The 57,671-nt window shown below is 66.0% G+C and carries 52 protein-coding genes and 1 pseudogene (2 of these 53 cut by a window edge); 23 read left to right on the top strand and 30 right to left on the bottom strand.

The features are described from left to right. On the bottom strand, positions 1–2,794 hold the 5' portion of the coding sequence (locus ACX80G_RS03000) for a UPF0182 family membrane protein (protein ID WP_459305500.1). It extends 239 nt beyond the left edge of the window; the window shows 2,794 of its 3,033 coding nt (coding positions 1–2,794); the start codon lies at positions 2,792–2,794; the stop codon falls past the left edge of the window. Positions 2,795–3,011: 217 nt separating this feature from the next. Then, a complete protein-coding gene (locus ACX80G_RS02995; protein WP_459305499.1) occupies positions 3,012–4,115 on the bottom strand; it encodes a YlbL family protein in 1,104 nt (367 codons plus the stop codon). A 305-nt stretch (positions 4,116–4,420) separates the two neighbouring features. Here ACX80G_RS02995 and ACX80G_RS02990 point away from each other — a divergent pair, with 305 nt between their 5' ends. Together ACX80G_RS02990 and ACX80G_RS02985 are read left to right on the top strand one after the other, a co-directional pair. After that, a complete protein-coding gene (locus tag ACX80G_RS02990) occupies positions 4,421–5,884 on the top strand; it encodes a zinc-dependent metalloprotease (RefSeq protein ID WP_459305718.1) in 1,464 nt (487 codons plus the stop codon). After that, entirely contained in the window at positions 5,877–6,920 is a 1,044-nt protein-coding gene (locus tag ACX80G_RS02985; RefSeq protein WP_459305498.1) for an aldo/keto reductase, read from the top strand. The genes ACX80G_RS02990 and ACX80G_RS02985 overlap by 8 nt, the downstream gene beginning before the upstream one ends. Before the next feature lie 16 nt (positions 6,921–6,936). Here the strand turns inward: ACX80G_RS02985 and ACX80G_RS02980 are convergent, their stop codons facing one another. The 3 genes from ACX80G_RS02980 to nudC are packed head-to-tail and all read right to left on the bottom strand — an operon-like array spanning position 6,937 to position 10,635. Next, complete coding sequence (locus tag ACX80G_RS02980; RefSeq protein ID WP_459305717.1) at positions 6,937–7,521, bottom strand: M48 family metallopeptidase; 585 nt, start codon at positions 7,519–7,521, stop codon at positions 6,937–6,939. A 34-nt stretch (positions 7,522–7,555) separates the two neighbouring features. Next, positions 7,556–9,661, bottom strand: a complete 2,106-nt coding sequence (locus ACX80G_RS02975) for an ATP-dependent DNA helicase UvrD2 (RefSeq protein WP_459305497.1) — start codon at positions 9,659–9,661, stop codon at positions 7,556–7,558. Between the two features lie 2 nt (positions 9,662–9,663). Further along, positions 9,664–10,635, bottom strand: a complete 972-nt coding sequence (gene nudC / locus ACX80G_RS02970; protein WP_459305496.1) for an NAD(+) diphosphatase — start codon at positions 10,633–10,635, stop codon at positions 9,664–9,666. 131 nt (positions 10,636–10,766) lie between these two features. Between nudC and ACX80G_RS02965 the strand changes: the two genes are divergently transcribed. Next, a complete protein-coding gene (locus tag ACX80G_RS02965) occupies positions 10,767–12,008 on the top strand; it encodes a macrolide 2'-phosphotransferase (RefSeq protein WP_459305495.1) in 1,242 nt (413 codons plus the stop codon). Between the two features lie 25 nt (positions 12,009–12,033). Here the strand turns inward: ACX80G_RS02965 and ACX80G_RS02960 are convergent, their stop codons facing one another. From ACX80G_RS02960 to ACX80G_RS02950, 3 genes are read right to left on the bottom strand one after another with little or no spacing between them, the layout of a single operon-like run. Next, positions 12,034–15,537, bottom strand: a complete 3,504-nt coding sequence (locus ACX80G_RS02960; RefSeq protein ID WP_459305494.1) for an ATP-dependent helicase — start codon at positions 15,535–15,537, stop codon at positions 12,034–12,036. Then, entirely contained in the window at positions 15,534–18,770 is a 3,237-nt protein-coding gene (locus ACX80G_RS02955; protein ID WP_459305493.1) for an ATP-dependent helicase, read from the bottom strand. Before ACX80G_RS02955 ends, ACX80G_RS02960 begins: the two co-directional genes overlap by 4 nt. Next, positions 18,767–19,195: an MGMT family protein gene (locus ACX80G_RS02950; RefSeq protein ID WP_459305492.1), complete on the bottom strand. Its 429-nt coding sequence runs from the start codon at positions 19,193–19,195 to the stop codon at positions 18,767–18,769. The genes ACX80G_RS02955 and ACX80G_RS02950 overlap by 4 nt, the downstream gene beginning before the upstream one ends. A 63-nt stretch (positions 19,196–19,258) precedes the next feature. Between ACX80G_RS02950 and ACX80G_RS02945 the strand changes: the two genes are divergently transcribed. The 4 genes from ACX80G_RS02945 (at position 19,259) to ACX80G_RS02930 (ending at position 22,774) form a co-directional block, all read left to right on the top strand. After that, on the top strand, positions 19,259–19,945 hold the full coding sequence (locus ACX80G_RS02945) for a 3'-5' exonuclease (RefSeq protein ID WP_459305491.1): 687 nt from the start codon (positions 19,259–19,261) through the stop codon (positions 19,943–19,945). 202 nt (positions 19,946–20,147) lie between these two features. Further along, complete coding sequence (locus ACX80G_RS02940; protein WP_459305490.1) at positions 20,148–21,122, top strand: methionine ABC transporter ATP-binding protein; 975 nt, start codon at positions 20,148–20,150, stop codon at positions 21,120–21,122. Continuing rightward, positions 21,122–21,868 carry a methionine ABC transporter permease gene (locus tag ACX80G_RS02935; RefSeq protein ID WP_459305489.1) on the top strand — a complete coding sequence of 249 codons (747 nt, stop codon included), beginning with the start codon at positions 21,122–21,124 and terminating at the stop codon, positions 21,866–21,868. Before ACX80G_RS02940 ends, ACX80G_RS02935 begins: the two co-directional genes overlap by 1 nt. 66 nt (positions 21,869–21,934) lie before the next feature. Continuing rightward, positions 21,935–22,774, top strand: a complete 840-nt coding sequence (locus ACX80G_RS02930) for a MetQ/NlpA family ABC transporter substrate-binding protein (protein WP_459305488.1) — start codon at positions 21,935–21,937, stop codon at positions 22,772–22,774. A gap of 77 nt (positions 22,775–22,851) precedes the next feature. Here the strand turns inward: ACX80G_RS02930 and hemL are convergent, their stop codons facing one another. The 8 genes from hemL to hemE all read right to left on the bottom strand — a co-directional run bounded on the left by hemL (position 22,852) and on the right by hemE (position 31,611). Beyond that, positions 22,852–24,177, bottom strand: coding sequence for a glutamate-1-semialdehyde 2,1-aminomutase (gene hemL / locus ACX80G_RS02925; protein WP_459305487.1), 1,326 nt, complete (start codon positions 24,175–24,177; stop codon positions 22,852–22,854). Beyond that, positions 24,174–25,160: a porphobilinogen synthase gene (hemB, locus tag ACX80G_RS02920; RefSeq protein ID WP_459305486.1), complete on the bottom strand. Its 987-nt coding sequence runs from the start codon at positions 25,158–25,160 to the stop codon at positions 24,174–24,176. The genes hemL and hemB overlap by 4 nt, the downstream gene beginning before the upstream one ends. Positions 25,161–25,189: 29 nt before the next feature. Then, positions 25,190–26,134 (bottom strand): uroporphyrinogen-III synthase, encoded by a 945-nt coding sequence (locus ACX80G_RS02915; protein WP_459305485.1) that lies wholly within the window; start codon positions 26,132–26,134, stop codon positions 25,190–25,192. Next, complete coding sequence (gene hemC / locus ACX80G_RS02910) at positions 26,131–27,084, bottom strand: hydroxymethylbilane synthase (RefSeq protein WP_459305484.1); 954 nt, start codon at positions 27,082–27,084, stop codon at positions 26,131–26,133. The genes ACX80G_RS02915 and hemC overlap by 4 nt, the downstream gene beginning before the upstream one ends. Then, positions 27,081–28,295, bottom strand: coding sequence for a ferrochelatase (locus ACX80G_RS02905; RefSeq protein WP_459305483.1), 1,215 nt, complete (start codon positions 28,293–28,295; stop codon positions 27,081–27,083). The genes hemC and ACX80G_RS02905 overlap by 4 nt, the downstream gene beginning before the upstream one ends. Further along, positions 28,292–29,008, bottom strand: a complete 717-nt coding sequence (hemQ, locus tag ACX80G_RS02900; protein WP_459305482.1) for a hydrogen peroxide-dependent heme synthase — start codon at positions 29,006–29,008, stop codon at positions 28,292–28,294. Before hemQ ends, ACX80G_RS02905 begins: the two co-directional genes overlap by 4 nt. A gap of 72 nt (positions 29,009–29,080) precedes the next feature. After that, a complete protein-coding gene (gene hemG / locus ACX80G_RS02895; RefSeq protein WP_459305481.1) occupies positions 29,081–30,547 on the bottom strand; it encodes a protoporphyrinogen oxidase in 1,467 nt (488 codons plus the stop codon). Positions 30,548–30,549: 2 nt separating this feature from the next. After that, entirely contained in the window at positions 30,550–31,611 is a 1,062-nt protein-coding gene (gene hemE, locus ACX80G_RS02890; protein ID WP_459305480.1) for a uroporphyrinogen decarboxylase, read from the bottom strand. 202 nt (positions 31,612–31,813) lie between these two features. On the opposite strand from hemE, the gene ACX80G_RS02885 reads away from it, so the two are divergent. After that, positions 31,814–33,136, top strand: coding sequence for a glutamyl-tRNA reductase (locus ACX80G_RS02885; RefSeq protein WP_459305479.1), 1,323 nt, complete (start codon positions 31,814–31,816; stop codon positions 33,134–33,136). Positions 33,137–33,535: 399 nt separating this feature from the next. On the opposite strand, the gene moeB is transcribed toward ACX80G_RS02885, so the two are convergent. Then, positions 33,536–34,708: a molybdopterin-synthase adenylyltransferase MoeB gene (moeB, locus tag ACX80G_RS02880; protein WP_459305478.1), complete on the bottom strand. Its 1,173-nt coding sequence runs from the start codon at positions 34,706–34,708 to the stop codon at positions 33,536–33,538. A gap of 140 nt (positions 34,709–34,848) precedes the next feature. On the opposite strand from moeB, the gene ACX80G_RS02875 reads away from it, so the two are divergent. The 4 genes from ACX80G_RS02875 to ACX80G_RS02860 are packed head-to-tail and all read left to right on the top strand — an operon-like array spanning position 34,849 to position 37,574. After that, positions 34,849–35,469, top strand: a complete 621-nt coding sequence (locus tag ACX80G_RS02875; RefSeq protein ID WP_459305477.1) for a TetR/AcrR family transcriptional regulator — start codon at positions 34,849–34,851, stop codon at positions 35,467–35,469. A 54-nt stretch (positions 35,470–35,523) separates the two neighbouring features. Next, positions 35,524–35,748: a DUF3107 domain-containing protein gene (locus ACX80G_RS02870; RefSeq protein WP_459305476.1), complete on the top strand. Its 225-nt coding sequence runs from the start codon at positions 35,524–35,526 to the stop codon at positions 35,746–35,748. Between the two features lie 27 nt (positions 35,749–35,775). Further along, a complete protein-coding gene (locus ACX80G_RS02865; RefSeq protein WP_459305475.1) occupies positions 35,776–36,078 on the top strand; it encodes a hypothetical protein in 303 nt (100 codons plus the stop codon). Between the two features lie 32 nt (positions 36,079–36,110). Then, the gene (locus ACX80G_RS02860; protein ID WP_459305474.1) at positions 36,111–37,574 is read left to right on the top strand and encodes a protein adenylyltransferase SelO; all 1,464 of its coding nucleotides are present in this window, start codon (positions 36,111–36,113) and stop codon (positions 37,572–37,574) included. 35 nt (positions 37,575–37,609) lie between these two features. On the opposite strand, the gene ACX80G_RS02855 is transcribed toward ACX80G_RS02860, so the two are convergent. After that, the gene (locus tag ACX80G_RS02855; RefSeq protein ID WP_459305473.1) at positions 37,610–38,341 is read right to left on the bottom strand and encodes a ferritin-like fold-containing protein; all 732 of its coding nucleotides are present in this window, start codon (positions 38,339–38,341) and stop codon (positions 37,610–37,612) included. A 94-nt stretch (positions 38,342–38,435) separates the two neighbouring features. On the opposite strand from ACX80G_RS02855, the gene ACX80G_RS02850 reads away from it, so the two are divergent. The 3 genes from ACX80G_RS02850 (at position 38,436) to ACX80G_RS02840 (ending at position 42,790) form a co-directional block, all read left to right on the top strand. Beyond that, positions 38,436–39,938 (top strand): RNB domain-containing ribonuclease, encoded by a 1,503-nt coding sequence (locus ACX80G_RS02850; protein WP_459305716.1) that lies wholly within the window; start codon positions 38,436–38,438, stop codon positions 39,936–39,938. Between the two features lie 247 nt (positions 39,939–40,185). Then, complete coding sequence (locus ACX80G_RS02845) at positions 40,186–41,922, top strand: DEAD/DEAH box helicase (RefSeq protein WP_459305472.1); 1,737 nt, start codon at positions 40,186–40,188, stop codon at positions 41,920–41,922. Between the two features lie 7 nt (positions 41,923–41,929). Then, positions 41,930–42,790 (top strand): DNA-methyltransferase, encoded by an 861-nt coding sequence (locus ACX80G_RS02840; RefSeq protein WP_459305471.1) that lies wholly within the window; start codon positions 41,930–41,932, stop codon positions 42,788–42,790. A gap of 33 nt (positions 42,791–42,823) precedes the next feature. Here the strand turns inward: ACX80G_RS02840 and ACX80G_RS02835 are convergent, their stop codons facing one another. Next, the gene (locus tag ACX80G_RS02835) at positions 42,824–43,669 is read right to left on the bottom strand and encodes a PHP domain-containing protein (RefSeq protein ID WP_459305470.1); all 846 of its coding nucleotides are present in this window, start codon (positions 43,667–43,669) and stop codon (positions 42,824–42,826) included. 102 nt (positions 43,670–43,771) lie between these two features. Between ACX80G_RS02835 and ACX80G_RS02830 the strand changes: the two genes are divergently transcribed. Next, complete coding sequence (locus ACX80G_RS02830) at positions 43,772–45,334, top strand: aminopeptidase P family protein (protein WP_459305714.1); 1,563 nt, start codon at positions 43,772–43,774, stop codon at positions 45,332–45,334. Positions 45,335–45,384: 50 nt separating this feature from the next. On the opposite strand, the gene ACX80G_RS02825 is transcribed toward ACX80G_RS02830, so the two are convergent. Genes ACX80G_RS02825 through ACX80G_RS02815 form a run of 3 tightly spaced genes read right to left on the bottom strand, consistent with a single transcriptional unit; the run spans position 45,385 to position 47,240 of the window. After that, the gene (locus ACX80G_RS02825; protein ID WP_459305469.1) at positions 45,385–45,852 is read right to left on the bottom strand and encodes a polysaccharide deacetylase family protein; all 468 of its coding nucleotides are present in this window, start codon (positions 45,850–45,852) and stop codon (positions 45,385–45,387) included. Beyond that, a complete protein-coding gene (locus tag ACX80G_RS02820; protein ID WP_459305468.1) occupies positions 45,849–46,262 on the bottom strand; it encodes a hypothetical protein in 414 nt (137 codons plus the stop codon). Before ACX80G_RS02820 ends, ACX80G_RS02825 begins: the two co-directional genes overlap by 4 nt. Positions 46,263–46,310: 48 nt before the next feature. Further along, complete coding sequence (locus ACX80G_RS02815) at positions 46,311–47,240, bottom strand: YflT domain-containing protein (RefSeq protein WP_459305467.1); 930 nt, start codon at positions 47,238–47,240, stop codon at positions 46,311–46,313. A gap of 121 nt (positions 47,241–47,361) precedes the next feature. Between ACX80G_RS02815 and ACX80G_RS02810 the strand changes: the two genes are divergently transcribed. From ACX80G_RS02810 to ACX80G_RS02800, 3 genes are read left to right on the top strand one after another with little or no spacing between them, the layout of a single operon-like run. Continuing rightward, positions 47,362–48,642 (top strand): magnesium transporter MgtE N-terminal domain-containing protein, encoded by a 1,281-nt coding sequence (locus ACX80G_RS02810; RefSeq protein WP_459305466.1) that lies wholly within the window; start codon positions 47,362–47,364, stop codon positions 48,640–48,642. Next, positions 48,635–49,231, top strand: a complete 597-nt coding sequence (locus ACX80G_RS02805; protein ID WP_459305465.1) for a DUF1003 domain-containing protein — start codon at positions 48,635–48,637, stop codon at positions 49,229–49,231. Before ACX80G_RS02810 ends, ACX80G_RS02805 begins: the two co-directional genes overlap by 8 nt. Further along, on the top strand, positions 49,228–50,346 hold the full coding sequence (locus ACX80G_RS02800; protein WP_459305464.1) for an Mrp/NBP35 family ATP-binding protein: 1,119 nt from the start codon (positions 49,228–49,230) through the stop codon (positions 50,344–50,346). The genes ACX80G_RS02805 and ACX80G_RS02800 overlap by 4 nt, the downstream gene beginning before the upstream one ends. A gap of 28 nt (positions 50,347–50,374) precedes the next feature. Here the strand turns inward: ACX80G_RS02800 and ACX80G_RS02795 are convergent, their stop codons facing one another. From ACX80G_RS02795 to sigE, 4 genes and pseudogenes are all read right to left on the bottom strand, one after another. After that, a complete protein-coding gene (locus tag ACX80G_RS02795) occupies positions 50,375–50,785 on the bottom strand; it encodes a twin-arginine translocase TatA/TatE family subunit (RefSeq protein WP_459305463.1) in 411 nt (136 codons plus the stop codon). Positions 50,786–50,826: 41 nt separating this feature from the next. Further along, positions 50,827–51,594 carry a hypothetical protein gene (locus tag ACX80G_RS02790; protein WP_459305732.1) on the bottom strand — a complete coding sequence of 256 codons (768 nt, stop codon included), beginning with the start codon at positions 51,592–51,594 and terminating at the stop codon, positions 50,827–50,829. Positions 51,595–51,693: 99 nt separating this feature from the next. Continuing rightward, positions 51,694–51,786 (bottom strand): annotated as a pseudogene (locus tag ACX80G_RS02785) (zf-HC2 domain-containing protein); the annotation flags it as partial. A 5-nt stretch (positions 51,787–51,791) separates the two neighbouring features. Further along, a complete protein-coding gene (sigE, locus tag ACX80G_RS02780; protein WP_459305462.1) occupies positions 51,792–52,424 on the bottom strand; it encodes an RNA polymerase sigma factor SigE in 633 nt (210 codons plus the stop codon). A gap of 309 nt (positions 52,425–52,733) precedes the next feature. Between sigE and ACX80G_RS02775 the strand changes: the two genes are divergently transcribed. Then, on the top strand, positions 52,734–53,378 hold the full coding sequence (locus ACX80G_RS02775; RefSeq protein WP_459305461.1) for an O-methyltransferase: 645 nt from the start codon (positions 52,734–52,736) through the stop codon (positions 53,376–53,378). Positions 53,379–53,456: 78 nt separating this feature from the next. On the opposite strand, the gene ACX80G_RS02770 is transcribed toward ACX80G_RS02775, so the two are convergent. From ACX80G_RS02770 to ACX80G_RS02755, 4 genes are all read right to left on the bottom strand, one after another. Then, positions 53,457–53,624 (bottom strand): DUF3117 domain-containing protein, encoded by a 168-nt coding sequence (locus tag ACX80G_RS02770; RefSeq protein WP_167993928.1) that lies wholly within the window; start codon positions 53,622–53,624, stop codon positions 53,457–53,459. Positions 53,625–53,780: 156 nt separating this feature from the next. Continuing rightward, positions 53,781–54,365 carry a DNA-3-methyladenine glycosylase I gene (locus tag ACX80G_RS02765; RefSeq protein ID WP_459305460.1) on the bottom strand — a complete coding sequence of 195 codons (585 nt, stop codon included), beginning with the start codon at positions 54,363–54,365 and terminating at the stop codon, positions 53,781–53,783. Beyond that, positions 54,362–54,712 (bottom strand): DivIVA domain-containing protein, encoded by a 351-nt coding sequence (locus ACX80G_RS02760; RefSeq protein ID WP_459305459.1) that lies wholly within the window; start codon positions 54,710–54,712, stop codon positions 54,362–54,364. The genes ACX80G_RS02765 and ACX80G_RS02760 overlap by 4 nt, the downstream gene beginning before the upstream one ends. 24 nt (positions 54,713–54,736) lie before the next feature. Then, positions 54,737–55,522, bottom strand: a complete 786-nt coding sequence (locus tag ACX80G_RS02755) for an LOG family protein (protein WP_459305458.1) — start codon at positions 55,520–55,522, stop codon at positions 54,737–54,739. Between the two features lie 119 nt (positions 55,523–55,641). Between ACX80G_RS02755 and ACX80G_RS02750 the strand changes: the two genes are divergently transcribed. From ACX80G_RS02750 to ACX80G_RS02740, 3 genes are all read left to right on the top strand, one after another. Beyond that, complete coding sequence (locus tag ACX80G_RS02750; protein WP_459305457.1) at positions 55,642–56,430, top strand: amino acid ABC transporter ATP-binding protein; 789 nt, start codon at positions 55,642–55,644, stop codon at positions 56,428–56,430. A gap of 52 nt (positions 56,431–56,482) precedes the next feature. Next, positions 56,483–57,325, top strand: a complete 843-nt coding sequence (locus ACX80G_RS02745) for a glutamate ABC transporter substrate-binding protein (RefSeq protein WP_459305456.1) — start codon at positions 56,483–56,485, stop codon at positions 57,323–57,325. Positions 57,326–57,407: 82 nt separating this feature from the next. Further along, positions 57,408–57,671 carry the 5' end (the start) of an amino acid ABC transporter permease gene (locus tag ACX80G_RS02740; protein ID WP_459305455.1) on the top strand. 411 nt of this gene lie beyond the right edge of the window, so the window shows 264 of its 675 coding nt (coding positions 1–264); the start codon lies at positions 57,408–57,410; its stop codon lies beyond the right edge, outside the window.

Here is a 57,671-nt window from a genome sequence, read left to right as displayed (position 1 = left end):
GCTCGCCCTCGGCCGGTTCGCCCTCAACGGGCGGTGCAGCAGGATCCTCTGGTGTCTCACCGACGTTGTCGCTGTCACCGGTGACAGCTCCGGAGTCCCCGCCAAAGACCTGGTCGAGCGCCTCAGCGAGGGTCGGCGCGAAACCAACCTCCTCGCCAAAGCTCACCAGCACCCGCCGGAGGACCGGGAAGGAGGAGTCGCCGGAGGACTGCACGTACACGGGTTGCACGTAGGCCACACCGCCACCAATCGGCAGCGTCAGCAGGTTACCGCTGATCACCTCGGAGGCGCCCTGGCGCAGGAGGTTGAGTTCCTGCGACACGGTGGTGTCCGAGTTGAAGAGGTTGGCTGCCTGTCCTGGACCGACCGCCGAGTCCTGACCGGACGAGTCAAGGAGCCTCAAGGTGCCATAGGTGTCGGCTTTGACGCCGGCCTCGCCGGTGCCGGCGTCGCCGTCGGCAGCAAGGAAACCGTACAGCACGTTCCGGGCCTCCTGCCCCGCGGGAACGAACGGGATGAAGGGGGTGGTCAGCGAGAAGCTTGCTCCGTCCTGCTCAGGCATCTGAAGCGAAAGGTAGTACGGGGGCTGCGGCACGCTGATGTCGCCGTCAAGCGTGGGGTCGTTCGGGACGCTCCAGGCCTCATTGTTGCTGTAGAACGGCTCAGTCTCGGTGACGTGATACCGGGCAAGCAGTTCGCGCTGCACCTTGAAGAGATCCTCCGGGTAGCGGACGTGCGACATCAGATCGGCCGACATCTCACTGAACGGCTGCAGCGACGTCGGGTAGATGTTCTGCCACGCCTTGAGAATCGGGTCTTCCTCATCCCAGGCGTACAGGTCCACCGAGCCGTCGTACGCGTCGACGGTTGCCTTCACCGCGTTACGTATGTAGTTGACCTGCTCCGCGGGAAGCGGAGTGGCGAGTCCCTCGGCAGTCAGGGAATCCTGGGTCGCGGACGCCAGTTCCTGCTGCGTCGAATAGGGGTAGTCGGCGGTGGTCGTGTACCCGTCGATAATCCATTTGACCCGCCCGTCGACAATCGCCGGGTAACTGTTGCCGTCCAGGGTCAGGTACGGGGCAACCTTCTCCACCCGTTCCACCGGATCCCGGTCATAGAAGATCTGGGAGTCACTGTTGACCTGGTCCGACAACAGCAGGTCGGTCGACTGGAACTTCAGCGCATAGACCAACCGGTTGAAGATGTTCCCGACGTCGGGGCCACCGCTGCCCTGGAAGGTGCTGCGCGACTGCTGATCGGACTCTTCGCTCTGCGGTCGGTCGATCTCAATGGGGTTCGAATCCTCGGGGGCTCCCACCACCGAGTACAGCGGAGATGATTCGCCGAAGTAGATCCGGGGTTCGTAGGTACTCTCGTCGCCGAGGGCGCCCGTTGACGGGATCCCCGACTGGATGAACGACGGACGACCATCTGGTTCGGTGGACGAACCGGCGGCGGCAACGATGCCGTAGCCGTGGGTGTACAGGACGTGCTCATTGATCCAGCCTTCCGGCACACCGGCGGTGTTCAGCTCACGGACAGCGATCACCGTGTCCTCGATCTCGCCGTCGATCTCGTACCGGTCGACGTTAAGGGTTTCGGGGAACTGGTAATACTGACGGAACTGCTGGAGCTGACTGAAGGCGTCGCTGACCAGGTTCGGGTCGAGCAACCTAATGTTCGCCGTGGTTTCGCCGTCCTCATTGAGGGCGCCCGGCGCGGGAATGTCCTCCGGGTTATAGGGGTTCACCTCAACCTCGTCCAGCCCGTAGGCCGCACGGGTCTGATCGATGTTCCGTTCAATGAACGGCTCTTCCCTGCTGAACTCGGAGGGCACCACCTGGAAACGCTGGATCACCCAAGGGTACACGCCGCCGGCGAGGATTGCCGTGATGATCAGCATCGCGGTGCCGATGATGGGGAGCCGCCAGCGCCCGATCACCGCTGAGACGATGAACAGGACAGCGACGATGATCGCTGCTGCGGCGAGAATCGCCTTGGTGGGGATGACCGCGTTGACGTCCGTGTACAGGGCCCCATCCCAGCGCCCGCCGGTGCCGGTCAGCGTGGCGTACCGATCCAACCAGTAGTTCACGCCCTGGAGGAGCAGGAACAACGCCGCGAGGACCGCGATGTGGATGCGGGCTGCCTTGGACGTGAAGAGTCCCTTTTCCTCGAGGCGGATGCCGCCGTAGAGGTAGTGGGTCAGGACGCCGGCAATGGTGCTGATGATGACCACGCTGATCAGGAAACCGATCAGGAAGGTCAGGAACGGCAGGGTGAAGACGTAGAAGGCGATGTCCAGGCCGAATTCGGGGTCCGTCTCGCCGAACGGTTCCTGGTTGAAGAACAACAGCACAGGCTGCCACTGGGAGGCGGCAGCGGTCCCGGCGAAGGCTGCGAGGACCACGGGGATGCCGAGCATCAGCAGGCGCCTGATCGGCTCAAGCTGGGCCTGATAGCGGTTCAGGTTGTCCTGGACTGCGTTGTCCGGGGCATAGATCGGGCGGGAACGGTAGGCGAGCCGCAAACTGAAGTACACGCTGAGTCCCATGATGAGGAATGCTGCAGCGAAGAGGACGACGCGGGAAATGTTCTCGGTGACGAACACTTCGAGGAATCCGAGCTGGTTGTACCAGAGGACGTCCGCGTAGACCTGCGAGACGTACACGAAAGCGATGACCAGGACGGCCAGCACAACTAACGTCGGGATCAGCGGGCTACGTCTTTTGGTGCTGGTGGAATTGGTTTGGCTCGGCCTGCTGCCGAACGGCCGGTCTGGTCCGGAAGTCACATTTACCTCATCGTTGGATCCGTTGGATCACGGAAACCGCGATCGCACCGCCCGAATCGGCGGCACGACACGGCAGTTCCATGCCTTTCCATTCTGCCCTGAACACGTCTGGGCAGCCCAATTTCGTTCCGGTCCAAGCCCCCGGAGGCCAGATCGACATCAAACTGTGTCCAAACTCGACGCCGAGGTGCGTTGGGGTGGGCGTATCCTGACTGGCCTAGCCGGCTTCACAGGTCGGCAGGGCGGCAGCGGCGTCGTCGCCCGCGCCGATCGTACGGACAGCGTTCACCGCGTCGTCGAGAGTTTCCACCCGGACCACCTGGAGGCCGTCCGGGACGTGTCCGAGCACTTCGCCGCAATTGGCTGCCGGGGCGAGAAACACTTCGGCTCCCGACTCCCGGGCGCCGGCAAGTTTCTGCCTGATCCCGCCAATCGGTCCCACCTGGCCTGCCGAGTCGATGGTGCCTGTCCCGGCAAAATGTTTGCCGCCGGTGAGTTCGCCATCGGTCAGCAGATCGACGATCCCCAGAGCAAACATGGACCCGGCCGACGGCCCGCCCACGTTGTCCAGGGCGATGGTGATGTCGAAGGGGAAGGTGAAGTTCGCTACCAGTCCCACCCCGAGCTGGAAGTCCCCGCCCGGCGATTCCTTGGGCGTCACCGCTTCGGTGACCTCACCGCCGTCGCGCACCAGCCCGAGATCGACCGGCTCCCCGTTTGCTGCGTTCAAGGAATTCCTGAGGACGCCAATGTTGGTGACCTCGGTCCCGTCCACCGAGCTGATGACGTCGCCCTCTTCGAGGATTCCCGCCGCGGCAGCGTCGTCGACCAGCCCTGCGACCGAAAGTTCCTCCTCGAAGTCAATGTCCAGGTGTGCCAGTGCCGCAGCAATCGCCGACTCCTGCGAAGAGGTCATGGCCACGGCGTTCTGCTCCTGGATATCTTCCTGGGTGACGTCGGGAGGATACCGCAGCTCGCGTGGCACCACCGATTCGGTTGGATTGAGCCACGCCTTGAACACCTCAAAAATGCCGAGTTGGGTCCCCGGCCCACCCGTGACGTACACGGTGGTCAGGTCGAGGTTGCCGGACGTGGGGAAGGTCTGCCGCCCCTGCACCTCGATGAGGGGCTGGGAATCGATCTCGCCAATCGTGTTGAAGGTGGGCCCTGGCGACTCCACCACGTAGGGAGCGGGCAGCAGAACCGCGGCGGCGCCCAGCAGGAGTGCCAGGAAACCAGACACCACCATCACAGTGAAGCGGGGATCCCGTTTCGTCTTGGTGGGCGGCGTCGAAAGGTCGGCGGGGGTGGACTGGGTCAACTGGAAACCTTCTCTTGGTCAGACACTGCGCAGGTGCTGGTGGTGCGTGGCGATGCTGGGTGTTCCGCCCGACCACGCGCCGCTGAGCCTCTCCAGCGTACTTCCTGAGGGAACCCACGGCACCCATCGGTAACGGCCTGGTTGCTTTGCCCTCAGCGAACGGTCCAGCGCGTTAAAGACATCTTCGCTCGACGGCGGGTACCGTGGGAGTGCCAGCACTAGTTGTTCAGCGGCTGTCGGCGCAGCCCACCTATGAGGACTACAGCAGCCAATTCCAGCAGCCAATTCCAGGACCAGTGGTATCAGTGACCTCCAACCCGTCAGATCCGTCGAACGACGACGGCGACACCCCCAAGGACCCCCTCTCCGAGATGCTGGCGCGCCTGATGGGTGGCGGCGCGCAGGGAATGGACCCCCAGGAGCTGGCCAAGGCCGCCGGTCTCCCGTCCGATCCGCAGTCGATGGCGATGATGATGCAGCAGGTCCAGGCAATGTTCGCTGCCCAGAGTGAAGGGCCGGTGAACTGGCAACTCGCCCACGAGCACGCCCGCCGGGTCGCCGCTGCCGACAGCGACCCCTCAGTCACCCCGCAACAACGCCGCGACGTGGATGAGGCGCTGAGACTCGCCGAAATGTGGCTTGACCCGGTCACCGACTTCCCCTCCACCAACACGCTCGGCCGGGCCTGGTCCCGGGCCGAATGGGTCGAGGCAACCATGGACACCTGGAAGCGACTTACCGAGCCGGTGGCGGAGAGCATAGCGAAGGCGCTTTCCGATGCCATCACCGAGCAGCTGCCCGAAGAAATGAAGACCATGATGGGCGGCGCGTCGTCGATGCTGCAGAATCTCGGCGGCGCCATGTTCGGCATGCAGCTGGGCCAGGCGGTGGGAGCCCTGTCGAAGGACGTCGTGAGTTCCACCGACATTGGCCTGCCGTTGGCCGAGGGCCAGATGGCCCTGCTCCCCGCAAACGTGACAGCGTTCGGCGAGGGCCTGGACATCCCCGAGCAGGAAGTCAGGCTGTTCCTCGCTGTCCGGGAAGCAGCTCACACCCGGCTGTTCAGCCAGGTGCCGTGGCTTGCGGGCCACCTGCTGAGTGCTGTTGACAGCTATGCGCGGGGCATCCACATCGATATGTCCAAGATCGAGGAGGTGGCACGCGACATTGATCCCTCCAACCCGGAATCGATGCAGGCGGCACTCTCCGAAGGTGTTTTCATGCCTGGCCGGACCCCCCAGCAGGACGCGGCGCTGATCCGGCTGGAAACAGCACTGGCACTTGTCGAGGGGTGGGTCGACGAGCTGACCGCAGCCGCCACCGCCAATCTGCCGTCGTCGGCGTCGATGCGGGAAATGGTTCGGCGGCGCCGCGCCACGGGCGGTCCCGCCGAACACGCGTTCGCTTCCCTCGTAGGGTTGGAGCTGCGACCGCGTCGACTACGCGACGCCGCCACCCTGTGGGCTCATCTGCAGGCCGAGCGGGGCATCGCAGGCCGCGACGCCGTATGGGAACACCCCGATCTGCTGCCAACCGCCGAGGACCTCGACGATCCTCAAGGGTTCAGCCAGCGTCGACAGCTCGCCGAGTCCTCGGAGTCCGAGGTCGATGCGGCACTGCAGCGGTTGCTGGACGGCGGGTTCGATGAAGCCCCCGAAACCGATGAGCCGACCGAACCGACTGAGCCGACCCAGTCAGGGGACGACCCGCCCGAGGACGATACTCCACCCGACGACACCGACCCAGGAAGCAGTAAACCCCATGGTTGAACAGACAACTTCGCAGCCCACCACCCAACTCGGCCGGACCGGGGTTGAAGTCAGCCGCCTTTGTCTCGGCACGATGATGTTCGGCGACTGGGGCAACAAGGACCACCAGGACTCCATCAGGATCATCCGCCGCGCTATCGATGCCGGGATCAACTTCATCGACAGCGCCGACATTTACGCGTTTGGCGAGTCCGAGGAGATCCTGGGCAAGGCGATCGCTGAGCACGGCCGGCGCGAGGATCTGGTGATCGCGACCAAGTTCTTCAACGGGATGAAGCAGCAGCCGAACTACCGCGGCGGGTCCAGGCAGTGGATTATGCGGGCAGTCGAGGACTCACTGCGGCGGCTGGGCACCGACTACCTTGACCTGTACCAGATGCACCGCCCGGATGAGCACACCGACATCGATGAAACACTCGGAGCCCTCGATGACCTGGTCCGCCAGGGCAAGGTGCGCTACATCGGGTCGTCCACCTTCCAGCCCTCCCAGGTGGTGGAGGCCCAGTGGTCGGCACGGCAGCACCATACGGCGCGCTTCGTGACCGAGCAGCCGCCGTACTCGCTCCTCGCACGCGGGGTCGAGGCGGATCTGCTGCCCACCACCCACCGGCACTCGATGGGCAGCCTGGTTTGGAGTCCGCTCGCGGGCGGGTGGCTGAGCGGCAAGTACCGGAAAGGCCAGGACCTCCCGGCCACGCGGCGCGGGTCGGACAAGGAACCGTTCGATCTGACGGACCCGGCGACCGCAGCCAAGCTAGAGGCAGCCGACCAGTTGGGCGCGCTAGCAGACGACCTCGGGGTTCCGCTGGTCCACCTTGCACTGGCTTTTGTGCTCCGCCATCCGGGAGTTACCAGCGCCATCATCGGGCCTCGCACGATGGAGCAGCTCGAATCACAGCTCGACGCGGCTTCCCTCGAGCTGGACACGGCAACCCTGGACCGGATCGACGAGATCGTCCCTCCCGGTACCAACGTTGACCCCAACGACGCCGGTTTCAGCAACTACTGGCTCGCCGCGGACCGGCGCCGCCGCTAGCCGGCAGTCCGTCGCCTCAACTTTCGCGGCCAGCCAGTCCATGGTTGGCCGCGAAAGCTACCCCGTCAAGGAACGATTTGGCTGATTCGGTCTGCGGGTACGACTCCAGCAGCCGCCAGAACGTCCGGTTGTGCGACGGCTCGATCAGGTGTGCCAGCTCGTGCAGAATAACGTAATTCACCACCCAGTCGGGCATGCCCTGCAGCTTGTGCGACAGCCGGATGGTCTTGCGCGACGGCGTCGCCGAGGCCCAGCGGGAGTTTTGGTTGGTGACCCAGCCGATGCTCACCGGCTGCCCCCGTCCCGCCAGGTAATCCTGGGAAAGGGCGGCGGCACGCTGCAGGAGCCCGTCGCCCGGCCCGGCGTCTCCCGGACCGTTCGCTGGGCGGGCCGCCTCCTGGTACTTCGACTGGAGTTTGGCGACCATCCGGTGCACCCACTCCCGTTCCTGCGCCGCCGTGAAGTGGGCCGGAATGGAGACCACGACGACGCCGTCGCGCAGGTCGGCGCTGACGGTCCGCCTGCGTTTGGCGGACCGCCTGACCTCGACCGGTGGGTTGGCGCCGAGCTGCCCCGGTGCACCGGGGGACCGCTCACTCATGGCGGGCTCGATCATTTCGGGGCTCTCCCTTCAGCTATTCACTGTCGGCGATGATTGACAGGACCGATTCGCCGTACTTCTCAAGCTTCGACGGACCGATGCCAGCCAGCCCGCCCAGCTTCTCGATAGTGGTGGGTCGTGCTTCAGCGATCGCGACGAGGGTGGCGTCGGTGAACACGACGAACGCGGGCACGTCATTCTCCCGGGCTTGTTCCAAACGCCACGCCCGCAGCGCCTCAAAAGTTGCTTCCTGGTACGTCGCCGGGCAGTCGGCGCAGCGCCCGATCTTGCGCTCGGACCCGGAACCCAACACTTTCCCGCAGACCCGGCAGGTGGATGGAGCCGACACCTTACGGCTCTGTCGGGCCTTCGGGGTTCTGAAGGCCCGATCGCCGTCGGCCGCCGGGCGCAGACCGTCGAGGAACCGGGTCGGCTTGCGGCTGGCCCGCCCCCCAGGGGTGCGCGCTGTTGACCATGACAGTGCAAGATGCTCCCGCGCCCGGGTGATGCCGACATAGAGGAGCCTGCGTTCCTCGTCAACAGCCTCGGGGGTGTCGGCGAACGAGATGGGCATCAGCCCTTCGCTGAGCCCCACCAGGAACACGGCATCCCATTCGAGCCCCTTGGCCGTGTGGAGGGAGGCGAGGGTGACGCCCTGCACTGTCGGTGCGTGCTGGGCTGCGGCCCGCTCCTCAAGTTCTGCCACGAAATCCTGGAGGGTGAATCCGTCGGCTGCCCGGGAGGCGCTTAACTCATCGGCCAGGGCGACCAGAGCAGCGAGGGACTCCCATTTTTCCCGGACGGCACCGGAACTTGCGGGGGCCACCGGCGCGTACCCGAGGCTCGCCAGGATGTCCCGTACCAGCTGGGGGACATCGTCGGATCCGGCGGTCCGGGCCCCGGCCCGCAACTGCAGCAGCGCGTCCCTCACCTCCCGCCGGGTGAAGAATCGTTCACCGCCGCGCAGCTGATACCCAATGCCGGCACTGGCCAGGGCCTGCTCGTAGGCCGCCGACTGCCCATTCGTGCGGTAGAGGATGGCGATCTCGCTGGCCAGCACCCCGTTGTCCAGCAGTTCGGTGATCCGCCGTGCCGCCTCAGCCGCCTCAGCCTCATCGTCGCTGCACTCCGTAAATGACGGTTCCGGGCCGGTGGGGCGCTGCGCGATCAGTTCCAGCGGGGTGGACCAGCTGGTCGAGCCGGGGTGGCGGCCCGCCTCAGCGGTTCGGGCGGCGAGCAGGTTGTTGGCCAGTCGGACCACCTGGGGAGTTGACCGGTAGTCGCGGACCAGGCGGACCACCTGGGCGCCCTCGTAGCGGCCGGTGAAGTCCAGCAGGTGCCGCGAAGTGGCTCCGGTAAACGAATAGATCGTCTGGCTGGCGTCACCCACGACGCATAGTTCGCTCCGATCCCCCAGCCACAGGTCCAGCAACCGCTGCTGCAGCGGTGACACGTCTTGGTATTCATCGACCACGAAGTGGCGGTATTGGGCACGCACGGTCGCAGCGACTTTTTCGTCTTCCTGCAGGATCCCCACAGTGATCAGCAGGACATCCTCGAAGTCGATGACGTTGCGGTCAAGCTTCAGATCCTCGTAGCCGGCGAAGATGCGGGCCACAGTGGTGAGGTCCATTCCGGCGGGTTCCACCCGTCCGGCCGCTGCTGCGGTGTACCCCTCGGGGGTCAACATCGACACTTTGGCCCATTCGATCTCGGCGGCGACATCCCTGATGGCTGCCCGGTCAGTCGACAGGCGCAGCCGCCTCGAAGCCTCAGCGATGAGCTGGGCCTTGTGATCCACGAGGGCTGGAAGCGGTCCTCCCACGGCCTGCGGCCAGAAGTACTGCAATTGCCGCAACGCTGCCGCATGGAAGGTGCGCGCCTGGACGCCCTGGGCCGACAGGTCACGAAGCCGGGTCCGCATCTCGGCGGCGGCACGGGCGGTGAAAGTCACAGCAAGCACCTGCTGTGGTTTGTAGACACCCGTGTGGACGCCGTAGGCGATCCGGTGGGTGATGGCCCTGGTCTTGCCGGTTCCGGCTCCGGCCAGCACGCACAGTGGTCCGGTCAGGGTGGATGCGACAGTGCGCTGTTCGTCGTCGAGGCCTGCCAGGATCCTCTCTTCGAAAGTTGTTTCCATGCCTATGGCCGGCCCTCCGCGGGTGCCACGTCGAGTGGCCCGCCATACCAGTGCTCGATCAGGGCCCGGGACACTGACGCTCCGGTGGGCACCGTGATGTCGCCGTCCCGCACCGCGACGGCGAGCTCAGCCCGGGTGAACCACCTGACGTCCATGATTTCCACGCCGTCGGGGACCTGGTTGGTGTTCACTGCTGTGGCGATGAACCCGAGCATCAGGGACGCAGGGAACGGCCACGGCTGCGATCCGAGGTACTGCGGCGAGTGGACGTTGATTCCCGATTCCTCGGCGACCTCGCGGATCACCGCCGCCTCAAGCGATTCGCCGGGTTCGACGAAACCGGCAAGGGTGGAGAACCTGCCCTCGGGCCACCCGGCCGCGGATCCCAGGAGGAGCCGGTCGTCATCGTCGACCACTGCGACGATGATGGCCGGGTCGGTCCTGGGGTAATGGTCGGACCCGTCAGCTGGACACCTGCGCACCCAGCCTCCCTCCACAACCTCGGTCAGCGTCCCGCAACGGGGGCAATGAGTGTGCTTGTCGTGCCAGTTGGCGACAGCCGCAGCCTGGACGAAAATGCTGGCGTCCCGCCCCGAAAGAGCTGTCGCCGCGTCGCGGAGGCCCATCCAGGCCCCCTCCTCACCAATCGCCGTGTCCACCTCGTCCAGGATGGCCAGGAAGACATGGCTACCGGCGGGAACGCCGCCAGGCTCCGGATCGTCGGCGAGCGTCCGCCCCAGATAGATGGGTGTTGCCGGACGATCGGCCGTAGCCGGGTCGACGAGCAGCAGGGAGCCGTCGATCACCGGCGACCGTCCGTGGGCGATGAACATCACACGTGTCGTGGGCGCCTCCCACAGCTCGCCGAGGAGCGCTGGGCTAGAGCGCAGGGCTCCTCCCCGGTCCAGCGCCACCCGCGCCATGGGCAGCGATCCGAACGACTGCAGGGCGGGGATCCGGAGGGTTTCACTCATGGTTCTACGGTACGTTCTCGCTCCCCCAAAACACATTTCAGTACCCGTTGATGGGGGGCGGTCGGCAGCTTCTGACGACTCGCCGACCGGCAACGACCCATTCCGGGAAGGACCGCCCTACCGTTGAGGGTGTGAAACGCACTCCCATGGAACTCGCCGCGATTGCCAGCGCCGCCGTACCCGGGCTTACCCCCACGGGGGTGGCGGGCGTCCCTGATGATGCCGCCGACTTCGAATCGGCGCTGCTGGTCGATGATTCGGGGAAGCAGTGGCGGGTACGGTCCCCCCGGCACCCTGATGCGTCGATGAGGCTCGAAACCGAGCTGCAAGCCCTGAAAGCGTTTACACCGGCCATCAGGGCGGAGTTACCGTTCCTGGTGCCTCACATCGCCGGGACGCTGAGGCAAGGCGAGCTGTGCACTTTTGTGTACGCCCACCTCGAAGGCTCCCCCCGCGAACTGGACGACCTTGCCTCTGGCGGCGGACTGGCAACAGAACTGGGCAGGATGCTGGCGGCCATTCATGATTTGCCGCCACTCCTGGTCCACAACGCTGACCTGCCGAGTTACGAGGCGAACGAATTCAGGCAGCGCAAACTGAACGAACTGGATCAGGCTGCCATCACGGGCCGGATCCCCGCACACCTCCTGCGGCGATGGGAGCATGCGCTGGAGGATGTCACCCTCTGGCGGTTCCATCCGACGGTGGTCCACGGAGATCTTCATGAGGACAACCTGCTGATCGCGGCTGGACGGGTCGCTGCCGTCACCGGCTGGACCGATCTCCGGGTAGGCGACCCTGCCGACGACTTCGCCTGGCTGCTGGCCGCCACCAACCCAAGGTTCGCCGAGGACGTGCACCGGGCCTATGTTCTCGCGCGGGCGGAGGCCGCCGACCCGCATCTCATGCGCCGTGCAGCACTGGCCGCCGAGTTTGCCCTGGCGCAGTGGCTGGTCCGGGGTGTGGCGATGGACAATGCCGAGATGATCGCCGAAGCCGAAGACATGATGACTTCCCTCGACCGGGACCTGCAGGTCGAGGAGGCCGCCATGGCCGAGTACCGGTCCGCCCAGGCCGATGCTGACGACGACGCCGGGCGCACGGCGCCCGAGGAGGACGAAGAGCCGGGGACTGACGTTGCCGACGGCGGGGGCAACGTCCCTGATGAAGCTGTCATCGGCAGAGCCACCGACGACGGGCGTGCCAGTGATGACGTCGAAAGTGACGTCGCAGACGCTGACGACGAACCCGCTGAGGCTGATGAGCAGGACGGCAGGACGGCAGCGACCTCATCATCCCAGCGGTTCTCGGTGTCACCGGTTCCCGCCGACGACACCGAAACCTCCTCGCTGCCCATTATCAAGTCCAGCTGACCGCTGGCCCGGCCGGTCGGCCCGCTCAGTCCTTCCCTGGAGCGGTTGCTTTCCGGATGATCTCCTCCAGCCCAGCCTCCGTGGCCAGATTGTGCGGCCGGATCACTGTGTCGGTGCTGGCGTAGTAGAACGCGGCCTGGACCGAGTCCAGCGGAACATCCTTCAGCCGCGCCCAAGCAAGCCGGTAGACAGCAAGCTGAACAGATCGCACGGCGAGTTTGTCGCGCGACGGCGGTGTGCCGGTCTTCCAGTCGACCAGTTCCCACCTGCCGTCGCCATCCCTGAATACGGCATCGATGCGGCCGCGCACCACCAGGGCACCCACCCTCGTTTCGATCGGTACTTCCAGCTCCACCGGAACACGGTGAGCCCAGACCGACCCCTTGAACGTTTCGATCATGCTCTCAAGATCAAGGGCCTCGTCAATGTGGGAGTCCGCTCCGGGGTTCTCACCTAGATCCAGCATTCCGCTGGTGCCGTAGAACTCCTCAATCCAGGAATGGAAGGCAGTGCCACGGCGTGCCGCCATGCCGGGGCGTCGCGGCACCGGCCGGCGGAGCTGACGGGCCACGGCCGCGGGATCGTCGGAGAGCTCGACGAGGAGGGAGGCCGAGATGTGGGCGGGAAGCACCACCTCCGGGTTCCCTGCGCGCCGGGCATGCCGTGCCAGAGCCAGCCGCGTCTCCTCGTCCCACCGTCCGCCCTGGACGGCGACCCCATCAGGACGCCCGGCGTCGGACCCGATGACGGAACCCGCCGCTGCTGTAAGGACTGCTGCAGCGGCCGACTCGATACCCGTCCGGCGGGAGCGCAGCGGATCTACCGGCCAGGCAGCGCGGGCCTCCACGGCGTTGGCCGGGTTGGTGTCCCCCTCGTTCTCCTCTGGCAGCCAATGCAGGACGGTGTAGCCCGGTTCGTGATGTTCAGTGAGTTTCCTCAGTTCGGTCAGATACGTCGAAGCCGGCGTCGGTTTGGTTCGGCCACCGCCCCAGGCCGATGAAGTGCACACCAGCACGTGTTTCGCCCGGGTGAACGCGACGTAGGCGAGCCGGCGTTCCTCCCGTCCAGCGTGATAGCGGGCCTCCGAAGTGAAAGTCTTCTCGCTGGCAAGCCAGGACACCTGATCCGGCTGCTCCCAGTCCCATTGGGGGAGCTCGCCGGCATCTCCGCGCAGGTTCCAGGGAATAGCCGAGTCGCCGCTGCTCCAGCGGGAGTCGGACCCACTCGGGAAAGCGCCTTCGTTGAGCCCGGGGACCACAACAATGTCCCACTCCAGCCCTTTCGCCGCATGCACGGTCAGGAGCTGCACCGCATCGCGACTGGTTTCCAGTGCGGTCACCGGAAGCCCATCCTCTTCGGCATCCGCTGCCTCAAGCCATGCCAGGAACGCAGCAAGATCCACGCGCTCAGCTGTGGAGCTGAACCCGGCGACGGCATCCACAAACGCGTCAAGGTTCCGCCTGGCCTCGTGGATACCCACCAGTGGTTTGGCGGCCACTTCAATGTCAAGAAGGATCCTGCGTTCCACCTCATTGATCAACGTGGTGAGGTCATCACCGACGAAATCCCTGAGCAGTCGCAGCTCATCCCGGAGCCGCGTCAACCGGGTCCGCCCCTCGTCGCTCAGCCCACGGCCGCTCCTGGACACCCAGCCCGTCGGCGGGAGCTGGTCAACTGCCTCTACCAGGCTGCCCGACTCTACCGTGTCAGGCTCTACCGTGTCAGGCGGGACTGCAGTCGGGGCAGCCGGACCGGTTTCCGGCGCCCGGCCCCAGCCCAGGTCTGGACCCGACTCTGGACCCGACTCCGAACCGGGCTCCGAACCGGGTTTTGTTCCGCTGCCGGATGCCAACCACGCCCTGCGCTGGGCCAGGTGCCGCGACCAGTCGCCTAGCGCCATGATGTCGGCCGGACCGATCCGCCACCGGGCCCCCGCAACCAGCCGCAACAGGGAATCAGACCGGTCCGGGTCGCCGAGCACTCTCAACACGGCAAGCAGTTCGACAATCTCAGGGGTCCTTAGCAGGCCGCCGAGACCCACGATCTGCACCGGGATGCCCCGCTGCTCAAGTTCTCTGCGAATGGGTTCAAACTGCCGTCTGCCCCGGCACAGCACTGCCACAGTCGGTGTGAGCCGCCTGCCATCCTGCCCCCGCTCGAAGCCGCGCCGCCGATGCTGTTCGACCTGATCCGCCAGGATCGCCGCCTCGCCCGGAACGGTTGCGCCGTCTCTACTGACGGTGGCCTCGCTGAGGAACCGTCCGAGATAGACCTCGCCCACGCCCGCCCGGGGTTTGGGCTCGAGCGGTGGAACGATCAGTTCGGTGGTCCGGAGCCAGCTCGGCGGCCGGTTAAGCTCTCCTGCGACGACGTTGGCTGCAGCAAGGATGCTGGTGCCGTTCCGCCAGGCGATGGACAGATTCGCGACCGGCGAGGGCCGCAGGCCGCCCTCAAGCGCGAGGGGAAACGTGGTGCGGAACGTGCCGAGTTGCCCCGCTGATGCGCCCCGGAAGCCGTAAATCGATTGGTGCGGGTCCCCCACCGCGGTTACTGCCCGACCGTCGCCGAAGAGCTTTGAGAACAGCACCATCTGGGCGAAGGAGGTGTCCTGGAATTCGTCGAGGAGGACCACCCGGTATTTCTGGCGCTCCAGCTCAACCGCCTCGGGGACATCGCTGACGATCCTTGCGGCGAGCGCAACGAGATCACCGAAGTCGAGCTGCCGCCGGGAGTGCTTGGCGTCGGAGTAGTGTTCAACCAGCTCCGTGATGGTGACGCGGGTACGCAGTTTGTCCAGCATCTTGGCCACGGCCTGCGCTGGACGGCGCGAGGTCCCTGCGGCGTATTCCAGATCGCTTACCGCCGACAGGTGCTCCCTGAGTACCGCCCGCACTTCCGCCGGGGTCACCAGATGTTCAGCACACTCCCCTGCCATCGTCAGAACCGCCTTCACCAGGGTGGACTTCGCCGCACTGAAGTGCTCCCACTCGCCGTCGTACGCCTCAACGACCGTGCTGGACAGCTGCCACGCCTGGGCCGCCCCCAGCAGCACCGAGTCGCGCTCGACGCCGATCCGCAACCCATAGTCCTGCACAATGGCGTTCGCGTAGGAGTGGTAGGTGGAGACGCTCGGGTCAAGCCTGTCGCCAGCATCGTCCTCGTGTCCTGCGGCCGCCAGCGCCGGGTACAGCGCGGTAAGCTGTTGGCGGATTCGGGCGGAGAGCTCCCCCGCGGCTTTCCTGGTGAACGTCACCCCCAGAATCTGCTCGGGCCGGACCAACGCGTTGGCCACCAGCCAGACCACCCGATCGGCCATGGTCTTGGTCTTACCCGACCCCGCTCCGGCAATCACCAGCAATGGCTCCAGCGGAGCCTCAATGATGGTGACCTGGTCTGGGGTGGGGTATTGGACCGGGGTCGATGGATCCCCGTGCAGGAGTTCGGCGAGCTCGCGGGCGGAGTACCGCGGGGCCGGCGACCCAGCGACCTGGACGGCTCCTGCCGCGCCGGATTCGGAGGTGGTGGTCATTCGGTCACCTGCCGGCCTTCCGGGCACAACGGACAGATTTCCGGGAGCCGGCACCCTGACCCGCCGTGCCCGGAACGCTTCGGATCATGGACAGCGTCGAACTGTGCCGCGGACATCAGACGGGCCGCCTCCTCAATCATCTCCCGCGCCCACCGGTCGTCGGCGGCCAGGGGCGGTTGCTGCTGGACTCCTGCTTCCTTGCGGGTGGTCCCGAGCTGCACCAGCGCGGCTCCGCCCGGTCCCGCGGGCTCCCCGTCGGTCAGGGCCCCCTCGGCCACTGCCACCTGGTAGGAGGCCAGCTGCGGATGTCGATCGAGGTCTGCCAGGGACGGCGAGGATTTGCCGGTCTTGAGGTCGACGATGACCAGCCGGCCTTCGTCGTCAATCTCCAGCCGATCGATCTGTCCCCGCAGCCGCGCCATCCGCAAGCCCTCCCCCGTCGGCACCTCAAGGTCCACCTCGAAGTCAACCTCGGTGCCGAGCAGCGACCGTCCGTCCTGGCGCATGGAAATGACGTATCCGGCCAGCTTTCGGACCATCAGTTCCGCGCGCTGGAAATCAATCAGTCCTTCCCAGTTGTCCTTCATCCCCAACGAAGGCCACCGCCGTTGCAGCTCTTCGACGTACTGGCTTCCGGTGGCGTCAGGGAGGTCCTGGGCAATGCCATGCACGAGCGTACCCAGCGAGCGGGCGAAATCCGTTGTGGGTTCCCCACCCACCGCTGACACAAACCAGTTCAACGGTGACTTCAGGACCGCGTCGACCTTCGAGGGTGATACCGGGATGGGCTGGTCCGGCGGCACCACCGGGGCGCTGGAGGACGGCTCCTGGAGGCCCCACCAGCCGCAGGGGTGGGCCCCCGGCACCTCGGGTGAGTGATTGACCATGGCGCCGAGGTGACGGGTCGCCTCGCGCGCAAGTTCGGGGAACGTGGCTTCCTGCTGGGCGTACTTCCTGAGTTCAGCCACCAACGCCCGGAGCGTCAGGGGCCGTTGCACCTCGGTCCGCACGCGTTCCAGTTGATCCGGCGGCAGGGGATCCACCAGGTCGAGGAACGGTGATGGTTGAGCCTCATCCGATGCGACGGCGCAGCAAATCAGTTCTTCAACCGCACGTGACACTGCTACCGAAAAGCTCCTCAGTTCGTCGAAGCGGATGTCCTGCATCAGGATCAGTGGGTCACGATGGCGCCGGAAATCTGCGCCGTGGTCCATCAGGGCGGTGAGCTCACCTGACCCCAGCAGCTCCCCACGGAGACGCAGGTTGGGCCAGATCCCCTCCTGGATCCCTGCCACAATGACCACCGGCCATTGACGGCCGGAGGCACTGGCCGGGGTCAGTAACGCCACCGACTCCTGGTGCTGGGCCCGCGGCGCCAGGGTATCCATGGGCAGTTCCTGGCTGGTCAGGTACTCGAGGAACCGGGCAGGCGGCGCCCCCGGTACCTGGTCGACAAACCGCTCGGCGGTCTGGAACAGGGCGACTACCGCGTCGAGATCCCGGTCCGCCCGCACCGATGAGGCTCCCTCGGCGACGGCCACATCGGCCCATTTGGTCGACCACCCCGAGGCTTCCCAGAGCGCCCACAACACCGTCTCGGGGTTGGCCCCCGGCGCCGCCAGCGCCGATGCTCCTGCTGAGATCATCCGGGCTATCCGGCGGGCCGCAGTGCCGCCCCGCAGTCCAGGCCCGGTCAGGGAGGGGTCGGTGAGAGCCTCCACCAGCAGTTCGTCGCTGGTGCGCCCACGTCCGGCGGCCAGTTCCGCCTGCCGGAGACTCTGACGCAGCTGACGCAGCTCAAGCGTTCCCGCGCCTCCCATCCGTGATGACAACAGTGATACGGCCAACCCTGCGTCGAGGGTGTGCTGGCCGAGGCCTACCCCGAAGATGTCCAGCAGGGGCTTCACCGCTGGTTCATCCCGGATGGCCCGTTCGGCCACCGGAACATTGACAGCAATTCCCTGACCCGTCAGGTAGCGCTGCAACTCAGCCACCTGGGCGCCAGTGCGCACGATCACCGCGATATCGGCAAGGCTGCGCCCACCGAAAAGCTGTGCTTCAAGAATCCGTTGGGCAACATAGCGCAACTCATGGAAAGACGAGTCCACCAGGTGGGCAGAGACGACGCCGGACTGCGGGACAATGCCCGGTCCGTGCTCCGGTGGTTCAAGCGTCCGGTATACCGGTGCGCCTCCCACAATGGAGATTCGCGACGCAACGTTCTGCCAGGCGTTGGCCAGGGGTCCGGATAAGCGGTACGAGGCAGTGAGGGCCACCGTCAGCAGCTCTGTGGTCACCGCGAGCTCCTGTGCCAGCCTGCCGGTGAGCTCTGGGCGGGCACCCCGGAACCCATGGACCACAGTGTCCGGGCAGGACGCCACCAGCACGTCCCGGTCCCTGCCCAGCAGTGTGAGCAGCGCGTGGACCGCCGCATTGGACTCCTGATAGTCATCCACCAGGATCAACTGCAACCGGGACCGCTCCTGGGCCAGGAACTCCTCATCGAACTCCAGGAGGTGCCGGGCGGCTGTCAGGACTCCCGCCGGGTCGAAGGCCTCCGGCATCCGCAGATCCAGCACATCACGGTATTCCTGGTACAGCCGTGCCCCGGCGGTCCAGTCAGGACGGTCGAAGCGCTTCCCCAGCTCAGCCAGCTCGGCGGGGTGCATTCCGTACTCGCTGACCCGGTCGAAGAGCTCCCGCACTTCCTGCCGAAAACCCCGGGTCCCCAGGGCAAGGCCTAATCCCTCGGGCCAGCCGAGCGGCGCCGCGCCGGGCCGGTTGTGCCCGTCCAGGAGTTCCTTGATGATCAGATCCTGTTCCGCCCCGGAAAGCAGCCGGGGACTGCGGGCCAGTTCGGGCAGCCGCCCTTCGATCCGTGCCCTGCGGATCAGGTCGAACGCATAGGATGCCCAGGTCCGCGCCGGCGCGGCACTGAGGCTACGGTTCAGCCGTGTAGTCAGGGCGTCGCGGAGCCGGGCCGCGCCGAGCCGTGATGGAGCCAGCACCAGCACGGCGGACGGGTCGAGACCTTCGTGGTTGATCCGCCGCACTGCGGCCTCAATCAACACAGTCGACTTGCCGGTTCCGGGACCGCCCAGTACCAGTACCGGCCCGCTGCCGGCCCCAAGCTCAACTACGGTCCGCTGGTCACGGCTGAGCAGCGGAGCGGACGAGGCGGGCCGCCCGATCGTAGGATCGGCTGCAACGACCAATCGCGGTTTCAGACTCATGCCTGAAGCCCATCATGGGGCTCTGACATTCTGCGCGGGAACCCGGAAACCTCAGCCAGCTGCGAGCGGATCGCGTCGAGGACCACCCGCTGCTCAGCCGTGGGGTTCCACCGTGCCGCACCCATATCGATCGTGTACCCGTCGTCAGGAGAGGTGTCGTTTCTGGTGTGCCCGACGGCGCGCAGGGGTGTCCCCTCAGCTTCGTAAAACGGGGACGCCCGGATGCTGTGACCGGCCGGAGGCAGTCCGCTGGCGCGCACCACCCGCCACCAGGGTGTTCCCTCGCCGGCCCTGGACATGGCCGCGCCGACCTGCCGGGGCCCGGCACATTCGAGCAGTTCGGCAATGTCCCCGTAGGACAGCACTGAGCCGCGGGGGATCACCCCCGCCACCTCATAGACCGCCTCGGCGAAATCCTCACACATGAATTCCAGCCTAGCCGGACGGACCTCCCGCAAAATGTCGGAGCCAACGGATAGCGTCGAAACATGGACAGCTGGCAGAACCACCCCCGCGCGGCCTTCGACCTCGAGACCACCGGCCGGGACCCGTCGGAGGCCCGGATTGTGACCGCCTCACTACTTCTTGTCGACGCCGACGGTTCCGTTCTGGAGCAGCATGAATGGCTCGCCGACCCGGGTATTGATATACCCGCCGAGGCCGCAGCAATCCACGGTGTCAGCACAGAACGTGCCCGGCGCGAGGGCCAACCCGTAGACCGCGTTGTCCGCGAGCTTGCCGCGGTCCTCGGGCGACTGTTCGCGGCGGGAATCCCTGTCCTCGCTTTCAACGCCCGCTATGACTTCACTGTGCTGGCCAGCGAAGGGGCACGGCACTCGGTGCCGGTACCTCATCCCTTCCCCGTCCTCGATCCCTACATTATGGACAAGCAAGCCGATCGCTTTCGGCGTGGAAAACGGACCCTGACAGCTATGTGCGAGCACTACGGGGTGGTCTTCGAGAACGCGCACACCTCGGCGGCCGATGTGCTGGCTACCCTCCAGGTGGCTGCAGTCCTGGCCGCCCGGTTTCCGCACCTGCAGCATCCGGCTGGGGTGCTGCACGCATCGCAGGTGGTGTGGGCGGCACGTCAGGCCGCAAGTTTCCAGGAGTATCTGCGGCGCGAGGACCCGGCCGCAGTGGTTGAAGGTCGCTGGCCCGCCATCGCCTCGTAATCGGACCGCACCGGCGGCTCCGATTCGCAGATTCTTCGATATGTAGGCGGGAAACGCTGCGGTGAAGCCCCGGGCGTGATGCTCGGCACTAAAGTTCAGTCATTTCTTTCATGCGTGTGAAGATAGTTTGGGCGTAGGCCAGTGCGCCCGCGAGCCGTGATGCGTCGAACCATCCGGCCGCCTCCAGCAACCGTGAGGGACCATGATCACCGTTTCCGATCTGCGCAAAACCTATCGCCAGGGCGCCCGCACCATTACGGCGTTGGACGGCGTGAGCCTGACGGTGCCCCGCGGGTCGATCCACGGCATCATCGGCCACTCCGGGGCAGGAAAGTCAACGCTCGTCCGCTGCCTGACCCTGCTGGATCGTCCCAGCTCGGGATCGGTCACCATCGACGGGCGGGAGCTCACCGCCGTCAAGGATTCGGAGATTCGGACAGCGCGCCGCCGGATCGGCATGGTGTTCCAGCATGCCAACCTATTGGATTCCCGCACGGCCGCACAAAACGTCGCACACCCCCTGGAATTGGTGAAGACCCCCAAGGCAGACATCAAGTCGACCGTCGCGCGGCTCCTTGACTTGGTGGGACTGGCTGGGTTCGCAGACGCCTATCCGTCGCAGCTGTCGGGCGGCCAGAAACAGCGGGTCGGTATCGCCCGCGCCCTCGCATCGGATCCCGATGTGCTGCTCTGCGATGAACCCACCTCCGCCCTTGACCCCTCAACGACGGACGACATTCTGGATCTGATCCACAACCTCACCGACACACTGGGGTTAACAGTCCTGGTCATCACCCACGAGATGAACGTGGTCAAACGGATCTGCGATTCGGTGTCCCTACTGGAAGACGGGAGGGTCGTCGAAGACGGGCGCCTGCAGGACGTCGCCGCCAAACTCGACGGCAAGCTTTCCCGGGCACTACTGCCGCTGCCCGCCCACATTCCCGGGCCCCTGCCGGCCCTCGAGTTGCTGCTCGCCGGGGACGTCGCATCCGGTCCGGTCCTGTCCGATCTCGGACGCCGCTTTGACCTGAGCATTAATGTCCTGGCCGGCAGCGTCGAGAACCTCGCCGACAGCCGTTTTGGCCGCCTGCGCATCGAGGTGGGGGAACAGGCGCCGGTTGATGACATGGTGCAGTACCTGCAGTCCCGCGGCGTAGCAGCGAAGGTGGCGTGATGGATTTCCTCGACCAGCTGTTCACCAATCCCGGTATCACCCGTGCGTTGCCCGAAGAGTTCGTCGCAACCCTGCAGATGGTTGGCATTTCCGGCTTTTTCACCCTGCTGATCGGCCTGCCGCTGGGAGTGTTCCTTTCCACCAGCGCTCCCGACGGGCTACGACCGATGCCGGTCACCAATAAGGTGATTAGCGGCGTCGTCGTCAATATCACCCGGTCAATCCCCTTTGCCATTCTGATGGTGTCCTTGATCCCCCTGGCCAGGCTCCTCACCGGCACCTCGATCGGGCCGGTCGCGGCGTCGGTGTCCCTGAGCATCGGCGCGATCCCGTTCTTCGCCCGGCTGGTGGAAACCTCCCTCCGCGACGTCGGCTCGGGTAAGGTCGACGCCGCCCTGGTGATGGGCTCCACCCGTTTGCAGGTGGTCACCAAGGTGCTGCTCCGTGAAGCACTCCCCGGTCTGATCGCAGCCTTCACGACGACGCTCGTCACCCTGGTGGGCTACTCCGCCATGGCAGGCATCATCGGCGGCGGCGGGCTGGGCCGGCTCGCCTACAATTACGGTCTGCAACGGTTCGACACCACGGTCATGGTGGTGGTGATCGTCATCATCGTGCTCATCGTGCAGGCCATCCAGCTTGCTGGCGACTGGGCCGCCCGCCGGGTCGACCACCGGTCGGCTGCTACCGCCGGGCGGGGCCGTGGGCTCCGTCGCCGAGCCACCCCACAGGTGGTTGGCAGCTAGCCATCCGCCCGAGCGGACGTCATCCGCACCACAATTTTGCACCCTCCCGAAAGGAAACCTGTTCTATTGCGCAAGCTACTCACCCTCGCCGCCACCGGTGTTGCTGCTTCCCTGGCCCTGAGCGCCTGCGGCGGTTCCACTGCCCCCGCCGTCGTCTCCTCGCTGGATCCGGCGAACCCGGAGACCATCACTGTCGGAGCGAGCCCCCAGCCGCACGCCAGGATCCTCGAGTTCATCGACGAGAACCTCGCCGAGGAGGCCGGGCTCGACCTGGAAATTACCGAGTTCGACGACTACACCACCCCCAACATTGCGCTCAGCGACGGGGATTTGGACGCCAACTATTTCCAGCACCTGCCGTATTTCGAGAGCCAGGTCGAAGGCCAGGGCTACGAGTTCACCCACGGTGAAGGCGTCCACATTGAACCCTATGCAGCGTTCTCCGAGCAGCACCAGGACGTCTCCGAGATCCCCGAGGGCGGTCGCATCGCGATCACCAATGACCCCTCCAACCAGGCCCGCGCCCTGACCCTGCTGCAGGACGCCGGACTCCTGGAGAACATCGCCGACGACGCGTCGGTACTCGCCCTGTCTCCGGAGCAGAACCCGATGGGACTGGAATTCATCGAGAACCAGCCGGAACTGCTGCTCAATGACCTGCAGGACCCGAGCGTCGACCTGGCCATCATCAACGGCAACTACATCCTCGATGCGGGCCTGAGCACCACCGACGCCCTGGTCGTTGAGTCCCTGGACGGCAACCCGTACGCGAACTTCCTGGCCTGGAACACCGCTTCCGACGGCGACGCCCGGATCGACAAGCTCGAAGAACTGCTCCATTCCCCCGAGGTGGCCGCCTACATCGAGGAACAGTGGCCCAGCGGAGACGTTGCCCCCGCATCCTAGCGAACCATCCCTCACCCGAAAAGAACCCCGCACCGGAACGAACATCGTCCCGGTGCGGGGTTCTCGTGCGTGGGGCGTCAGCTGGACGGCGTCGCCGCTGCGGCAGCCGCTGCGGCAGCCGGGAGGGCGTCGTAGATCCGGCTCATCGCGGCGTCGTCGTGGGCCGAGGACAGGAACCACGCCTCAAAGACCGATGGCGGCAGGTACACCCCGGAGTCCAGCATGGAGTGGAAGAACGGCGCATAGCGGTAGGTCTCCTGCGCCAGCGCATCGGCGTAGTTACTGACCCCCGCCGACGAGGTCCCAAACGCCACGCTGAACAGGTTCCCTGCCCGCTGGATTGAATGGTCGACGCCGGCGCGGTCCAGTTCGGTGGACAACGCAGCCGAGAGCGCCTCGGAGCTGGCATCGATATGCCGGTACACGTCCGCTGTCGCGTGGGTCAGCTGGGCCACCCCCGCGGCCATCGCGAGCGGGTTCCCGGACAGTGTCCCAGCCTGGTACACCGGGCCCAGCGGTGCGAGGTGGTTCATGACGTCCTTGCGACCGCCGAGAGCCGCGGCGGGCAGCCCGCCGCCGATCACTTTCCCGAACGTCAACAGGTCGGGCGTCCAGGCTTCCTGGGCATCGGGCGCACCGCCGGTCAGACCCCAATAGCCGCCGGGGCCTACCCGGAAGCCGGTCAGGACCTCGTCGACAATGAGCAGCGCTCCGTGGGCGGCGGCAATCCTGGCCAGGCCCGCGTTGAACCCCGGGCCGGGCATGACCACCCCCATGTTGGCTGGGGCCGCCTCGGTGATGATCGCGGCAATGGCATCGCCGTGATCGGCGAACGCCGCGTCCACAGCAGCAAGGTCGTTATAGGGCAGGACAAGGGTTTCCGCGGCTGTGGCGGCAGTGACCCCGGCGGAGCCCGGCAGCGCCAGCGTCGCCACCCCTGATCCTGCGGCGGCCAGCAAGGAATCCAGGTGCCCGTGATAGCACCCGGCGAACTTCACGATCAGGTTACGTCCGGTGAAGCCCCGGGCCAGCCGGACGGCGGTCATCGTCGCTTCGGTCCCGGTGGAGACCATCCGAAGCCGTTCAACGGCGGGCACCCTCTTCTGGACCAGCTGGGCAAGGTCAGCTTCGGCGGGCGTCGACGCTCCGAAGGACAATCCTTTGTCGGCGGCGCTGTGCACCGCCTCGAGGACCGCCGGGTGGCCGTGCCCCAAAAGGGCCGGCCCCCAGGAGCAGACCAGGTCAACATACTCCCGGCCGTCGGCGTCGGTCACGTGGGGGCCCTTGGCCGACACGAGGAAGCGGGGGGTGCCGCCCACCGAGCCGAACGCCCTGACCGGCGAATTCACGCCGCCCGGCATCAGCGTCTGCGCCCGTGCGAAAAGGTCATCTGAAACGGTCATCGGTGGTTCTCCTTCAGCCAGCCGGCAAGTTCGGCGGCCCAGTAGGTCAAGATGATGTTCGCCCCGGCTCGTTTGATACCGAGAACTGATTCTTCAATGGCACGACGACGGTCGATCCAGCCGTTGGCCGCAGCGGCCTCGATCATGGCGTACTCCCCCGAGATCTGGTACGCGCCAACCGGGACGGGCGAGAGTGCTGCGACGTCGGCCAGGATGTCGAGGTAGCTCATCGCTGGTTTGACCATCACCATGTCGGCGCCTTCCTCGAGATCCAGTTCGACCTCAAGAAGCGCCTCCCGACGGTTCGCGGCGTCCATCTGGTAGGTGCGCCGGTCGCCGGTCAGCTGGGAGTCGACAGCTTCGCGGAACGGGCCGTAGAACGCTGAAGCGTATTTGGCGGCGTAGGCAAGGACTGCTGTCTCCTGGTGCCCTGCTTCCTCAAGGGCCTGCCGGATGACCGCCACCTGGCCGTCCATCATGCCCGACGGGCCGAGGACGTGGGCCCCGGCGTCAGCCTGGGCCACCGCCATCCCGGCGTACACCGCCAGCGTCGCATCATTGTCGACGGTGCCGTCGGCTGCCAGTACGCCGCAGTGCCCGTGGTCGGTGAACTCGTCAAGACACACGTCACTCATGATCACCAGGTCATCGCCCACCTCGGCCCTGACATCGGCAATCGCCCGGTTCAGGACGCCGTCCGGGTCCAGGCCAGCGCTCCCCGTCGCGTCACGGTGCGCGGGGATCCCGAACAGCATGATCCCGCCGACGCCCAGCTCCACTGCCTCAGCGGCGGCGCGCTTGAGCGACCCGGTGGTGTGCTGCACCACGCCCGGCATCGAGGAAATCGGGTGCGGGCTGGTCAGGCCTTCCCGGATGAAGGCTGGTAGCACCAGTTCGGCGGGGCTGAGCCGGTGCTCAGCGGTCAGGCGTCGCAGCGCAGGGGTGGTCCGCAGTCGGCGGGGCCGGTGTTGGGGGAAACTCATGGTGCTCCTTTTCTCTTGCGCTTAGCCTGTCACGATCGTGGGTGGTCCCGCACCGCCGCGGCGATGGCGTCGGCGATCCCCGCCGGGGTGGGCTCGACGGCGACTGCCCCGCCGGGTATCCCATACTTCGCCGCCTCATCGGCGGTCGTGGCACCGATCATCACCGCGGCCGGTCCGGCCGGAAGAATGCCAGCCCAGGAGACGGGCGCCCCGTCCGACAGCCGGCGCACCGTGCTCGGTGAGGTGAAGACCACGGCGTCGACATCACCGGCATCGACCGCCGCCCAAAAGCCATCCCGATCCAGCTCGGTCACGGTGTCGATTGCCGCGACGGTGTCGGCGCGGCTGGCCCCTCGGGGGCCTGGCGCCGGACGATCCGGCGCAATATCGGGCGTGATCCGCCGGGACGGATCCGCAGGATAGGCCACAGTCTGGTACGCGGTGACCCGCAGCAGCTCCCAGCCCTGATCGATCAGTGCTCGTCCGAGCGTCTCGGCCGCGAGGTCGGCCTGCGGAAGCAGGATTCGTCCCCCGGGGGTCAGCCGGGCGAAAGTTGCGGCCAGCCCGGCCCCCGAACTTCCCTCGCCCACGCTGCCCGGCACCAGATCGACGCGGATACCCTCGGCGGCCAGCGCCCGGGCCGTGGCTTCGCCCACCGCGGCGATCCGCGTGCCGGGGTGGAGAGCGGCGGTGAGGTCCTCGCCGCGTGCCGCCGAGCGCTGTTTCAGGGCCCGGACTGTAGTGGAGCTGGTCAGCAGGAGCCAGGTAAACCCGCCCTCGCGCAGCAGGTCAAGCGCCGCGTCGAGCGGGGCGTCGTCGTCGGGGGTCACAAAATCTATCAGGGGCAGCAGCTGCACGCTCGCTCCCCGGGAGCGCAACTCCTCAACCACCGGACCCGACCGGTCAGCACCGCGCAGCAGCACCACCCGCACACCATCCAGCGGCGGCAGACCAAGGATCGGGTCTGGGGTCATCCGACGGTGAGCGGTGCGATGGCCGCGGCGCCGGCGTGGAGCAAATCTTCGGCGAGGCCCACGCCCAACGCGTCAGCGCCGTCGGCTGTCAGCTCACGGCCGGAGCGCGTCAACCGGAGCAACCTGGTTCCGTCGAGGCTGCAGACCACCGCCTGCAGTCCGAGGATTCCGTCGATGACCGTGGCGAGGGCACCGATCGGGGCGCTGCAGCCTGCTTCGAGTCGGCGGAGCACCGCCCGCTCGGCGGTCACTGCAAGCCGCGTGGTGCTGTGGTCGTAGCCTTTCAGAGCAACGGCGAACGTGGATTCCTGGGAGTCACCGGTCCTGCACTCGACGGCGAGCGCCCCCTGGCCGGGAGCGGGCAGCATGACTGCGGGGTCGATGAGCTCGGTGATGACGTTTTCGCGGTCCAACCGGATGAGGCCGGCCGCGGCGAGCACCACCGCGTCGAGGTCACCCGGGCCAGCGTCCGTCAGACCGGCGACCCGGCCCAGCCGCGTGTCCACGTTGCCCCGGATGTCGATGACCTCAAGCCCTGGCCTCGCGGCCCGGAGCTGGGCGGCACGGCGGGGGGATCCCGTTCCCACGGTTGCACCGTCCGGCAGGGTGGCCAGGGTCAGCCCGTCCCGGGCGCACAGCGCGTCCCGGGTGTCGGCTCGCCCCGGGATGGCCGCTATCGTCAGTCCCTCGGCGGGAGTCGTCGGAAGGTCTTTGAGGGAGTGGACGGCGAGGTCGCACCGGTCATCGAGCAGTGCGTCACGCAGCGCCGCAACGAACACGCCGGTCCCACCGATCTGGGTCAGGGACCCCTTGTGGGTGTCCCCCTCGGTGCGGATCCGGACCAACTCGTGAGCGAGTCCGCTGAGTTCGCTGACCCGCTCGGCGACGGTGGTGGTCTGGGTCAGCGCCAGTGCGCTGGCGCGCGTGCCGACCCGCAGCGGCTGGGTCACGACGCCGGGGCTGTCCCCGGCAGTCCAACAGTCGAGTCGGCTGCAGCAACTGTGGGCTTGGGGCCCCGACGGTTGGCGCAGCAGTTGGGGCGGCACACATCGAACCAGGGACCCAGCTGCGTGGCGGAGGGCCGGTCGGCAATGTTGTTGGCTACTGTGCGTTCGCAGACGAGGTCGATCAGACCGGCGACGAACTTCTCGTGGGTGCCGGGGGTGGGCACCCGTTCGGCGAGGACCCCCAGGTCGGCACAGGTCTCAAGGGCCTCGGTATCCAGGTCCCATTTCACTTCCATGTGGTCGCTGACGAACCCCAGGGGAACGATGACGACGCCCTTGGTGCCGGCGGCGGCCAGGTCCTTGATGGCGTCGTTGATGTCCGGTTCCAGCCACGGCACGTGCGGGGCGCCGGACCGTGACTGGTACACCAGGGACCAGTCGACGCCGGCGGATTCCGGCACCCGGTCCAGGACGGCCTGCGCCGTGGCGAGGTGCTGCGCCACGTAGGCGCCTTCGGCGTAGGCGGGGCCGCCGTCGGCTTCGCCGTTAACGCGGGGACCTGCGGCGTCGGCGTCACCGGTGGGAATCGAGTGGGTGGCGAAGAGGACGTGGATCGGCGCCTCGGTCCCGCCGCTGTCGCTCAGCTTCTGGCGCAGGGCCTGCAAACCCTGGGTTACGCCCTCAACAAAGGGCTCGACGAAACCGGGGTGGTCGAAGTACTGCCTGACCTTGTCCACTTCGAGCTTGCCTTCCAGCCCGGTCTCGACCAGGGCCATACCCAAATCTTCCCGGTATTGGCGGCAGCTCGAGTAACAGGAGTAGGCGCTGGTGGTGACGGTCAGGACGCGGCGGTGGCCGGCGTCGTACGCCTCCTGCAGAGTGTCCGCGATGAAGGGGGCCCAGTTCCGGTTGCCCCAGTACACCGGCAGGCTGATGCCACGGCTGGCCAGCTCGGCTTCCATTGCGGCCTTGAGCGCGCGGTTCTGCGCGTTGATGGGGCTGATGCCACCGTTGGCGCGGTAGTGGTGGGAGACCTCTTCGAGTCGTTCATCGGGGATCCCCCTGCCCCGCGTGACATTCCGCAGGAACGGAATGACGTCTTCCTGGCCTTCGGGTCCGCCGAAGGAGGCGAGGATGATGGCGTCGTAATCCTTGGGCACCATCCGCCCGTTGTCGTCCACACCGTCAAGGGGGTGAAAGGCCTGAGCCGTCATCGGAGCACCTCTGCAATCTCGGCGGTACCAATCCGCCGTCCGGTGTAAAAAGGAATCTCGTCGCGGACGTGCCGCCGGGCCTCGGTCTCCCGCAGGTGACGCATCAGGTCCACCAGGTCGACCAGTTCGGGTGCCTCAAGGGCGAGGATCCATTCCCAGTCGCCGAGGGCGAAGGACGACACCGTGTTCGAGAGGACCTGCGGATACTGGCGGCCCTTCATGCCATGGTCGTAGAGCATTTCGCGTCGCTCTTCGGACGGCAGGATGTACCAGTCGTAGGAGCGGACAAAGGGGTAGACGCAGACCCATTCGGCTGGCGCCACCCCGCGGGAAAAGGCAGGGCTGTGGCTCTTCGAGAACTCGGCGTCGCGGTGGACGCCCATGGCCGACCAGACGATCTCGGTGTTGGCGAATTCCGTCGTCCGGCGGATCTCCCTGACAGCGGCCTGCAGTACCTCCGGCCGGGAACCGTGCAGCCAGACCATCACGTCAGCGTCCTCGCGCATGGCTGACACGTCGTAGCAGCCGCGCAGGGTTGCGCCGTCGGTGTGAAGGGATGCCAGGACGGCGTTGAGGGATCCGGTGGCCGAGGCCTGAGTGACGGCGCTCCGTTTGAACACTGTCCAGAGGGTGAAGAATTGCTCGACGGCGGCGTCGCCTGCGGCGACAGTTGAAGGATTCTGCGTGTGCTCCGTGCGGGTTTGCTCACTCATGGTACTAGTCTGCCCCGCGATGAGGAGCAAACCGAAATCTGAAGTTCTACTGCGCGTAGAAAGTAGTGCAAATCACAAACCGGTCGGGTCGCTGGCACGCGGGACGATCCGGTCGGCGAGCGCTGCGGCGCGCACTCTGGCGTCGTCGATGACAGCAACCAGACCGGTTCCCGCCAGCCAGGCGCCAGTGATCTCGAGGGTACGTTCAACGGCCGCGGCCGCCCGCACCCGTGCCACCAGGTCACGATGACCCACCGAGGCGTGCGGGAGCGACCCGTCCCAGCGGACCACGGTCCAGCCCACCACGTCGGCGTCGTCAATGGTGGTCTCCAGCAGCGTCGAGGCGTCGGCGAGCGCGGCCCGGTACAGGCCTGCGTCGTCGGTCACCTCGTCGCCCACCTGTCCGGCCCGACCGTAGGACAGCCGCAGCACATGGCTTCCCGGCCCCGCCTGATCGGCAAGCCAGGCCCACTTCGCTGTGGCATGGGTGAGCGCTTTGGCGCTGACCCCTTCGGCCCCGGCGGCGACCAGAACCCCGGTGCCCCGGGGGTGGGCGTCGAGTTCCGGTACGTCGACGACGAGGGTCACCAATGCCACACCCGGCACGGCCTGTGGGCGGTCGGCCAGGAGACGCGGCAGGGCACCGCCGAGAAGGTCAACCGCCCCGGGACCGTCCACCGCCATCACCAGCGCATCGGTGGTGAGGGACCCGTCAGCCGTGGTGACGGACCAACCGGTTCCCGCCCTGGCAAGGGAGAGCACCTCGCTGTCCGGTCTGAGGTCCGCTTTGCCGGCCCGCAGTTCACCGGTCAGGACGCGGGCGAGCTGTGCCATGCCCCCGCTCAGCCCTCCGACGGCTGAGCCGGCCGGGGCCGCCGCCCGCATGGCACCGACTGCCGCACCCAGCGAGCCGTGCTTTTTCATCATCATGCGAAGACCCGGCGCCACCGAATCAACGTCGAGGTCGTCGGGGTCAGCCGAGAACACCCCGCCGACCACCGGCGCAACCAGGCGATCCAGAACGTCGACGCCCATCCGGGCGCGCACCACCTCGCCGAGGCTGATTCCCTCGTCCTTGTACAGGCTGCCCAGCGGGAGCACCCTGTCCAGCGACGCCCGCAGCGCCCCCGCTCTGCCAATCGCCCGCACGATCTCGGGGTCGAGGACGTCAGCGGGGATGCCAAGGATGCCGCTGCGGGGCAGCGGCATGGCACTGTGCTGGGGGTCCTTGCCAGGGAAACGGATCCAGGCCCCCACCGGGTTGGGGGTAACCAACTGCTCACCGAGACCGAGTTCACGGGCGAGGGCCGGAACCGTGTCCGAGCGGGTCGAATACGACTCGGCCCCGCTGTCCAGCCGGAGCCCCGCCACCTCGTGGTCGGCCACGCAGCCGCCGAACGTCCCCGAACGCTCAAGGACGGTAACCGCCAGGCCGCGTTTGACCAGTTCGCGGGCGGTCGTCAGCCCGGCCATGCCACCGCCGATCACTACCACCGAGGGAGCGGCCGTTGGGCGTGAGGCGCTGCTGCGGTGCGGCATGGTTACGGTGCCACCGAGTGGATGAGCTCAACGATCCGGGTCAGCACTGCGGGGTCCGTTTCCGGCGGCACCCCATGGCCCAGGTTGACCACGTGGCCGGGGGCGTCGGCGCCCGCCCTGAGGACGTCGAGGACGTGGGCTTCGAGCACCTCCCACGGCGCGGAGAGCAGTGCCGGGTCGATGTTGCCCTGCAACGGCACGGTTCCGCCCAGGCGGCGGTTGGCTTCGTCGAGGGGCAGCCGGTAGTCGACTCCCACCACGTCAACGCCGACGTCGTGCATCGCCACCAGCAGCTCCGAGGTCCCGGTACCGAAGTGGATCAGGGGGGCTCCAAGGCCGCGCACGAAGTCGAGGGCACGGCCCGACGCCGGGGCGACATGAGCGGTGTAGTCGGCCTGGCCAAGGGACCCTGCCCAGGAATCGAACAGCTGGGCGGCGCTGGCGCCGGCCTCCAGCTGTGCCTTCAGGAACTTTCCCGATGCGTCAGCCGCCCAGCGGGTCAGTGCCGCCCACGTTTCGGGGTCGGCGTGCATCATGGTGCGCGGCCCGAGGTGGTCCCGGGACGGTCTGCCTTCAACCATGTAAGCGGCAAGGGTGAACGGCGCACCGGCGAAGCCGATCAGCGGAGTACTCCCCAGTTCCGCCACCGTCAGCGCAACCGCCTCGCGGATCGGTTCGAGCGCTTCGTCGGTGAGCTCGGGCAGGGCCGCGACGTCGGCGGCGGAGCGGATCGGCGTACCCAGCACGGGGCCGATCCCGGGAACGATGTCGACGTCGACGCCGGCCAGCTTGAGCGGGATCACGATATCGGAGAAGAAGATGGCGGCGTCGACGTCGTGCCTGCGGACCGGCTGAAGGGTGATCTCGGAGGCCATCGCGGGGTCGAGGCAAGAGTCCAGCATGGCCGTCCCCTCCCGCAGCTGACGGTATTCGGGCAGGGACCGGCCGGCCTGGCGCATGAACCACACCGGGCGCCGGCTGGGCCGCTCACCGCGGTAGGCCGAGATCAGCGGCGAGGAGGACGTCCGGCCGTCCACCAGGGGGTGTGTTGCACTCAAAGTCATATCTCGATTGTGCCCACGTTCGGCCGGTTTCGGTTAACCAGCTTTCCGCTGACGCACCCCGACCGCCGGCCTGGCCGCCGCGGGGTGGCGAATCTCACCACCCCGACAGGGCCGCAGACAGGGCTGGAATCGGCTCGAAGCCGGTGAACTTAGGCATACCTATTCCGGTTCAATCACCGGGTTTCGCTATGCTGATAGAGCTGTGGTTTTACTATCTCTGGTTGCAACTCATTCCGATGTGGATCTGGAAACCGTCGCCCGACTCAGCGTCGGCGCCGACCAGGTCGCATCCGTTGTGCTCGCTGATGGGCCGGCCGTCTCAGGGGCAGTCACCCTTGCCACCTGCAACCGTCTCGAAATCTATTGCGATGCCGCCTCCACCGACGATGTGGAGGCCGCACGGTCAGCCGTCATCACCCGGATTAGCGGACTTTCGGGACTGCCGGAAACCTGGGTTTCCTCGGCGTTCACCACCCGCACCGGCGAGGACGTGGCCCGCCACCTTTTCGCCGTCGGCGCCGGCCTCGATTCGGCTGTGGTCGGTGAGCGCGAAATTGCCGGCCAGGTGCGGCGCGCCCTGATCGAATCCCAGGCGAATGGCACCACCAGCGGGCCTCTGGTCCGCTTGTTCCAGGAAGCCTCCCGCACCGCCAAGGAGGTCGGAGCGCAGACCGCCCTGGGCAGCCAGGGCCGGTCCATCGTGTCGGTGGCCCTCGAACTCGCCGCGGACCTGTCACTGACCCGCGAGTTTACTGACAAGTCGGTGGTGGTGTTCGGTACGGGCGCCTACGCGGGTGCCACGATGGCGCTGCTGAAGGAGAAAGGGTGCACCGAGATTTCGGTCTTCTCCTCGTCAGGGCGGGCTGAAACTTTCGTGTCAACTCGTGGCGGCGCAGCCCTCACCCCCGAGAATCTTCCGGCCGCTCTGGCCAAGGCTGACATTGTGGTGGGCTGCAGCGGCAGCGACAACCAGGTGGAGGCCGACGACGTCGAGCAGGTTCGCGCTGGGGTGGACAAGCCTTTGATCATCGTCGATCTGGCGCTGAGTCACGATTTCGACCCCGCCGTCGGCTCCCTGGCCAACGTGGAAGTGATTACCCTCGAGTCGGTTAGGCTCGCTGCGCCCAGCGAGCAGGCCGCAGCGCTGAGTCAGGCGAGTACCCTGGTGGCAGACGCCGCCCGCACCTTTCAGGAACGGCAGGACTCGCGGGCGATGGACACCGCGATTGTCGCGCTGCGGAAGCACACCCAGCAGGTACTCGAATCGGAGATGCAGAAGGTCAGGGCCCAGCACGGCTGCACCGCCGCCGCTGAAGAGGTCGAATTCGCGCTCCGCCGGATGGTTCGCCAACTCTTGCACGTCCCCACGGTCCGTGCCCGCGAACTGGCCGCAGAGGGCAGGCAGCAGGACTACGCCGCCGCCCTCGAGGCCTTGTACGGCATTGATCTTGAGGTGCAGGGCGAACGCTCGGATGAGGCTGGCTGTCCGGTGCGGCAGGACCCGCCCGCGACCGGCATCGCCTGACAACCCGCTGGCTCATTCCGCGGCTGTCCCGGCGCGCGAGACGATAGAGGCGCGGTCCCTTCCCCTGTCGCGGCTTGGCCCGGTCGTGACAACCCGCACGGCCTGGCGGCGTCGCTGAAAGTAATGTGCAGCACTGGCGGGTGGCCAGGAACAATTGTGCAGCACTGGCGGGTGCGAGTCCCGCCAACCCACCACAGCTGCACACAAGATCCCGACGACGACGCCCGCGCCCGCGCCAACCCACCACAGCTGCGCACAAGATCCCGACCGCGACGCCCACGCTCGGGCCAACCCACCACAGCTGCACACAAGATCCCGACCGCGACGCCCACGCTCGGGCCAACCCACCACAGCTGCACACAAGATCCCGACGACGACGTCCACGTGTGGCTCAAAGGCCTAATACACCGGCTTGTCCGGCTCGATGTGCCTGACCCACTCAAGGATTCCGCCGTCAACGTTGAACACCCGTGAGTGACCTGCCGCGCGGAGGTGCCGCACCACCTCGGCAGACCGGCTGCCGGCCTTACAGTGCACATAAACGTCTCGTTCGGTGACGACTTCCTGCTCCCCGGACAGGATCGAATCCTTGGGCATCAGCGTTGCCCCGCCAATGCTGACGATCGCGTACTCCCCCGGCTCCCGCACGTCGATAAGGTCGAAGTCCAGGTCCCCGTTCTTCCGCTGGCGCAGCAACCGTTCGAGCTCGATAACGCTGACCGACGGCACAGGGGCCACCGGGCCGGCGGGCAACCCACAGAACGCCTGATAGTCGATCAACCGGGTTACCGGTGTCGCCTCAGGATCCCTGCGGACCCTAACCTCCCGCCACGTCATCTCCAGCGCGTCAAAGATCAGCACCCGGCCCAGCAGGGACACTCCGGTACCGGTAATCAGCTTGATTGCCTCATTGACCATCACCGAGCCGATCTGGGCGCACAGCACACCCAGAACTCCTCCCTCGGCGCAGGACGGGACAGCACCGGGGGGCGGCGCATCGGGGTAGAGGTCCCGGTAGCTGGGCCCGTACTTGGCCCAGAAGACGCTCACCTGGCCGTCGAACCGGAGGATTGAGCCCCACACGTAGGGCTTTCCCAGGATTTCCGCCGCGTCGCTGACCAGGTAGCGGGTGGCGAAGTTGTCGGTGCCGTCCAGGATCAGATCGTAGTCGGCGAAAATCTCCAGTGCGTTGCTGTTGTCCAGCCGCACCTCATGCCGGCGGACGGTCACCAGCGGATTTAACTCGGCGATGCTCTGTGCCGCCGACTCTGCTTTGGACTGACCGAGGTTCGAGACCCCGTGGATGATCTGCCGCTGCAGGTTCGAGACGTCGACGACGTCGTCGTCGACAATCCCGAGGGTACCCACCCCCGCAGCCGCCAGATACAGCAGGGCCGGTGAGCCCAGCCCTCCGGCGCCGATCACCAGGACCCGCGCGTTCTTCAATCGCTGCTGGGCGGTGAGACCGAACCCGGGGATGATCAGGTGGCGTGAATAGCGCTCAGTTTCCTCACGAGACAGGTCAGCATCGGGGGCAACCAAGGGGTCGAGCGGCGTTGAAGGTGAGCTCATGCATCAAATGTATGCCCGGTGAACTCATCGATGCCATTCGTACCCCCGCCAGGTTACCCGTGGGTAAACTAGAGGCTAATCCGCAGGGATCACTCCTGCGGACAGACAGTCCGTCCCACTAGCCGAAGGCCAGACGAAGCGTGAGCTCAGAAGCACCGACAGGCGGCAGGGCTACGCGCCTCCCCCGGGATGAGCGACGGCGCCAACTGATGAGCGCCGCTCACGAGGTCTTCGTCGCCAACGGGTACCACGGCGCGGCGATGGACGAGATCGCCGAAGTAGCCAAGGTCAGCAAACCGGTCCTGTACCAGCATTTCCCGGGAAAACGCGAGCTCTATCTTGCACTGCTGGAAAACCATCTGGCCGAGCTCACCGCACTCCTGGTCGACGCACTGCAATCCACCACCGACAACAAGCTGCGGGTGCACGCCACCATGCGGGCCTACTTCCAGTTCATCGCCCAGGACAGCCAGGCGCACCGGCTCGTCTTTGAATCGGACCTGTTCAACGATCCGGATGTGAGCGGCCGGCTCGAAGAGTTCAACGCGCGTTTCGCCGATGCTATTGCCGGGGTGATCGCCGAAGACACCCACCTGTCCCACCTGGAAGCCACCCTGCTGGGACACGGGCTGGCCGGGATGGCACAGGTCAGCGCGCGGTACTGGCTGGAGACGGACGGCAGCATGGACATCGATGCCGCGAGTGAACTGATTTACCGTTTAGCTTGGCGCGGAATCAGTCGCTTCCCGAAGGAAATCTAGAGTAAGTTCCAGTGAGGACTTCACCCACTTACCGCTACATCAGGAGGAACCGCAGTGGAAATTAAAATTGGTATCCAGAACGTCAACCGCGAGATTGTGCTCGATTCCGAGCAGACCGCCGACGAAGTTGCCGACATTGTGGCAAAGGCAATGAATGGTGGCTCCGAGCTTCGGCTCGCCGACAGCAAGGGACGCCACGTGATCGTCCCTGCGAACGTCCTGGGTTACGTCGAAATCGGTGCCGAGGAATCACGCCGGGTAGGTTTCGGAGCGCTCTGACCTGGTCACTGCGCCAGGCGAGGAAGCATGCTGACGCTGCTGGCCGTCACCGCGGGAGCCCTGCTGATTGGTTGCGTCGTGCAGGTCGTGGACCGGACGCACCAGCGGCACAGCATGCTCCTCCTCCCTGGTATCGCCCTTCTCACCGGCCTTGTGGGCTGGGTGATCATGCAATTCACCGGGCTGGGGTACCACCCCGAGTTGTTCTGGCTCAGCTGGTCACTCCCCCTGGTCGCCAGCGCAGTGGTGACCGTCGGAACCGCCTGGTGGCTTGGGCGGCACCGGGAAACTGAAGACGCTGAGGCGCTCCGCCGGGTGACTGATACCTGACGCTAACGGCCCGACCACTGTACGCTCGAGAGATGAGTGTGACACCCCAGCTTGCCCTCGCCCTGGACAACCGTTTCGCTCGGGAGCTCAGCGAGATGGCGGTCCCGTGGCAGGCCGAGGACGCTCCCGACCCGCGCTTACTGGTCCTCAACGACCGGCTGGCCACCGGCTTGGGACTTGATCGTGACCGGCTGCGCAGTGCCGCCGGGCTGGGGCTGTTGACCGGCACTTCTCTTCCCGACGGCGCCACCCCCGTGGCGCAGGCTTACTCGGGGCACCAATTTGGTGGGTTCTCGCCCCGTCTCGGGGATGGCCGGGCGCTACTGCTGGGGGAGCTTACCGATCCCACCGGCCGCGTCCACGACCTTCATCTCAAAGGTTCAGGGCGTACCCCGTTTGCCCGCGGCGGTGACGGCAAGGCAGCCGTAGGCCCGATGCTGCGCGAATACCTCATCAGCGAGGCAATGCATGCGCTCGGCATTCCTACCACCCGCGCCCTGGCGGTGGTGGCGACCGGCCGATCGGTACGCCGCGACACCGAACTTCCCGGTGCGGTGCTCGCCCGGGTGGCAGGCAGTCATCTGCGGGTCGGTAGCTTCCAGTACGCGCGGGCCACTGGAGACGTCGGCCTCCTCCGCCGCCTCGCCGATCACGCGGTGGCCCGCCATTACCCAGACGCCACCCAGTCGGAGCAGCCTTACCTGGCCCTGTTCCGGGGGGTCGTGGCCGCCCAGGCGTCGCTGGTGGCGCAGTGGATGCTCGTCGGATTCGTCCACGGCGTCATGAACACCGACAACATGACCATCTCCGGTGAAACCATCGACTACGGGCCGTGCGCGTTCATGGACGGGTTTGATCCGGCGACCGTCTACAGCTCAATTGACGAGAGCGGTCGGTACGCCTACGCCAACCAACCGGTGGTGGCTGAGTGGAACCTGGCACGTCTGGCCGAGGCGCTCCTCCCCCTGCTTCACGACGAGCAGGACCAGGCACTGGTGCTGGCCACCGAGGCGCTCGGCGGGTTTCGCGGGCAGTACGCAGACGCGTGGTCCGCTGGCATGAAGACCAAACTCGGCCTGTCAGGCCTGCAGGATGATGCAGTGGTCCTGCAGCTCATCGATGATCTCCTCAGCCTGCTCGAAACGGACCGGGCCGACTACACGTCCTTCTTCCGCACGCTCGGTGCCGCGGTGACGGGCGACGCCGGCCCCGTCCATTCCCTCTTCGCCGACCCTCAGGGCGTGACCGAATGGGTGGAACGGTGGCGCGCCCTGAATCCCGACGCCGTCGTCATGACGGGTGCCAACCCCGTGTACATTCCCCGCAACCATCTGGTGGAGGAAGCGCTCACCGCTGCCACCGCCGGGAACCTTGAACCGTTCGAGCGGTTGCTGGACGCCGTAACCTCCCCCTACCAGGAGCGTGCAGGCCTCGAGCGCTACGCCACCGCAGCTCCCGAGGGCTTCGGCGTGTACCGGACCTACTGCGGCACCTGAGCCGACGGTAAAACCAGGGGGTAGGCTGCGCCTGATCAGGCGGTGAGGCCGAGGAGGCCCATCCGCCGGGAATGGTTGCGGGTCAGCTGCGAGAACAACAGCAGCGTCTCCTTCTCCTGATCCTCTTCCGCACCGGCGAAGAGCAGCGCGCCCAGGAAGGCCCGTTCGATCCCGATGCGCTGGGCCTGGGTGAGCGCTTCGCCGACCAACCGCCGCCCCCACAACGCCAGCCGGGACGCCAGCCGCGGATCGTCGGCCAGTGCCGCCCGCAGGCGTTCCTGCAACAGGGGACCCTGCTCATCGGCTGACTGGATCCTGCCGATCAGCTCACGGGTCGGCGCGTCCAGCCGGCCGGCCAGCGCAGTGTAGAAGTCGCCGGAGATTGCACCGATGACGAACGCCTTCATCAGGGACTCGTACCAGTCAGCGGGCCTGGTCCGTTCGTGGAACGAATCGATTGAGGGCTGGAAGGGAGTCATCGCGGTTTCCACGTCCACGCCTAGGGCGGCGAGGTGGGCGCTGACCATTTCGAAGTGTTCAAACTCTTTCACCGCAAGACGTCCGAGCGCCGCCCGGTCATGCAGCGTCGGCGAGAAACGGGCATCGGAGGACAACCGCTCAAACCCTGACAGTTCCCCGTAGGCCATCACCCCGAACAGGTCGACGATGAATTGCGCATACCGCGGGTCTGCGGGCAGATGGGGCAGCTCACCTGCCGGGAGATCGTCGGAGGCCTGCTCGGGGAGGGAGGACTGCAATGAACTCATGGGGTTAAGGGTACCGGTGCTGAAGGTCACGAATCCGGTCCAGCGCGCCGCCCCATCCGGCGACCGCGCGGCCGGGTGTATTACGGTTGGGGATGTGCCGTACTCGCATCTTGATTTGTCGAACCGAAACTCACAGTTGCAGCTGACCCGTTCCCTGCAGTCGCTGCGCGAGGAACTGGGTCTTGAGGCAGCCTTCCCGCCCGAGGTTCTGGCGGAGGCCAGTCAGGCAATCAGGAACCAGTCCCGTCCAGCAACGGACCTCAGCGAGCTGGGTTTCATCACCATCGACCCACCCGGGTCCACCGATCTGGATCAGGCAGTTCACCTGGAACGGAACGGATCCGGTTATCGGATCTGGTACGCCATCGCCGATGTGCCCGCGTTTGTCACACCGGGCGGCGCGATCGACCGGGAGGCCCGCCGCCGCGGCCAGACCGTCTACGCGCCGGACGGCCGGATCTCCCTGCACCCTGAAATGATTTCCGAGGACGCCGCGAGCCTGCTCCCCGGTGAGGTGCGTCCCGCATACGTCTGGCAATTTGATCTGAACGCTGCCGGGGAGGTCCAGAGCACCGACCTCCGGCGTGCCCTGATCCGCAGCCGCGCCCAGCTGACCTACGACCAAGTGCAGCGCGACATCGATTCGGGTGGGGCACCCGAAAACCTGATCCTGCTCCGCGAAGTGGGGTTGCTGCGCATCGAGCTGGAACGCCTCCGCGGTGGTGCCAGCCTGAACCTTCCCGAACAGGAGATCGCCAACGACGGCGACAGGTACTTCATCCTCACCTCCCCGCCACTACCGGCCGAGGACTGGAACGCTCAGATCTCGCTGATGACGGGGATGGCGGCCGCCCAGCTGATGATCGACGGGAAGATCGGTGTGCTGCGCACCATGCCCCCGCCGGATCCGGAATCGATAGCCCGGTTCCGCCGTCAGGCCCGGGTGCTCGGAACACCCTGGCCGGAGGGCATGGCCTACGGGGAGTTCCTGCGCAGCCTCGACACCACCGAGCCGCGGCAACTATCCCTCATGCACGCGGCGGCGTCACTTTTCAGGGGTGCCGGCTATACAGCGTTCGACGGCGACCTGCCCGCCGCCAGAAGCCAGGCCGCCATCGCCGCTCCCTACGCACACACCACAGCCCCGCTGCGGCGGCTGGTTGACCGGTTCGTCCTGGTGATCTGCGCTGCGCTGTGCTCCAACACCGAGGTGCCGGCCTGGGCACGCGACGCCCTGCCCGAGCTGAACTCGCTGATGAACTCCTCCAACCAGCTCTCCTCCCGGTTGGAGCGGGGTGCGCTGGACGCCGTCGAGGCAGCACTACTCAGCAATCTGGTAGGCCAGGAGTTCGACGCCGTCGTCATCTCGGGTGCGAAACCGCCCAATGGCAACAATGGCGCCGCTCCCATCCCGGTCGGTACCATCCAGCTGGCCGACCCGGCCGTTGCGGCGCGCTGCGAGGGGGAGCTGGTCGCGGGTGATGAGGTCCGGGTGCGCCTGGTCCGGGCCGATATCGACGCCCGCGTCACCCGCTTCGAGCTGGTCACCGGTCAGGCCACTCCCGGCGTGTCGGGCACCCTCGCCGGGGCAGGGTAGAGTTTACTGCGTAGTAATGGATGCCCGGTCGTACTCATCATTTCTTGATTAGTTACCCCTGACCCGCAAGTACCTACGCGATCTTCAGTTCTTCTTAGCCGGCAGGATTTGCTCGAATCCCCGGCCTGCAGTTGTAAGCCCGCGATCGGCTTCCACTGGACGCCATGCGCCTGTCCCTCCGGGCTGACCACAGGTCAGCCACCCGTTGAGATCCAGCAGCCGTACGGCCTAAATGAACGGTATTTAATTGAACACTGATAACACCCAGGTGACCGACAGCCACCATCTCCACGCTGACAACAGCGACGACGAGATCTTCGTCGAGGAGACACTGGTAACCACCGAGGAGCCTCACAAAGAGGCGGCAGAAACCTTCGCGGACTTCAACGTCCGCCCCGACATCGTCGAGTCTCTCGCCGACGCGGGAATTATCCACCCCTTCCCCATCCAGGCGATGACCTTGTCGATCGCCCTCGGCGGCCACGACATCATCGGCCAGGCTAAAACCGGCACCGGCAAAACCCTCGGCTTCGGCATCCCCGCCTTGCAGCGCGTCGTCGCACCCAAGGACGACGGCTACGACCGTCTACCTATCCCGGGCGCCCCGCAGGCCCTCATCGTGGTGCCCACCCGCGAGCTTGCCGTCCAGGTGGCCGGCGACCTGACCACCGCTGCCAAGAAACGTCATGCTCGCATTGTCACCATTTACGGCGGCCGCGCCTACGAACCGCAGATCGAGGCGCTGAAAAATGGCACCGAAATCGTGGTGGGCACCCCCGGCCGGTTGATCGACCTGTACCGGCAGAAACTGCTCTCCCTCGCCAACGTCAAACTGGTGGTCCTGGACGAGGCCGACGAGATGCTCGATCTGGGGTTCCTCCCCGACGTCGAGACGCTGATCGCGGGAACCCCAGCGGTCCGGCAGACCATGCTGTTCTCGGCGACCATGCCCGGCCCGGTTGTCGCCATGGCACGCCGCTATATGACGCAGCCCACTCACATCCGGGCGGCTGATCCCGAGGACGAGGGGATCACCAAGAAGGACATCCGCCAGGTCATCTACCGCGCACACAACCTCGATAAGGCAGAGGTGGTCGCCCGGATCCTGCAGTCCCGTGGCCGCGGGCGAACCATCATCTTCACCAAGACCAAGCGCACTGCCGCCAAGCTGTCCGAGGAACTGATTGACCGCGGTTTCGCTGCCGGGGCCATCCACGGGGACCTGGGCCAGGGCGCCCGCGAGCAGGCGTTGCGGGCCTTCCGCGGCGACAAGATTGACGTCCTGGTCGCCACCGAAGTGGCTGCCAGGGGCATCGACGTCGAGGACATCACCCACGTGATCAACTACCAGTGCCCCGAGGATGAGAAGGCATATCTGCACCGCGTCGGCCGCACCGGGCGGGCAGGCAAGAAGGGCACCGCCGTCACCTTTGTCGACTGGGACGACATGCCCCGCTGGGGACTGATCAACAAGGCCCTCGGCCTGGATTCCGCCGAGCCCGTTGAAACCTATTCCTCCTCGCCGCACCTCTACGAGGAACTCGACATTCCAGAGGGCACCAAGGGCAGGCTACCCCGCAACAAGCGCACGCTCGCTGGGATCAACGCCGAAACCCTCGAGGATCTCGGCGAGACGGGTAAGAAGCACCGCAGCGCGTCGGAGTCGCAGGGCCAGGGGCGTGCGCGTGGCGGGGAACGCTCGGGTAGCGGCGACCGCTCCGGTGATCGTTCACGCGGCGGCGATCGTTCCCGGTCAGGCGATCAGCGCGGCGGCCAGCCAGCCGGGGACGGCTCGGGCAACCGCCGTCGCCGTTCGGGAGGATCAGCCGAGGGATCCAGCCAGCCGCGCGAGGCAGTAGCCAGTGCGCCGGCGTCGAGCTCCGACGGTGCACCGGCCGCCGACCGTCCACGCCGGAGCCGTTCGCGGACCCGCAGCCGCAACGGCGAGGTAGTGAACAAGCCCGCCAGCGGCACCGAAGGCTAGGCCTGGCATGCCGGGTCCCGATACGGTGCCACTGTGGCGCCCAGACGGCAGCAACCTGGTGGTACATGCGGACAACGCCGCGTACCTCCCGACGCTGCCGGATAAGTCTTTTACCATGATCTACGTTGACCCGCCCTTCAACACTGGGCGGGCTCAACGGCGCCAGCAAACCTCGATGGTCCGCAACCTGGAGGGGACCGGCGACCGGATCGGGTTCAAGGGTCAGAGCTATTCGACGGTCAAGGGAATGCTGGCGAGCTACGACGACGCCTTCGAGGACTACTGGGATTTCCTGGCCCCACGCCTTGCCGAGGCGTGGCGACTGCTGACCGACGACGGCACCCTGTACGTCCACCTGGACTACCGGGAAGTGCACTACGTCAAGGTTATGCTCGACGCCCTTTTTGGCAGGGACAGTTTCCTCAACGAAATCATCTGGGCCTATGACTATGGCGCGCGGGCGAAGAGCCGGTGGCCAGCGAAACACGACAACATTCTGGTCTATGTGAAGGACCCGGCGAACTACTATTTCGACAGCGCCGGCGTGGATCGGGAACCGTATATGGCGCCGGGGCTGGTCACCCCGGAGAAGGCCGCCCGGGGAAAGCTGCCCACCGACGTCTGGTGGCACACCATCGTCTCGCCTACCGGCCGGGAAAAGACCGGTTACCCCACCCAGAAACCCGAAGGTGTGCTCCGTCGCGCCGTCACTGCGAGCAGCCGCGAAGGCGACTGGGTGCTCGACTTTTTCGCGGGATCAGGAACCATCGGGGCCGTAGCAGCGAAGCTGGGACGGCGCTTTGTCTGCGTCGACCAGAATCCTCAGGCGATCGAAGTGATGACCGTACGGCTGGGCGCATACTGCTGACCTGTTGGCGGCCCGGGACATATCGAAGGCCGCTCAGCGGACCACGGGCGAGCCGCTTGCAAGCAATTCGATCTGTTCCAGGACCGACGGGGATGTGAGGTTCTCCCCGAGCCGGTTCGGTTTTCCTTCACCGTGATAATCGCTGGACCCTGTCATCAGCAGACCGTCCCTGGCCGCGATCCGCCGCAACTCCTGGCGCCCCGGCTCGGGGTTGTCCCGGTGCTCAACCTCAAGGCCCTGCAGCCCGGCGTCGATCATCTGCCCGATGACGTCGTCGCCCACGATCCGCCCGCGCGCCGAGGCCACCGGGTGAGCGAAGACCGCGACGCCCCCTGCCGCGCGGATCAGCTCCACCGCCTGGGCGGGGTGCGGTGCGTAGTGACCCACCCAGTAGGGCGACGCAGCGGTGAGGATGTGGGTGAACGCCTCACTGCGATCGGAAACAATACCGAGCGTCACGAGGGTATCGGCAATATGGGGGCGCCCCACCGTCGCACCCACGGCAATATGCTCCTGAACATCCGACCAGGTGATGGGATAGTCCGCCCCCAGACGCTCCACCATCCGCTCGGCCCGCGACAGCCTGGCATCCCTTGACCGCTGGATTTCGGCCACCAGACCGGCATGCAACGAATCGTGCAGGTAGGAGAGCACATGAACACTGATACCGGTCTCCGTCCGGCAGGACACCTCCATCCCGGGGACCAGCGCCACCCCGTGCACCCGCGCCGCATCGGCGGCGTCAGCCCAGCCGGCCGTAGAGTCATGATCCGTCAGGGCAATCACGTCCAGGTCAGCGTTCCGCGCTGCCCTGATGAGCTCGGCAGGACTTTCGGTGCCATCGGAGCCGGTTGAGTGGGTGTGTAGGTCGATTCTCACCCATCTAATCTACGCCCGCCCCGTTGTTCCGGCTGACAGCTGTTTGGTTGCCTCCGGTACCAGTGAGATCATGGAGGCGTGAGTACTGCAGAGAACAAGACCCTGTCCCAGACCGCCGTCGGGCCATCCGCTCCCGAGGAGCAGCCCCTCGCAGCGCGGAACGAGAACCGTTCGCAGCGCCCCGATTCGGAGGCATTCAAGGCGTTCATGGCTCAGCAGTGGGCGCCGAGGCACACCGAACTGCCTGCCGAGACCGAGGTGGCGCCGCACGCAGCGAAGCGTCGTCGCACCATCTCGGACCGGTTCCCGGGCGAGCGCCTCGTGATCCCCGCCGGACCGTTCAAGGTCCGCTCCAACGACACCGACTACCGGTTCCGGCCGCACTCCGGCTTCGCCCACCTCACCGGCCTCGGGCTCGACCACGAACCGGATGCCGTGCTGATCATGGAACCGGTCGAGGCTGGCCAGGGCGACGACGGCGGCCAGCACCACGCCACCTTGTATTTCAGGGAACTCGCCGGGCATGACAACCCGGAGTTTTACGCGAACGCCCGCTACGGCGAATTCTGGATCGGCTCCCGGCTCTCGCATGCACAGATCAGGGCGCTGCTCTCCATCGAGACCGCCGACCTCGCCGAGCTTGAAACGGCAGTGACCAAGGACGCCGGTGTCCCCGAGGTCGGCGGCATGCGGATCCGGCTCCTGCGTGAGGTGGACATGAACGCTGACGCCCTGGTGGACACCTCCCGGATCAACACCGGCGTCGATTTGGAGAAGTCCGACGAACTGGACGGCAAGCTGGCCGAGGCCCTCTCCGAACTGCGCCTACTCAAGGACGCCTGGGAAGTGGACCAGCTGAAGATCGCCGTCGCTGCGACGGTCAACGGGTTCCACGAAGTGGTCAAGGAACTCCCCCGCGCGATCACTCACCCCCGCGGCGAGCGCGTGGTCGAGGGCGCATTCTTCGCCCGCGCCCGTGAGGAAGGCAACGACCTGGGGTACGACACCATTGCGGCCTCCGGCAACAACGCCACGGTGCTGCACTGGATCCGCAACAGCGGGCAGGTCCACGCCGGGGACCTCCTGCTCCTCGACGCCGGCGTTGAGGCCGACAGCCTGTACACCGCGGACATCACCCGCACCCTCCCGGTCAACGGCAAATACAGTGACGTCCAGCGGAAGATCTACCAGGCAGTCCTGGACGCCGCAGACGCTGGGTTCGCCGCTGCACAGCCGGGATGCAAGTTCAGGGATGTTCACCAGGCAGCCATCACAGTGCTCGCCGAGCGGCTGGACGCGTGGGGTCTCCTCCCGGTCTCCCTAGAGGAGGCGCTGTCCCAGGATGGCCAGCACCACCGCCGCTGGATGCCGCACGGCACCAGCCACCACCTCGGCATGGATGTTCACGACTGCGCCCAGGCCAAGCGAGAACTCTACCTGGACGGCATCCTCACAGCGGGCATGGTCTTCACCATCGAACCCGGCCTGTACTTCAAGGACGAGGACCTGGCGGTCCCAGAGGAATTCCGGGGCATTGGTGTCCGGATCGAAGACGACATTCTGATGACCGCTGACGGCCCGGTGAACCTCAGCGCCGCGCTTCCCCGCGAGGCGGACGACGTCGAAGCCTGGATGGCGGGCATCTACAGCCCCACCGGCGAGTAGTCAACGACTACCGCGGTGGGCGTTCCGACCCGACGATTGTGGTGGTTGGGCTAGGTCGTCATTGCTGTGGTCAGGGTGACGAAATCTTCTCGACGACCGGGTCGCTGGTTGAGGGCTTCGACTAGGCCCTCCCCTGTTGCCGCGCGGGGTTGGTTTCCGTGGGCGATGATGATGTCCCCGGCCTGTGCCCGCCCGACTTCCTGGGCTATGCGGAGCGCCGGATAGGTTGCGCCGGCGTCGGCGTTGATATTGAATCCCGTAGGCGTCTGGCTCAGGGCGAGGCAGATTTGCGCGGCCACCTCATCCAGGTGCGCTGTGCCGGATCTGAAAAAGCGTGGTGCTTTCCCGGTAAGGTCGGTGATCATCGCGGTGTTGACCATGATCTCGTCGTAAATTTCCCCCGGCCCCACGGTCCCGGGTATGCCGTAGGCGCTTTGGCCCGTCACGCTTAGTGGCAGGTGGCGGGTGCCGTGGTTCGCAATTTCGAACAACGGATCGTTTGCCAGTTCCTTGGTCAATGCTGGGTTGTCGGCATGTTGTGCTGTCGCAGGAGGTTCAGGATCGTGTGGTCGGCCAGGTCACCGCCTGGTCCGCCGCAATAATCGAGGGTCAGTGCAACTCCGGTAGCACCTGCGGGTAGGGTGCTGATCACTCCTGACACGTCTAATCCCCAGTGCTGTGGCACTGTTGCGGTGAATCTTTCGATGATGTCGTCACGGGTCGGCGTAATAAGCCGGGGCTCCAGGGGTGGGGTCGATGACATTGGTTCGGGAGAGGGCGTCGGTGTCGCCGTCAACGTCTCGCTGGCCGTAGGTGGGGTGCTGGAGGCCTGCCCTTGCGGGGCTTCGGCTGACACCCTCGCACATCCGACCACGGTCATTCCGAGACCGGCAAGGATCAGTGCCCTACGGCTGGCATCGAATTGCATGTCGCCTCCCTACTCCCCGCAGCACCAGGACCGGTCGGCCTGGTCGACCTAGGCTCGGTTCGACCCATCCGCGCCCGGCACCTCAGGACCCGACACCTCAGGACCCGACCCCTCAGAACCGCCCTTTGGGGTTGCCCCGGGCGTTGCGCTGTGATCCGGCTGGTCCACCCGGACCCCATACTGGGGACGCCCGTCCGGGAGGTCGGCGAACTGGCCCCGCCGCGGTCCGATCTGTGGACCCTGCGCCGGGGTGTTGTCGCCCTGCTCGGTGGTGCTTCCCGCGGCTGCCGCTGGGTCGGTGGTGTGAGGCTGTTGGCTATCCCGAATTGGCTGGCCGAGGGGGTCCTGCCAGACCGGCGGGCGTTGGGGCTGCCGACCGGGATTCTGTGGACCTGCTGAGTGCTCGGGACCTCCCGCGGGCGGTCCGGCAAGGGGTGTCGCCGGTGGCTGCCAGCCCTGGGCCGGTCCGCCCGGGTGCTGGGCCTGGCCGTTCATCGGCAGCTGCTGCAGCATGCGGCGGGCCTCATTGACCGATTCCGGCTCGACGATGACGTCGTAGCTGGTCGCGATGACCTGGCTGGTTGACGTGAAGTCACGCTTGCCGCGCTGGAACGCGTAGGTGATGACGCCGAACAGCAACCAGAACACCGCGCCGAGCGCCATTGCCGTCACGATGGGGAGGTACGCGCCGCCGTCGCCGAACAGGGTCAGGATCAGGCCCACGAAGAACCCGAACCAGGCTCCAGTGGCCGCGCTGGCCAGAGCCACCCGGGGGTAGCTGAGCCGTCCGGTGACCCGCTCAACAGTTTTCAGCTCGCTGCCGATGATAGAGACCTTCTGCACCGGGAACTTGCTGTCGGCAAGGTAATCCACTGCCTTCTGAGCGTCTAGGTAGGCGCTGTACCGTCCGACCGTCTCGCCTTTGGGCAGGATGCGGCCTTCATCCCGTGACGCCGTTCGACCGAGCACGTTTGACATGATCCCATTCTTGCCCACTTTGGCCAGACTGTGGGGCCGTATCGCTCGCAGTGAACGAGACACTGGACCCAGCCCGCTATCGAGTAACACAGAACCGGCCGTTCCGAAGTAACCTAGGCAGGTGAGCACTAACCCCACTCGCGTCTTCGTGGCGCGCCTGCTTGGACTCGACGTCTTTGACCCCCTGGGCGACCGTCTGGGCCGACTCCGTGATGCAGTGGTCCTCGACCTTGGCCCCACCACGGCCCCCCAGGCAGTGGGTCTGGTTGTCGAGGTACCAGGCAAACGGCGGGTGTTCGTTCCCATGACCCGAGTCACCTCCATCGACTCAACCCAGATCATCTGTACCGGGCTCGTGAACCTCCGGCGCTTTGAGCAGCGCGGCGCCGAGATGCTCGTCGTCGGCGGCCTTTTTGACCGCAAGGTGACGCTCCGCGACGGCAGTGGCGAGGCGGTAGTTGAGGACATTGCCATCGAAATGGATCGTGCCGGTGACTGGCACGTCTCGCAGGTCTTCGTTCGTCGCGGTTCGTCGTCGTCGGCCCTGCGCGGCCTGCGCCGCGGCGAACGCCTCATCGTCAACTGGTTGGACGCCTACCACGGCAGCGCCGCCGAACCGCAGGGTGCAGCCCAGTTCGTGGCCCAGCACGAGGACCTCAAACCGGCCGACTTCGCCGACGCCCTGCACGAGATGAGCGACAAGCGCCGAACCGAGATTGCCGGGGCGCTGCAGGACGACCGACTCGCTGACATTCTGCAGGAGCTTCCCGACGACGACCAGGTGCAGATCCTATCCTCGCTTCACCGCGAGCGTGCCGCCGATGTGCTTGAGGAGATGGACCCGGACGACGCCGCCGACCTGCTCAATGAGCTTCCGGAAGCCCAGAAGGAGGATCTGCTGGCTCTGATGGAACCCGAGGACGCCGACGACGTCCGGCGGCTCCTGCAGTATGACGAGGACACTGCCGGTTCCATGATGACCACGGTCCCCGTCATCCTGCCTCCCGAGGCGACGGTGGCCGAGGCCCTCGCCCACGTCCGGCGCGAGGAGCTCACCCCGGCGCTGGCGTCGTCGATCTTCGTGTGCCGTCCCCCACACGAGACGCCCACCGGCCGGTATCTCGGCGTCGTCCACATCCAGCAGCTGCTGCGGTTCCCGCCGCCGGAACAGCTGGGCAACATTGTGGATACCGATCTGGAACCCGTCGGCGACCAGGCGAACATCAGCGAGGTGGCACGAATTCTGGCCACCTATAACCTCAACTCCCTCCCGGTGGTCAATGCCGAGGGACGCCTGGTCGGTGCTGTGACCGTCGACGACGTCCTCGACCACCTCCTGCCCGATGACTGGCGGGCTGCCAACGACTACCCGGGGCTGACGAAGGGAGCAACCAATGGCTGAGCGGATCAAGACCACTGCGACAGGGCTCGATACTCCCCGCGAGAGCCGTACGCGGTGGCTGCCCCGGCTCCGGCCCAACCCCGACCGGTTTGGCAGCGCCACCGAAAACTTCGCGCGGTTCATGGGCACCCCCCAGTTCCTGTTCTACATGACGGTGTTCGTTGCGCTCTGGCTCGCATGGAACTCATGGGCGCCGGGCGGTTTGCGCTTTGACAGTGCCGCCATCGGCTTCACCCTGCTGACCCTGATGCTGTCGCTCCAGGCCTCCTATGCCGCTCCGCTGCTGCTCCTGGCCCAGAACCGGCAGGACGACCGCGACCGAGTGTCCCTGCGGGAAGACCGACACCGCGCCGAACGGAACCTCTCGGACACCGAGTATCTGACCCGCGAGATCGCCGAGCTACGCATCGCCCTCCGGGAAGTTGCCACCCGCGACTACGTCAGGTCCGAGTTGCGCTCGGTCCTTGAGGAGATCCTCGACACCGCCGAGGACAAGGACACGACGCCCACCCGGAAGGCGCGCCGTAAGGGCGGCGACCCCACCGCCTCCCTTCCAAAACTCCAGCCCAACCGGCCCGACCTCTTGTGACGTTGCGGGAGGACATCCACAAAGCCCTGGCCACAGTGATCGATCCCGAACTGCGCAAACCGATCACCGAGCTGGGCATGGTCGCCGGGACGGAGATCGACGACGGCGCTGTGACAGTCGAGGTGCTGCTGACCATCGCCGGGTGCCCGCTCCGCGACACCATCACCCACGATGTCCATGGTGCAGTGGCGGGCCTCCCCGGGGTCACCTCGGTCACGGTGCGGCTCGGGGTGATGACCCAGGAGCAGCGGGACCGACTTAAAGAACAGCTCAGGGGACCTTCCGGCGCCCGAGGCATACCGTTCAATGACGAAGGGTCGCTCACACGGATCTACGCGGTGGCCAGCGGAAAGGGCGGCGTTGGCAAATCCAGTGTGACAGTCAATCTTGCCGTGGCCATGGCCGCCCAGGGGCTCAGGGTCGGAATCGTCGACGCCGACGTCTACGGCTTCTCGATACCGTCCCTGCTGGGCATCAGCCAGCCGCCGACCCGGGTCGACGAGATGATCCTCCCCCCGGTGGCCTATGACGTCAAGGTCATCTCGATCGGCATGTTCATCAGCGGTAACCAACCGGTTGCCTGGCGCGGTCCGATGCTCCACCGTGCGCTTGAACAATTCCTCAGCGACGTCCACTTCGGCGACCTGGACGTCTTGTTCCTCGACCTGCCGCCTGGGACGGGAGACATTGCGATCTCCGTCGCCCAACTCCTGCCCTCCTCGGAGCTGTTGGTCGTCACCACCCCCCAGACCGCGGCCGCCGACGTCGCCGAACGGGCTGGCACCATCGCCAGCCAGACCGGGCAGAAGGTGTCGGGAGTCATCGAGAACATGTCGTGGCTCGAGCTTCCCGGAGGGGAGCGGATGGAGCTATTCGGGGCGGGCGGAGGGTCGGCCCTCGCGGCCCGCCTGACCGAAGCCATGGGGTACCCGGTTCCGCTGCTGGGCAGTATCCCCCTGGAAATCGCTCTGCGCGAGGGCGGGGATAGCGGGGCACCGATTGTGGCGGGGCCCAACGAGTCGGCCGCGGCACGGGAGCTCCGGGGCATCGCAGGAACCCTGGCCCGCCGTCCGCGGGGCCTGGACAACCTCCGGCTGAAGGTCACCCCCAGCTAGCACTCCCGCCGACCCATGATGGTGGAGGCTAGGTGGCTTCCAGATCGAACGGTGCCAACTGCCCGACACCCAGATGGGGCGACGTCGCCACCGAGGGCAGCGATCGACCCCGCGCGGGAGGAACTGGCGCTCCGGGCGCTGAAGCTCCGGGCGCACCCCCGCTGACTGGCTTGAACGCCTCCTGGACGTCGTCGATCAAGGCTTCCTTGATGATCCGTCGCGGGTCGTACTGGCGGGGGTCGAGTTTGCGCCAATCCACATCGTCAAGTTCCGGGCCCACCTCCTCGCGCAGCTGTTCCCTGGCGCCGGTGGCCATCCGGCGGAGGTCCTTGACCAGCCGGGCCAGTTGGGCGGCATACTCCGGCAGCCGCTCAGGTCCGAGGACCATGACGGCGATCACAGCCAGCAGCAAGAACTCGAGCCCGTTGATTCCCAACACGGAAAAAGACTACCGTTCCCCGACGGCAGGAGCTATTTGGCTCACTGGCCAGTGGCTGGCTGTGCCAGCTTGCTGAGCCCCCGGAGGATCCTGCTCACCGGATCCTGGGCGGTCGGCTCGGTGGGGTCCAACCGCGAATGCTCGGCAAGCACCAACTGGCTCACGGCCTGTGGCATCTCGGCTGCCGGCAGACTGGACACGACGGTGTAGGTCACGGATTGCGAGTCAAGTACCACCTGCCACGAGTGGCCCGGATGCACCCAGACCTGGCGTTGCATTCCCCCAATGCGTTCAAAACCGTCGGCGACGACCGTGTTTCCCGTGACCGCGTTGATGGGGGGCGATGCTACGGGTTCGCGCCCGTCGCCCAGTTTGCGCTGTTCGTAGATGGTGACCGAATCTGCGCCGTCGTCGAGCACCATCATCAGCGCCGGGCGGCCGGCGATCGTCATGGCTTCGGCGCTCACCACGGTGAAGCCCAACATCTCCAGATCGGGGCAATACCACCCATCGCCCCTGAGCTCTTCGAGCTGGCTGTCATTGAGGGCTGAAGGGGTGCTGGGGGCCACCGACTGCCACCCGGCCATCAGTGCGCCGTTCCGTCCGCTGCCGGCAAGGACTTCGCTTTCCGACTCAGCACCCAGGGCATACGCACCGGTCAGCGTGGCGAGGGCCACCACTGCCAAGCCCCCAGTGACGGCCATCGGTGTCCGATGCCGCGAGGCGAAACTGGAGTGCCGGCGCTGCTGGCGGCCGACGACGCCGCCCAGGTCCGCGGGACGGGAGGGTGTCCGGTCGGCGGTCGCCATAATCCGATCAAACAGGTCAGCGTCAGGGCAGGGAACCGGCGAATTTTGCAGCTGGCTTCGTACACGACGATTCGACTGCACGGTGTCCCGGCAGGAAGAACAGCGGGCGAGGTGCCTCTCCACCGCCCGACGGCGACCGGGGGGCAATTCCCCGTCGACGAAATCAGCTAGCTGCCGCTTCGGATGTCGCATGACCGCTAACGGGCACCCGCGATCCGGGGCAGCTTCATGCGGGGGCTCTTGGCCGCGGTGAGGGTGGGGTCCCGGTGGGCCAGTTTCTCCCGCAGCATGGTGCGCCCACGGTGGATTCGAGACCGTACAGTTCCCAGCTTGACGCCCAACGCTTCTGCGACCTCGTTATAGGCGAGACCTTCCAGATCACACAAAACCACAGCGGCACGGAAATCAGGGGGAAGCTCTTCGAGTGCTGCCTGAACATCAATGTCGAGATTGTTGAACTCGAAGCTGCGTTCCGGTCCGGGATGGTTGCTGGGGAGGCGGCTTTCGGCTTCGTCGGTCAGGCCATCGAATCTGATCCGGCTCTTGCGGCGCGCCTGATCCAGGAACAGGTTGGTGGTGATGCGGTGCAGCCACCCGTCGAGGGTGCCCGGCTTGAAGTTTGCCAGCGAACGGAACACCCTGACAAAGACTTCCTGGGTGAGATCCTCGGCGTCGAACTTGTTGCCGGTCAGGCGGTAGGCGAGGCGGTACACCTTCGGTGAATGGACAACCACCACTTCTTCCCAGGACGGAGCAACCCAGGGTGTTTCGCCATCGCTTGGTCCGTCGGCCACGGTTGAAGCGGCCACCGTTGAATGCGAAGTGGTCATCTTCCTCTCCTCCCACTGTGAGACGGCTTGTGCCGTCTCCCAAGGTATTCGCGGCCACTGACGCACCGGATGCCTGGAGCTGAAATACTGCCCCACCAAGCTGGGAGATCGCTGGAAAACTAAGGCATGTCGGCAGGGCGAAGCCGGACTGACGGCCGCACAATTTCCCGGTCCGCGTCCGGTAGGGTGCTGGGCCCACACCCGATAGGCTGGGTACGGAAACTGACAGTACAAAAAGATGTGGCTGCGCCGGCGTCACCATCCCGGCGGCCACACGTGACATGAACGAAAAGACTGAGCGGTAGATATATGAGCGCGGACAAACAGAGCAGCTGGTCATACGCCGAGGGACTCCCCGATGAGGATGAAGTGCTCCTGCGTGCACGCGACCGGTCCTACGAGCTTGGCGTCACCCCGGTGAGCACCGGGGTAGCAGCGGCGCTGACCGTCCTGGCTGCGTCGTCGAAGGCCCAGACCGTCGTGGAGATAGGTGCTGGCGCGGGCGTGTCAGGCGTGTGTCTCCTGCGCGGGTTGGGACCGCAGGCGGTTCTCACCACCATCGATTCCGACGTCGACCACCTGCGTGCGGCCCGGGAAGCCTACGCGGAGGCGGGGGTACCGGGAAATCGGACCCGCACGATCTCCGGCCGCGCTGCGGACGTGTTGCCGCGCCTGACGGACGCCGCCTACGACCTCGTCTTCATCGACGCGGACAAGGCAGGCCTCCCCCTGTACGCGAATCAGGCCATCCGGCTCCTGAAACCGGGCGGCATGCTGATGCTCAACGATGCCCTGGACCAGGACCGAGTCGCCGACCCGGCCATCCGTGAGGAATCAACCAACATCCTGCGCCAGGTCGGCCGGATCGTCCGCGACCACGACCAACTGGTGTCGGCGCTGCTTCCCACCGGCCAGGGATTGCTGCTCGCCGTCAAGATGCCGATCGCCCGCTGAGTGAGACCGGGTCGGCCGGCGTCGGGCTTCCGACGTCGGCCACCTGACCGGGGACTCGGACTGGTTGGTGTTGGTCAGCTATTCGGTCACGGTCAGGAGACAGTCCTTGAGCTTGCCGGCTTCCTCCGCGTTGAGTTCAACGACAAGCCGCCCGCCACCGTCGATCGGGACCCGCATGATCAAGCTGCGGCCCTCTTTGGTGACTTCCATCGGCCCATCGCCGGTCCGCGGTTTCATGGCAGCCATAAGGAGTATCCCTTCAAATGTGTGCGCCCGGGATCCCCGGCCGCCCGTCAACGAAAATAAACGTCAGTTGCACGACGGCATGCTGGCCCCCGCGCATTGATCCATCACCATTATCCCGCACAAGGCCGGACTGGGCGAATCGCGATGCGTTGTGGGTCACATCGAGTCCCGTACCCAGCAGTCCCGCAGGTGGTCGTTGACGAACCCCGTTGCCTGCAGCATCGCGTATCCGGTGGTGGGTCCGACAAACCGGAATCCGTAGTCGCGGAGGGCCTTGGCCAGGGCCACCGACTCGGGCACCACCGCCGGCACATTGGCCAACGCCACCGGTACCGGTCCCGAGGCCGGGCGGTGCGATTCAAGGATGGCCGCGAGACTCTCCCCTGCCGGCAGGTGCAGGAGGGCACGGGCGTTGCCGATGGTCGCAAGGATTTTCGCCCGGTTGCGGACGATTCCTCCATCCTGGAGGAGCCGCTCGACGTCGTCGTCGTCGAACCCCGCAACCACCAAGGGATCGAAGTGGCTGAAAGCCGCACGGAAGGCCTCCCGCTTGCGCAGGATGGTGATCCAGCTCAGACCCGATTGGAAGGCTTCAAGGCTGAGCCGTTCGAACAGCGCCGCCTCACCGGTGACGGGGCGGCCCCACTCCTCGTCGTGGTACGCCCTGTAGTCCTCGCTCGAGTTGGCCCAGTCGCACCGCACCAGGCCGTCTTCCCCCCGGACCGCGCCCGCAGCGGTCACGGCTGGTCCTGGTGGGTCAGGCGGGTCTGTTGGGTCAGGCGGAGTTCGGCGATGGTCGCGTCCCGGTCCGCGAGCGCTGCCGCCAACGTCTCCAGCACCTCGTCCACCTGATCCATCCGGTACCCGCGGAGGGCCAGCGCAAAACGGATCTCGCCGACGTCGGCCACCTCCGGGTCGGCGGGCAGCAGCACCGCAGGCAAGGACGGGGTCGGTTCAACCAACCCTCGCAGGGGGGCTCCCGTCGGCCCGGGGTCAGCCGTTCCGTCCCCGGCTGGCCGCCACCCCACGACGCCGAAGGCCACGGCGCCGAGCACCGCTACTGCCACAAACACCAGGAAAATACTCACAGGGTCAATGGTGCCAGAGAGCCGTCACGGTGACCGGTGGGATGCGGTGTCCGCCAGCACCAGACGGACAGCCTCCGCCGGGTCGTCCACCAGGTGCACCAGATCCAGGTCCTTGGCGGCGATCATCCCGTTCGCCAGCAGGCTGCCCCGCACCCACTCCCACAGCGGCGCCCAGAACTCGGTGCCGATCAACACAATCGGGAAAGAGGTTACTTTCTGCGTCTGGACCAGCGTCATCGCTTCGAACAGTTCGTCGAGAGTGCCGAATCCGCCCGGCAGCACAATGAATCCCTGAGCATATTTGACGAACATCGTTTTCCGCGCGAAAAAGTATCTGAAGTTGATGCCCAAATCCACCCACTCGTTCATCCCCTGTTCGAAGGGCAGCTCGATCCCCAGGCCAACTGACACCCCGCCCGCCTCGCAGGCGCCCTTGTTGGCCGCCTCCATGGCGCCCGGCCCCCCACCGGTGATCACCGCGTAGTTGGCCTCCACCAGGCGGCGGCCCACCTCCTCGCCGATCGAGTAGAACGGCGAATCCCGTGGGGTGCGTGCCGAGCCGAAGACGCTGATCGCTGGACCCAGCTCGGCAAGCGTACCGAATCCCTCGACGAACTCGCTCTGGATGCGGAGCACCCGCCAGGGGTCGGTCTTGGTGAAATGGTTCCCACTCCCGGAGTCCAGCAGGTACCTGTCGGATTGGGGTTCTTTGGTCTGACCGCGGCGCAACTCCACCTGCCCGCGTCGTCGGGACGGCGTGTGGTGTGCGCCGCTGCGTGCTGGTCCGGAAGCGAACTCGTCTGTAGGCATCTTCCGAGCCTATCCGGCCTTCGCAACCCCTCTCGGCCTTGGTTGCTCTTGCGTCACGATTTAGCCATTCGGAGCGGCGATGCCTTGCCAGGATGGATTCGTTCGCTAGATTCGTGTCTATGACCAGTGATTTCAGAGCGAACTCGTCCGCGTCCGCTGCACCATCAGCTGGGACGCCGCTTGTCCAGCTGAAGAACGTCAACAAGCACTTCGGCGACCTCCATGTGTTGCAGAACATCAATCTCGAGGTTGCCCGGGGTGAAGTGGTGGTAGTGATCGGTCCGTCCGGTTCTGGCAAGTCAACCCTCTGCCGCGCCATCAACCGCCTGGAGACTATTGACGACGGCGAGATCCGCATTGACGGCGTCGAACTTCCCGCCGAAGGCAAGGAGCTCGCCAAGCTACGCGCCGACGTCGGGATGGTGTTCCAATCGTTCAACCTGTTTGCCCACAAATCCATCCTGGAGAACGTGACACTGGGCCCGATTAAGGTCAAGGGCATGAAGAGCTCGGCTGCCAAGGACCTCGCCATGTCCCTGTTGAAGCGGGTGGGGGTCGATAACCAGGCTCAGAAGCTGCCGGCTCAACTCTCCGGCGGCCAGCAGCAGCGGGTGGCTATCGCCCGTGCGTTGGCCATGCAGCCGAAGGTGATGCTGTTTGACGAGCCAACCTCGGCGCTTGACCCCGAAATGATCAACGAAGTCCTCGACGCCATGGTCACCCTGGCCAAGGAGGGCATGACCATGATTGTGGTCACCCACGAAATGGGCTTTGCCCGCAAAGCGGCGGACCGCGTGATCTTCATGGCCGACGGGCAGATCGTCGAAGAGGCCACCCCCGAGGAGTTCTTCACCAATCCCCAGAGCGCGCGCGCCAAGGACTTCCTCGGCAAGATCCTCGCGCACTAGCTCCGGTCTCCCACAAATTTTTCAATAAGTCAGACGAACGCAAGGAGAAATCATGCGCAAGACCCGATACGCAGCAGCCGCCATGGCTGCTGTAGCAGCACTCGCGCTGTCCGCCTGTGGCGGCGGCGATGACAGCGGCGATACCGCTTCTGAAGCAGGCTCCGACAGCATCCGCATCGGCATCAAGTTCGACCAGCCAGGGCTGGGCTTCGACGAGGGCGGGGAATACTCCGGCTTCGACGTCGACGTCGCCAAGTACGTGGCAGCCGAACTGGGCTACGAAGAGGACCAGATCGAATGGACGGAGGCTCCGTCGGCGAACCGGGAGAACCTCCTGTCCACCGAGGAGGTGGACATGATCTTCGCTACCTACTCCATCACTGACGAGCGCAAAGAGACAGTCGACTTTGCCGGACCCTACTTCGTCGCCGGCCAGGACCTCCTGGTACGCGCCGACGACGACGAGATCACCGGGCCCGAGACCCTCGCCGGCAAGAACCTGTGCTCGGTTGCCGGTTCCACCTCCGCTGCACGCATCAACGAGGAGTTCGGGGCTGACGCCAACCTGGTTGAACAGCCAAGCTACGCCGAGTGTGTCTCCCTGATGGGCGGCGGTCAGATCGACGCCGTCACCACCGACGACATCATCCTGGCCGGCCTCGCCTCCCAGGAAGCCAACGCCGGTCAGTTCAAGGTAGTGGGCAACCCGTTCTCCGAGGAGAACTACGGGGTTGGCCTGACCAAGGGAAGCGACCTGTGTGAAGACATCAACGCTGCCATCGTCAAAATGATCGACGACGGTTCCTGGGAAGCTGCCATCACGGCCAATACCGAAGGTGCTGACTACACGTTCAACGCCGAACTGAACCCACCAGAACCTGCCGCCTGCGCCTAGGCTCTGACTGTTTCATGCCTTGGTGGGGGGGCCCTTGCGGTCGCCCCACCAAGGCATTTCACCACCACGGAAGGGGTGAACCATGGATAACTTCCTATCGCTCTTCGAAACGTACGACGTCGTTGGAGCGTTCTGGGTCAATATCCAGCTGACGTTTTGGGCCGCTATCTGGTCATTCATCCTGGGAACCATCCTCGCGTTGATGCGCATTTCGCCGATAGCGAGCCTTCAGTGGTTCGGCGCCGCGTACGTGAATATCTTCCGGAACACACCACTCACGGTCATCATTGCGTTTGGCATCCTTGGGCTGTGGGGGCAGCTTAATGTTGTCCTCGCCGAAGATTTT

This window comes from Arthrobacter glycogeni, from assembly GCF_054510815.1.
Note: the sequence above shows the minus strand (reverse complement) of the source record. Positions and strands in the feature narration are given on the sequence as shown.

Excerpts from the sequence above, each read along its gene's own strand:
- ACX80G_RS02985 (WP_459305498.1), top strand. The coding sequence starts at position 5,877 with ATGGTTGAACAGACAACTTCGCAGCCCACCACCCAACTCGGCCGGACC.
- ACX80G_RS02980 (WP_459305717.1), bottom strand. The coding sequence starts at position 7,521 with ATGAGTGAGCGGTCCCCCGGTGCACCGGGGCAGCTCGGCGCCAACCCA.
- ACX80G_RS02975 (WP_459305497.1), bottom strand. The coding sequence starts at position 9,661 with ATGGAAACAACTTTCGAAGAGAGGATCCTGGCAGGCCTCGACGACGAA.
- nudC (WP_459305496.1), bottom strand. The coding sequence starts at position 10,635 with ATGAGTGAAACCCTCCGGATCCCCGCCCTGCAGTCGTTCGGATCGCTG.
- ACX80G_RS02960 (WP_459305494.1), bottom strand. The coding sequence starts at position 15,537 with ATGACCACCACCTCCGAATCCGGCGCGGCAGGAGCCGTCCAGGTCGCT.
- ACX80G_RS02955 (WP_459305493.1), bottom strand. The coding sequence starts at position 18,770 with ATGAGTCTGAAACCGCGATTGGTCGTTGCAGCCGATCCTACGATCGGG.
- ACX80G_RS02950 (WP_459305492.1), bottom strand. The coding sequence starts at position 19,195 with ATGTGTGAGGATTTCGCCGAGGCGGTCTATGAGGTGGCGGGGGTGATC.
- ACX80G_RS02945 (WP_459305491.1), top strand. The coding sequence starts at position 19,259 with ATGGACAGCTGGCAGAACCACCCCCGCGCGGCCTTCGACCTCGAGACC.
- ACX80G_RS02940 (WP_459305490.1), top strand. The coding sequence starts at position 20,148 with ATGATCACCGTTTCCGATCTGCGCAAAACCTATCGCCAGGGCGCCCGC.
- ACX80G_RS02935 (WP_459305489.1), top strand. The coding sequence starts at position 21,122 with ATGGATTTCCTCGACCAGCTGTTCACCAATCCCGGTATCACCCGTGCG.
- hemL (WP_459305487.1), bottom strand. The coding sequence starts at position 24,177 with ATGACCGTTTCAGATGACCTTTTCGCACGGGCGCAGACGCTGATGCCG.
- hemB (WP_459305486.1), bottom strand. The coding sequence starts at position 25,160 with ATGAGTTTCCCCCAACACCGGCCCCGCCGACTGCGGACCACCCCTGCG.
- ACX80G_RS02915 (WP_459305485.1), bottom strand. The coding sequence starts at position 26,134 with ATGACCCCAGACCCGATCCTTGGTCTGCCGCCGCTGGATGGTGTGCGG.
- ACX80G_RS02905 (WP_459305483.1), bottom strand. The coding sequence starts at position 28,295 with ATGACGGCTCAGGCCTTTCACCCCCTTGACGGTGTGGACGACAACGGG.
- hemQ (WP_459305482.1), bottom strand. The coding sequence starts at position 29,008 with ATGAGTGAGCAAACCCGCACGGAGCACACGCAGAATCCTTCAACTGTC.
- hemG (WP_459305481.1), bottom strand. The coding sequence starts at position 30,547 with ATGCCGCACCGCAGCAGCGCCTCACGCCCAACGGCCGCTCCCTCGGTG.
- hemE (WP_459305480.1), bottom strand. The coding sequence starts at position 31,611 with ATGACTTTGAGTGCAACACACCCCCTGGTGGACGGCCGGACGTCCTCC.
- moeB (WP_459305478.1), bottom strand. The coding sequence starts at position 34,708 with ATGAGCTCACCTTCAACGCCGCTCGACCCCTTGGTTGCCCCCGATGCT.
- ACX80G_RS02865 (WP_459305475.1), top strand. The coding sequence starts at position 35,776 with ATGCTGACGCTGCTGGCCGTCACCGCGGGAGCCCTGCTGATTGGTTGC.
- ACX80G_RS02860 (WP_459305474.1), top strand. The coding sequence starts at position 36,111 with ATGAGTGTGACACCCCAGCTTGCCCTCGCCCTGGACAACCGTTTCGCT.
- ACX80G_RS02855 (WP_459305473.1), bottom strand. The coding sequence starts at position 38,341 with ATGAGTTCATTGCAGTCCTCCCTCCCCGAGCAGGCCTCCGACGATCTC.
- ACX80G_RS02840 (WP_459305471.1), top strand. The coding sequence starts at position 41,930 with ATGCCGGGTCCCGATACGGTGCCACTGTGGCGCCCAGACGGCAGCAAC.
- ACX80G_RS02820 (WP_459305468.1), bottom strand. The coding sequence starts at position 46,262 with ATGCAATTCGATGCCAGCCGTAGGGCACTGATCCTTGCCGGTCTCGGA.
- ACX80G_RS02815 (WP_459305467.1), bottom strand. The coding sequence starts at position 47,240 with ATGTCAAACGTGCTCGGTCGAACGGCGTCACGGGATGAAGGCCGCATC.
- ACX80G_RS02805 (WP_459305465.1), top strand. The coding sequence starts at position 48,635 with ATGGCTGAGCGGATCAAGACCACTGCGACAGGGCTCGATACTCCCCGC.
- ACX80G_RS02790 (WP_459305732.1), bottom strand. The coding sequence starts at position 51,594 with ATGGCGACCGCCGACCGGACACCCTCCCGTCCCGCGGACCTGGGCGGC.
- sigE (WP_459305462.1), bottom strand. The coding sequence starts at position 52,424 with ATGACCACTTCGCATTCAACGGTGGCCGCTTCAACCGTGGCCGACGGA.
- ACX80G_RS02775 (WP_459305461.1), top strand. The coding sequence starts at position 52,734 with ATGAGCGCGGACAAACAGAGCAGCTGGTCATACGCCGAGGGACTCCCC.
- ACX80G_RS02770 (WP_167993928.1), bottom strand. The coding sequence starts at position 53,624 with ATGGCTGCCATGAAACCGCGGACCGGCGATGGGCCGATGGAAGTCACC.
- ACX80G_RS02755 (WP_459305458.1), bottom strand. The coding sequence starts at position 55,522 with ATGCCTACAGACGAGTTCGCTTCCGGACCAGCACGCAGCGGCGCACAC.
- ACX80G_RS02750 (WP_459305457.1), top strand. The coding sequence starts at position 55,642 with ATGACCAGTGATTTCAGAGCGAACTCGTCCGCGTCCGCTGCACCATCA.
- ACX80G_RS02745 (WP_459305456.1), top strand. The coding sequence starts at position 56,483 with ATGCGCAAGACCCGATACGCAGCAGCCGCCATGGCTGCTGTAGCAGCA.